This window comes from Streptomyces sp. NPDC052023 (assembly GCF_044548465.1).
In the GTDB taxonomy this organism is placed as follows: domain Bacteria; phylum Actinomycetota; class Actinomycetes; order Streptomycetales; family Streptomycetaceae; genus Streptomyces.
Map to the genome: position 1 here is coordinate 198239 of NZ_JBIUBW010000007.1, position 55008 is coordinate 253246.

The window sequence follows — 55008 nt, forward strand, 5'->3', positions numbered from 1 at the left end:
ACCGTAGAGCGCCCACCCCCACAACCGTCCGGGACACGTGCGGACATCGGGGAGCCGGCCCAAGCCCACCCGGACACCGCCCAGCCCCCGCCCGGGCAGCCAGCCGAGAAGCACCCATCACAAGCGGACGAAACGCGGCCGGCCTCCTCCCGGCCGAGACCCGCCCGTGCGCAGTCGCCGGTCCCGTCGGGCGAGAGCCGGCCCTCGCCCGCGTGGCCGGACACGGAGCGACCGGCGTCCTCCCAGCCTCAGGAGTCGCCGTCAGCGGCCCCTCAGCCCGACCGTACGCCGCTGCCGGCGATGGTCGACCTCGACGTATGGCTGCGCAGCCTCGCCGCTCAGCTCAGCCGGATCGAGGCCGCTCTGCCCGAGACGTTCCGCCGGGCGGGGCGCGGTACGGCGCAAGCTGACGTGGCCGGACCGGCGTCCCGCCCCGGCGGGCAAGGGAGTTAGGGCGCGCACGGTGACCAGCCGGAACCTCGCCGCCGCGCTGCGGCCTCCGTCCCCCCGCCGGGGTTGGGTGTGGTGGCTGCCGCTCATCGCGGTGGCCGTCGACGTACTCGCCGAGTTCGCCGTTCACGGACGGGAGCCGGTGAGTTTCATGCTCATCGCTGTCCCCCCACTGGCCGCGGCGACGCGCGGGCCTTGGGGCACCGCGCTGTCGGCCGTGGTGTGCCTGGGCCTGGAGATGTGGATGGCCGCCCGCCGTGTGGGCCACTTCGGCGAGCAGCACCACATCGCCATGTATGTCGCCACGCTCCTCATCGGGGTCGCCAGCGTCGCCCTGTCCTGGCAGCGGGAGCGGACGCGCCGGCATCTGATCCGGGCGAACTCCGTCGCCGAGGCCATGCAGCGAACTCTGCTGCGCCCCGTACCACGCCGGTTGGGCCCAGTACGCGCCTCCGCCTTCTACGAGGCCGGAGAGGGCGGCACACTGGTCGGCGGTGATCTGTACGACGTGTGCGAAACGCCTTTCGGCGTGCGGGCCATCATCGGTGACGTCCGCGGCAAGGGGCTGAACGCCGTCCAGACCGTGGCGGCGGTGCTGGGCAGCTTCCGGGTGTCCGCCCACGAGTGGCAGAGTCTGAGCAGCCTGGCGGAGCGGCTGGAGCTCAGCATCGCGCGCAACAGCCCGGCCGGCGACGACGGCGACCCCGAACTGTTCGTGACCGCCCTGGTGATGGAGTTCCCGGCGGACGGCGGCGAGGTCCGCGTCGTCGACCGGGGCCACCCCGCTCCGCTGGTGATCGGCCCCGAGGGCGTCCGGCGACTGGCCACGGCGCCCGGGCTGCCGCTGGGGCTGGGCGGGCTGGCGGGGCGGGAGGACGACACGACGGTGCACGCGCTGGGCGCCGGCGAGGTGCTCGTCGTCTACACCGACGGGATCAGCGAGGCGCGCGACGCGGACGGCGTCTTCTACCCGGTGCTGGAACGTCTCACGGCACGCTTCCGCGGCGAACGCGCCCCCGCGCCCGAGACGGTCGTGTCCTTCCTTCGCACCGACTCCCAGCAGTGGTCGGCCCGGTCCGACGACGACGACCGCGCCGCCCTCGCCCTCTCCCTGGCCGCTCCGGCCGTCCCCATCTCGGCCCGCGCCGACCGCTCACCCCCTTGACCATCTAAGTCTCATTACGCAACTCTACTGCCATCGAGCCTTGCCGACGAGGAGGCGAACACGATGGAGTGGACGGGTGCGCGGTATGCGGACACCCCGACGGTCGAGGTCACCACATGGGTCGATGCCCCACCGGAGCGCGTCTGGGAGCTGGTCTCCGACGTGACCCGCATGCCGGGCACCAGCGTGGAGCTGCGATCGGTGGACTGGGTCGGCGGCGCCGTCGGGCCCGGCGTGGGGGCGCGGTTCCTCGGACGCAGCGCCCATCCGGATCTCGGGGAGTGGGAGACCGTGTCGACCGTCGTCGAATGCGAACGCCCGAGGGTCTTCGCGTGGGCGGTCGTCGACCCGGAGAACCCCACGGCCGTGTGGCGGTTCCGGCTGACGCCGAAGGATGGCGGGACCGAGCTGTCGCAGTGGGTGCAGATGGGCCCTGCCCCCTCCGGGCTGTCCTTGGCGATCGAGGCCATGCCGGACAAGGAACAGAAGATCGTGTTCGTGCGCATGCGGGAGTTCGAGCGGAACATGACGGCCACGCTGGAGCACATCAAGCAGTGGGCGGAGGCGTGATGCGAACGGCGACGACGGTCGAGGCGGCGAGCTTCGGCACCTGGTCCCGGCAGGCCGACTTCGTCGTCGAGGCGGAGAAACTGGGGCTCGACATCTGCTGGGTGGCCGAGGCCTGGGGCTCGGACGCCCCGTCCGCGCTGGGCTTCTACGCTGCCCGCACGGAACGGATGCTGCTCGGCTCGGGGATCATGCAGGTCGGCACCCGCACTCCGGTCGCCCTCGCCCAGACGGCCATCACCCTGTCCAACCTCTCCGGCGGACGCTTCCTGCTGGGCCTCGGCCCCTCCGGCCCCCAGGTGATGGAGGGCCTGCACGGCGTGCCGTTCGCCCGCCCCCTGGCCCGCGTCCGCGAGACCGTCGACATCGTGCGGCAGGCGATCGCGGGCGGCAAAATCGCCCACGCGGGCTCGGAGTTCCGCATTCCGCTGCCCGGTGGGGAGGCCGTCCCCATGCGGCTGTCCATGCGGGCCGAGCACCCCGTCCCGCTCTATCTGGCCGCACTGTCACCGGCCATGCTCAAGCTCACCGGGCAGGTGGCGGACGGCTGGCTCGGCACCAGCTTCGTCCCCGAGGGTGCGGCCGAGGCCTACTTCGCTCCGCTGCAGGAGGGTCTGGCCGCCGCCGGGCGCAGCCGCGCCGACTTCGACGTCTGCCAGGGCGCGGAAGTCTCCTTCGCGCCGGACGAGGAGGCGCTCGGCGCCATGGTCGCCGGCCGCAAGAAGGAACTCGCCTTCAGCCTGGGCGGCATGGGTTCGGCGTCGACCAATTTCTACAACCGTGCCTACAGCCGTCAGGGCTGGGCCGAGGTGGCGGCGGAGGTACGGGAGCGCTGGCAGACGGGTGACCGGGACGGTGCCACCTCCCTGGTGACCGACGAGATGGTGCTCGCCACCACGCTCATCGGCACCGAGGAGATGGTGCGCCAACGGCTGCGGGTCTGGCGGGATGCCGGTGTGGACACGGTCCGTCTCTACCCGGCGGGCGAGACCCTCCAGGCCCGGCTCGACACGCTGGGCCGGGCGATCGAGCTGGTCCGCGAGGTCGACGGCGGGGCATGAGGCGCGACCGCGGGACGGCTCGCACAGCGCTCCGGCAGCGACGTCGGCGTCAGCGGTTCGGGGCGACGCCGAATCGCGCCTGCACGTCGGGGCGCTCCAGCAGGCGCGCGGGGTAACCGGGTCCGGTGCGCACGGCCACGTCCGCGTGCCGCAGCGGTTCGCCGCAGGAGGAACACACCACCTGGGGCTGCGTGTCGTGGTCGCAGGCGGTGTGGCGCATGGTCACGGGGACGCCCTCCTCGCCGGCCAGCCAGCGGTCGCCCCAGGCGTTGATCGCGGCCAGGACGCCGAAGAAGTCACGGCCCTTCTCCGTCGGCAGGTACTCGTGGCGGACCGGCTCGGTCCGGTAGACGCGGCGCTCCAGGAGCCCCGCGTCCTCCAGACGCCGCAACCGGTCGGCGAGGGTGTTGCGGGCGATGCCGAGCGAGCCGATGAAGCCGTCGAAGCGCGACTCGCCGTAGAAGACCTCACGCAGCACGAGCAAGGTCCAGCCGTCGCCGAGGATGTCCACCGTGCGAGCGATCGAGCAGGGCCAGCCATCGAAAGACGTCCGTCTCATGCGTTCGACCATAACAGTCTCATGATGAGATGCGGTGGTCGCGGGCGGACCGCACGAGACCCACGGGGCACTGTCCGGCATGGTCAGCGGGCCTTTTTCAGGGTGACCTTTCCGGCCTTCTTGGTGAACAGGGCGCCACCGACGCTCATCGACACCAGCAGGTTGTACTTTCCGGGCGGGACACTCGACACGTCGACTCCTTCGGCCCCGGTGGTGAAGAAGCCGAAGTCGTAGTTGCCGAGGTCTCCTGGCAGCTTGTGCGGCCGTACGGCGTCGGGGTTCTTCTTCGCGGCCAGCGGGAACGCATGGCATCCCTGCCTTCCCTCGAGCACCAGGTAGTAGAAGGCGTGCGTGTCACGGTCGGCATTCCTTCCGGGCAGGAAGCAAACACCCTCGGCATGGATGTTCCCGCCTCGCTCCTCCGCCTTCCCCGCGGAGAAGCACACCCCGGCGAAATCCGTTCCGACGATGCTCCGCTTGACCAGCTTGAGGCCGCCCTTGCCACCGCGGAAGAGAAGTTCGCAGTCACCGAGGGCCTGCCGCCGGTCCGTCGCGTTCTGCGAGATCAGCCGGGTACGCCGTTCGATCCCCTCGTCCTCGCTCGCGATGCAGACGGAGACGTCGTAGGTGCCCGGCGGGAGTTCACCGAAGGTCAGCTCGCCCTGCGTGGTGAATCCGCCCATGGCGTACTCACAGAAGTACTCGTCGAAGTAGTCCCGGTAGAGCCTGATCTCCTGGGTGGCTTCCAGCGGGTACGTCCAGGTCTCGCCGTCCTTCTCCAGGACGAGCCGCTTGGTCTCGGCGGTCGGGCCGTCGGGCGACACACCGGGCAGGAAGGCGTGTCCCTTCAGCCGCAGCTGCCCGTCCGCGAACTCGGCGCGCTGGAGCAGGGCCAGGGCCGTGTCGCGCTGCCGAAGCTCGGCGAGGTACTCGGCGGCCGCCTCCGGGTCCTCGGAGCCGGCGCCTGTCGTGACCTCGCCCCAGCGGGGTGCGGCACCCTCCGTCAGGGAGTACACGATGCTCAGGATCGACGGCAGGGCCTGCCGGACCACCTCGTCGTGTCGTCGCACGGTGGGAGATTCGACGAAGAGGAAATTGAAGTTCTCGTATTCCCGCAGGGCGGGAAGGTAGTGCTGGACTTCCTGCTCGTACTGGTAGTCGCCGGGCGAGGAGATCACATATATGTTCCGCTTGAGATCCGTCTTCTCCGCGAGGAGGTCCTTCATGACGGCGTCCATGACCGCGACGTTCTCGTCCGGCTGTCCCTCGCCCAGGACGGCGTCTCCGAGCTGTCCGTGACCCTTCGAATAGCTTCCCAGGAAGTACTGGGGCGTTGAGGCCACGATGTTCTTGTAGTCGTACTTCAGGCCGTAGTAGAGCGCGGCGCTGCCACCTTTGGAAGCACCGAGGAGGGTCACCTCGTCCCGGGTCACCCGCAGCCGCCTCATGTGGTCCTCGATGAGGGCCTGTATGGATTCCGTGACGGAGAAGTCCATGTTCCTGGCCACGTAGTAGGAAGCCCCGCCGTCGAAACGGTCACGGATCCTGAGGACGTTGCATTTGACGCTGTCCAGCGCGTTCCCGAAACCGTACGGGCTGCCCACGGAGGAGAAGACGACGAGCAGGTGCCGGTGGTCACCCTGGGCCGGACGGAACTGGAACTCGACCGGCCATTTACCGTGCACCTCCACGCTCTCCTTGTAGGCGCGGTTCCGGTGCGTCGCGTAGTTGGGCGACAGCGGAGGCAGGGCGTTCTTCATGACGGTATGCGGACTCTCTGGCCAGGTGCTCGGACGGGCGACGCTCCGGCGGAGTATACGGAGTGTCCACCTGATGGCCAGCCAGAAGCCGCCGGACGGTCACCACCGAGGGGCCGGACGGGAAGCTGCGGCGGCCACAGCGGCTCGGTGTATGCGCGCCGGCGAGATCGCCGACCGGGTCCCGCCGGCGCCCCGCCGCGATGTCGGTCATGCCCAGGGTGGCGCCGGCGCTGCTCCCCTCGGGCGGTGCCCGTGATTCGTGAGACGCGCCGCTCCGGTTCTCACATATAAGCGCACAAAACAGGTCTTATACATTCATGCAGAAATTTACGCGGCGCACCTTGCTCGGTGCCTCGATCGTGGCCGCCGGATCGGGAACCCTGACCGCCTGTTCCGGGTCCGGGTCCGGCGCACAGCCCGAGGGCGGGGCCACCGGCCGGCGGGGCGCCAGGCACAGCAGCGGCAACTTCATCCCCAAGGGACCCAAGGGATACGTCAACCCGTCCGATCCCGAGGTTCTCGCAGCCGAGAAGAAGCGCGGGGCGGGTCCCGTCCGCAAGTTCAAGCTCACCGCCACCGAGACGACCGTCGACCTGGGCGGGCGGTCCGTGAGGACCTGGACGTACGGCGATGCGCTGCCCGGGAAGGAGATCCGGATCGCGGCCGGCGACGTCCTCGAGATGACGCTCGCCAACCACCTGCGCGAGGCGACGACGCTGCACTCGCACGGTATTCGGATGCGCTGCGACATGGACGGCGTGCCGGGCCTGACCCAGCGCTCCATCGGGGCCGGTGAGGACTTCACCTACCGGTTCGCCGTGGAGCATCCGGGCACCTACTGGCTGCACTCGCACTCGGGCATGCAGCTCGACCGTGGCCTGTACGCCCCGCTGATCGTCGAGGACCCCAAGGAGCCCTTGTCCTACGACAAGGAGTGGGTCCTCGTCCTGGACGACTGGGTGGACGGCGTGTCCGGGTCCACTCCGGACCGCGTACTCGCCCAGTTGCACGGCGGCGAGCACGCGCCGATGGACATGGGTGAGGGCGCCCACGGGCCGGAGCGCGGCAAGTCCGCCGGGCCGCAGGAGTCGCCGTCCGCCAGGTCCGCCGGTCCGGACCGCGTCCTGCGGGATTCGTACAGCCGCGTGCTGCAGAGCATGGGCGGCAACGTCGACTATCCGCACTACCTGATCAACGGCCGCCTCCCGGAGGCTCCCTCGGTCTACCGGGCCCGCCCCGGGGACCGTATCCGGCTGCGGATCATCAACGCCGGGGGCGACACGGCCTTCCGGGTGGCACTGGGCGGCCACGAGATGACGGTGACCCACACGGACGGCTACCCGGTCGAGCACACGAGGACGGACGCGCTGCTGCTCGGCATGGCCGAACGCTACGACGTGATGGTCACGGCAGGGGACGGGGTGTTCCCGCTGGTGGCGATCGCCGAGGGCAAGGGCGCGAGGACGATGGCGGTGCTGCGCACGAGCAGCGGGTCGATCCCCCCGCCCGACGCGCACCCGGACGAACTCGACGGCATGCTCGTGCCGGCCCGGCGACTGCGCCCGCACGAGTCGGTCGCCTTCAGCGACGACGAGCCGGACCGTGAGATGCGCATCAAGCTGACCGGTGGCATGGAGAACTTCGACTGGGGCTTCGACCACGAGCCCTACTCCATCGAGAAGCGCATCCCGGTCCAGGAGGGTGAGCGTGTCCGCATCAGTCTCATCAACGCCACGGACATGTGGCACCCCGTGCACCTGCACGGCCACACGTTCGCCCTCACCGGCATCGACGCGGTCGGAGCCCGCAAGGACACCGCCCACGTGCTGCCGCACCGCAAGCTCGTCATCGACTTCTACGCCGACAACCCGGGCCTGTGGATGCTGCACTGCCACAACCAGTACCACTCCGAGTCCGGCATGATGACCATCCTCGGCTACCGCAAGTGACCTTGCCCGCGCGCGTTCGCGGGACATGAGTACCCGGTGGCTCCCGCTCCGGGGTCCCGGCCGCGTGCCGGGACCCGGCCGGGCCGGTCCCCCTCAGGACATCCGCTCGACGCCCCGCCCTCCAGCAGGGCACGCAGATCCGTAGCCCACCCGGGTCCTCCTGAGCCACCCGGGTGCCGTGGCGGCGGTGCGGCACGTGGCCGCCGCCCCCCTCGTGGGCCATGTTGCTGACCGTCGAACAGAGAGCGGCAGCGGCCGGATGCGAAGGAGGCCCCGCGGTGGGTGAGCTGTACATCGACGGCGAGTGGACACAGGCGGCGGCCGGCGGGCGGCGGGACGTGGTCAACCCCTACGACGCCTCCGTGGTCACGACCGTCGACGAGGCCGACGCCACCGACGTGGACCGTGCGGTGCGGGCCGCGCGGCGTGCCTTCCGCGAGGAGGACTGGGCCGGCGCTCCCTCCCGCCGCCGGGCCGACCTCCTGCTGCGCGTGCACGGCCTGCTGCTGCGCGACAAGGAGGAGATCGCCCACACCGAGACCCTCGACACCGGCAAGACGCTGACCGAGGCACGCATCGACGTGGAGGACGTGGCGAACGCCTTCCGCTACTTCGCCGAGCTCGCGGGCAAGGACGCCGGCCGGGTCGTGGACGTCGGCCCGGACGTCCTCAGCCGCGTCGTCTACGAGCCGATCGGCGTGTGCGCGCTCATCGCGCCCTGGAACTACCCGCTGCTGCAGGCCTCCTGGAAGGTGGCCCCGGCGCTGGCCGCCGGAAACACCTTCGTCCTCAAACCCAGCGAGACCACACCGCTCACCACCGTCGCGATGATCCGGCTGATCGAGGAGGCCGGCGCACCGCCCGGCGTCGCCAACCTGGTGCTGGGCTCCGGAGCGACCGTGGGAGCGGCCCTGACCCGCCATCCCGAGGTGGACCTGGTGTCCTTCACCGGCGGTCTGTCCACCGGACGGGCCATCATGGCGAGCGCCGCCGAGGGGCCGAGGAACATCGCCCTGGAACTGGGCGGCAAGAACCCCAACATCGTCTTCGCGGACGCCGACTTCGAGGCCGCGGTGGACCACGCGCTGGACGCCGCCTTCCTGCACTCCGGGCAGGTCTGCTCGGCCGGGTCACGTCTGCTGGTCCAGGACTCGCTGCACGACCGGTTCGTCGACGCCCTCGCCCGGCGGGCGCGGGCGATCCGGCTCGGCAGCGGCCTGGAGGAGGGTACCGAGAGCGGCCCGCTGAGCTCCGCCGAGCACCGCGAGAAGGTCGAGGGCTACATCGCCATCGGCAAGGAGGAGGGCGCCCGGCTCGTCACCGGCGGCACCCGCCCCGACGACCCCGCCCTGAGCCGGGGCTTCTTCCTGCTGCCGGCCGTCTTCGCCGACTGCGACCGGTCGATGCGCATCGTGCAGGAGGAGGTCTTCGGCCCGGTGGTGACCGTCGAGCGCTTCCGCACCGAGGAGGAGGCGCTGGAACTGGCCAACGACACCCGTTACGGCCTGGCCGGCGGTGTGTGGACGTCGGACGCGAGCCGCGCCCAGCGCGTCGCCCAGCGGCTGCGGCACGGCACCGTGTGGATCAACGACTTCCACCCCTATGTGCCGCAGGCCGAGTGGGGCGGCTTCGGCCGCTCCGGCGTGGGGCGGGAGCTGGGCCCCACCGGGCTGCGCGAGTACCAGGAGGCCAAGCACATCTACCAGAACCTCTCCCCCGCCCCCTCCGGCTGGTTCAAGGGCTGACAGGCAGTACCCACGTCGTCGGCCCCCTGTCATGACGGCCACCGAAGAAAGGCACCGCATGGCCTCCACCACCGCGCACGGCGCCGAGTCCGCCTACGACTACGTCATCGTCGGCGGCGGCACCGCGGGCTGCGTGCTCGCCGCCCGTCTGAGCGAGGACCCCGACTGCCGGGTCTGTGTCGTCGAGGGCGGCCCCAGCGATGCCGGCGACGAGCGCATCCTGCGCCTGCGCAACTGGATCAACCTGCTCGGCTCGGAGTTCGACTACGGCTACACCACCGTCGAGCAGCCGCGCGGCAACTCCCACATCCTGCACTCACGCGCCCGTGTGCTCGGCGGCTGTTCCTCCCACAACACCCTGATCAGCTTTCTGCCGTTGCCCGAAGACCTCGACGACTGGGTCGTCAGGGGCTGCTCGGGCTGGGACCCCGCGACGATCCTCCCGTACCGCGACCGGCTGCTCACCGAGATCGTCCCGGTGGCCGAGGCCGACCGCAATCCCATCGCAAGGGACTTCGTGACCGCGGCCGCCCGCGCCCTCGGTGTCCCCGTCGTCGAAGACTTCAACGCCGAGCCCTTCGCCGACGGCACCGGCTTCTTCTCGCTGGCCTACCGGCCGGAGGGCAACCTGCGCTCCTCCGCGTCCGTCGCGTACCTCCACCCCGTCATGGACCGGCCGAACCTCACCGTGCTCCTGGAGACCTGGGCACATCAGCTGCTCCCCGACGAGTCGGGACGGCTGACCCGCGTCGCGGTCCGCGGGGCCGACGGCCGGCCCGCCACCGTGCGCGCCGGGCGTGAACTCCTGCTGTGCGCCGGTGCCATCGACACGCCTCGCCTGCTGATGCTCTCGGGCGTCGGGCCCGCGGACGCCCTGCGGGAGCTGGGCATCGACGTGAGGGCGGACCTGCCGGGCGTGGGGGAGAACCTGCTGGACCATCCCGAGTCCGTGATCGTCTGGGAGACGGCCGGCCCGCTGCCGCCCAACTCCGCGACGGACTCGGACGCCGGTCTGTTCCTGCGCCGCGACAAGAGCCGGCCGCGCCCGGACCTGATGTTCCACTTCTACCAGGTGCCGTTCACCGTCAACACCGAACGCCTGGGCTACCCCGTGCCGCGGCACGGAGTGTGCATGACGCCGAACGTGCCGCGCGCCCGCTCCACCGGCCGCATGTGGCTGCGCAGCGCCGACCCCGCCGAGCATCCCGCCCTGGACTTCCGGTACTTCACCGACCCGGACGGCCACGACGAGCGCACGATCGTGGACGGTCTGAAGGTCGCCCGCGAGGTGGCTGCCACCGATCCGCTGCGCGACTGGCTCGTCCGCGAGGTCGCGCCCGGTCCGGACGTGGTGTCCGACTCCGCCCTGTCGGAGTACGGGCGCCGTGCGGCGCACACCGTCTACCACCCGGCCGGCACCTGCCGGATGGGCGCCCCGGACGACGCGATGGCCGTCTGCGACCCCGAGCTGAGGCTGCGCGGGGTCGAGGGCGTGCGGATCGTCGACGCGTCGGTGTTCCCGGCAATGCCCACGATCAACCCCATGGTGACCGTCCTGCTGGCCGCCGAACGCGCCGCCGATCTGCTCACCGGCCGCCCCGGTCCGGCGGGCGGGGAGGCGGGGCGGTGACCCATCCACAGTCCCCCGCGCCCGCGCCCGGCGCGTCCGGCGGGGAGCCCGGCTCGGAGTTCCGCAAGGACATGGGCCCCTGGGCCAACTTCGCCCTCGGCTTCACCTACCTCTCCCCCGTGGTGAGCACGTACACCCTCTTCGGCACCGCGCTCGCCACGGGCGGGCCACCGATGATCTGGGCGTTTCTGCTCGCCGGGTGCGGGCAGTTCCTGGTGGCGCTGGTCTTCGGCGAGATCGTCGCCCAGTACCCCATCGCCGGCGGTGTCTACCCCTGGGCCCGGCGGCTGTGGGGCAAACGCTGGGCGTGGATGACCGGCTGGGTGTACATGTGGGCGCTGCTGGTGACCATCACCTCGGTCGCCTACGGCGCCGGCCCCTACATCGCCATCCTCTTCGGCTTCGCCCCGACCGTGCACACCACCGTGCTGTGCACCGCCGTACTCATCGTCGTCGCCGTCGTCATCAACTACGCGGGCACCAAGGCACTGTCGGCGGCGGCCCTGATCGGTTTCGTCGGTGAGCTCGTCGGCGCCCTAGTCGTCGGCGTGTACCTGCTGGTCACCCATCGCGCCCACGGTCTCGGCGTCATCTTCGACACCTACGGCACCCAGGGGGACGGCTCCTATCTGCCGGTGTTCCTGGCGGCGGCCATCATCGGCTTCTACCAGTACTACGGCTTCGAGGCGTGCGGCGACACCGCCGAGGAGGTCGCCCGTCCCGGCAACGTCATCCCTCGTGCGATGCGCCGCACCATCTACATCGGCGGCGCCGCGGCGACGTTCACCTGCCTGTCGCTGCTGCTGTCGGTCGCCGACTACCGCGCGGTCATCTCGGGCGAGGACCCCGACCCGGTGGTGCGCGTACTGTTCGACGCCATGGGTGAGTTCGGGGCCCGGGCGGTGATGGCCGTGGTGCTGATCTCCTTCCTCTCCTGCACCATCAGCCTCCAGGCCGCGGCCGGACGGCTCATCTACTCCTACGCCCGCGACGAGATGATCGTCGGGCACCGGCTGCTGCGGCAGTTCTCCCATGCCCGCGCGGTACCGGGATACGCGCTGCTCGTGTCGGCCGCGGTGCCGCTGCTCATCGCCTTCGGTTCGCTGGTCTCCGAGGACGCCCTCACCAACATCGTCTCGTTCGCGATCCTCGGTATCTACGGCTCGTTCCAGATGGTGGTCCTGGCCGCGCTGCGCGCGCGGCTCAAGGGGTGGCGTCCGCTCGGTGAGTTCACCCTGGGCCGCTGGGGCCTCGCGGTGAACGCCGCCGCTCTGGCGTACGGCATCTTCGCCATCGTCAACATCGCCTGGCCCCGCAACCCGCAGGATCCGTGGTTCGAGAACTGGATCGTGCTGCTGTGCGGCGCGGTCGTGGTGGTCACCGGCCTGCTGTACATGTTCACCACCCACCACTACGGCCGCGGCGGCGCACCGGCCGGCGACGCCGTCCCCTCCGACGAGAGCATGGCTGCGAACGGCCCCCGCCGGCCCCGGACATGACGCGGCCCGGTCCGGCAGATCCGCGACCGACCGGGGCCGTAGTGGTGGGCGACAGGCGTCAGACGGACGACAGGTCGATCGCGCGGTCGATCTCCTGGGGGCGCAGTACGCGCAGGATGCCCTCCAGGAGGTAGTAGTCGGCGTAGGGCAGGGAGATCTCGATGCCGTCCTCGGCCGGGCGGTTGCGGGTGCAGCGGGCCACCACCGCCTCGGCGCGGGGCGACTTCCTGGTCAGGCAGGTTCGTGACAGGGCGGTGAGCAGGCGCAGCGCCACGTCCCGGTAGTGGGCGCGGCCGGTGACGGCGGCCAGGTCGAGCAGTCCGCACGCCGTGATCGCGCCGGCCGAGGCGTCCTTGATGTCGTGGGGCTGCTGGGGCGCGCGGTAGTCCCAGACGGGCACGTCGTCCGGGCTCAGCGCCCCGATCGCGAAGTCGGCGAGCCGGCGCGCGGTGGTCAGGAACTGCGCGTTGCCCGTGCGCCGGTACATGGTGGTGAAGCCGTAGAGGCCCCATGCCTGCCCCCGCGCCCAGCACGAGGTGGCGCTGTAGCCCTGAACGGTGTTCGGGCCGATCGGCGCACCGGTCGCGGGGTCGAAGTCGAAGACGTGCGGGGTCGAGCCGTCCGGGCGCAGGAAGACCCGCTGAGCCGTGGTGGCGTGCTGCACGGCGATGTCGAGGTACTTGGCGTCGCCCGTCTGCTTGCCGGCGAAGGCGAGGAGATCGAGGTTCATCATCGTGTCGATGATGACGCGGCCCGCGTTGCTGGGATCGTCCAGCGCTCCCCACGCGCGCAGGAAGCGTCCCCGGGGGTTGTACCGCTGGATCAGCGAGTCGGCGGCCCTGATCGCACCGGCCCGCCAGCTGTCGTCACCTGTCAGGCGCCATGCGGTGACCCAGGAGGGACAGAACAGGAAGCCGAGGTCGTGGGTGGTGGTGTCGTACTGGCGGGGCGCGAGCCGACGCGCCGAGTCCAGCGCCAGGGTGCGCAGCGCGTCGTCTCCGGTGTGCAGGTGCGCCATCCACAGCGTTCCCGGCCAGAATCCGCCCACCCAGTCGCCGTTCTGGGAGTACACCCACTTCTCGAATCTGGTCCCGACCGGGAACGCGCGCACGCCTGGTGCGACCGAGGCGATCTTCTCCACCGCGTAGTCGGCCGCCGCGCGCAACTCGCGCAGGGACGAGGCCTGCGAAGTCCTCTCTGCTGCGCCTGCGGCCGGGGCCGGGACACCGGCCCCGGCCGCGGTGGCGACCGCCGTGGCAAGGACCGTACGCCGGGAAGGGCTCATGTTGCCTACTCCATCAACTGGGGGAAAGGGGAGCGGGGTCGAGCGGGGCAGTTCGTGAAGCGCGACGGGGAGCGCTCGGGCGTCAGTCGTCGCGCAGTGCCCGTTGCGCGCTGTACAGGTTGCGGGGGCGCACCACGTCCGTGGTGCCGTACAGCTCCAGGCGGGAGTTCAGTTCGCCCGTGAAGTCGGGCACGTCGATCTGGCCGGACTCCGTGACCTCGTTGATGCCGACCGTGGCGGATCGGGGTGCCAGGCCGTCGATCCTCATCAGTCCCGCGCGGCCGTTGGTGACGCGGATGTTCCAGTGCGCGAAGCGTGCGCCGAACAGCGGGCCGGCGCTCGCGTCGCCGCCGTGACGGCCGTTGTTGTTGACGGTGATGTCGGTGCGCACATTGGCGAAGGGCATGCCCCGGTGGCTGTCGAAGGTGCCCATCTCCATCACGCCGCGCGACCAGACGTTGTACGAGGACAGGCCCTCGACGTTGATGCCGTGCAGTTGCGTGCCGGAGGGAGCGGGAGTGGTGCGCTGCTCGATGGTGAAGTCCTCGACGAGGTTGTCGTGCGAGCCCTCCCGGCAGAAGTACGGGTGATGGGTGCCGCGTCCCGCCACCCGGGTGCGGCGCAGCGTGCACGCGGAGGCGGCGACCAGGCCGAACCCGTTGTCGACGTGCCGCACCGTCACGTCGTCGGCCCAGCAGTCGTAGGCGCACTGGAGGACGACGCCGTTGTGCCCCTTGTCGAGCAGGTGCGGGGCCTGCGGGGTCTGAACGGCCTCCAGCGTGAGGCCCTCGACGCCCGCCCCCGTGAGCGGGGTCACGAGGGTGGTCAGCCGGGGCTGCCACTCGGGGCGCACATCGAGCGGAAGGGGCCTTTCGAGAGTGATGTCACGGCCGCGGACGCGCGTGACGCGGACGGGCCACTCGTAGGGCACGTACGAGGTCAGTTTCGTCTTGTCGTCCCAGACGTACGCCTCCGGGCCCGGTCCGCCGCCCGCCATGTGTTCCAGCAGGGTGTGGCCGGCGTCGTCGCAGAGGCGGAGCAGGACCAGGGTGCCGGGACGAAGCTGTGCGGCGTCGGCGACCCGCACGGTCCAGGAGCCCTGCCGCGCGGGCTCGACCGCGGTGAGGGTGCGGAATTCGTCCCGCCGGTTTCCGGTCCAGCCCTCGAAGGGCCACTGCTTCGCCTGTATCGCCGCCACCAGCGATGTCCAACGTGCCTGCGGGGCGAGCCAGATGAGGCCGCCCGCCCAGGACCAGGAGGACTTGTCGCCGCCGTACCGTGACCCGTAGACACCGATCAGTTCGGTGAGATTCCGTGTCGCGTACAGGGTGGTACGGCCGCTGCCCGCGCCCCGGAGCACGACGCCGGAATGGCCGATGCGGATCAGATCGTCGATGCGGAACGTGCCCGGCGGGAGGGTGACCGTGCCACCACCGGCCCGTCCGGCGGCGGCGATGGCACGGTTGATGGCGGGAGCGGAGTCGGCCGTACCGTCCGCGACGGCTCCGTACTCCCGTACGTCGGCCACGACCGGGCGGCGGGGCAGGCGCGCGGCTCCCCCGCGGCACCCCGCGCGGCCCACGTAGGGGATCTGCGGGTGGGCGTAGGGGTTCTGGGCGAACTCCCGCCAGAGGGTGGGCACTTGCGCATTCGCTCTGGCGGGGGTGGCCGCGGCCGTGCCGGCGCCCGCCGTCACGAGCGCGGCACCGGCGAGCAGCCCTCGTCTGGTGATCCCTCCGGCGGGGTGCGCGTCGCCGCTCCCCGGGCGCTGGTCTGCCGTCACGGGCCGGCTCCCTTCGCGTCCTTGGCTCCTGTGTGTTCCGTCGTGAACTTCGCACCACAAGGCGGTAATTCATATACATGAACAACGAGCGCACCGAGCCGGCGCTGCGCGAAAGCTCCCCACGGGCGAGCTATAACGTGGCCCCTCCCCTGGACCACGTCAACCCCGCAGACGAGAACGTGTCTCAGAAACGACTCTTCCGCGCGACCCGTTGCCCCGCGGGTCGTGCCCGCATACGCTCACACGACCTTGAAAGTGAATCACATTCATGGATATGAATCAGGACGGCATTCCGCAGTACCCGCCCCAACGAAACGGGGCTGCCCGGTGTCCCCCCGTGAGGTGGACACCGGGCAGCCCCGTGTGCCTGTGGTGATCACCAGGCGCAGTCGGGCACCCCGGCGATCTTCTCGCCGCCCTGGATGTAGATGTTGCTGACCCAGCCGATCTTCCCGTCCGCCAGCTCGACCAGCGTCCACCAGCGGTTGCTGTATCCACTGTCGTGGATGGTCTCGCCCACCCGCTGACAGTGCCCCTTGGCCGTCGTGCGGGAGACGGTCGCGACGACGGTGGGACACGAGGCGCGCGAGGGGTGGAAGACGCAGTCCGCGTCCGCGCCGTCGTGACGGACGTTCACGTTCGTCGCCCAGATGTAGACGGATGTGCGGGCCGCCGACGCGTCTGCCCGCGACGCGTCTGCCGCAGCGGCCGTGACGGAGGGCCGCTCGGGTGCCGCCGAAGCGGCCGGGGCCAGGGTCAGGAGCCCGGCAGCCAGCGCGGTGGCGGTCATCGCCCTGACCAGACGTCCTGTGCTCATGCTGCCTCCGGATTCCGGGCGGTTCAGATGTACTCGCAGTCGATGGTGGGGTCCGAGGGGCTGTCGACCGGCGCACCAGGCACCGGACGGTTGTTGGAGCCGCCGCCGGCGTACACCGCCGAGATCCAGCCAAGGGTCCTGCCCGGCGTGATGATCTGGACCCAGTAGGTGTTGGTGTAGGGGCCGTCGGTCACGCGGCCGGCCTCGCCCGCGTCCACCTGGCAGTAGGCCTTGACCCGGACCCGCGTGAGCCGCTCGGTGGTGGCGAGGTCGCAGGACGTGCTCTGGCACGAACGCACCCGTACGTCGCTGGCCCACACGTACACGGATCCGCTCGGCGGGTGTGCGGCCGCCGGCTGGGCGAGCGTCAGCAGAATCGAGGCGGCGACCACGACGAGCCCGGCCAGGGAGCGCAGCGCCCTGAAGGCGGAGCGGCGTCCCTGTCCGTCCCGGTGCCTGCGTACGTCCGTCCGTCGTGCCGTCTTCAGCATGGTGGTCCTTTCCCGGCGGTGGTCGCGGAGCGGCGGGGCTGCCGCGCCGTCCACCCTGCCGACGGGAGGTGATCACCTGCCGTATGACTGCCTCGCCGGGTCGTTCCTCTCGCGCAGGGCCTCAGCGTTCTGGCCAGGCGTGCGGCTCCAGGGGTTCCAGGGCCTCGCGGCTGCCCAGGTCGCGGAAGATGTGGTGCGCCTCCTCCTCCAGTTCGCGCCCCGCCCGGTCCGCCCCCTTGCCCAGTTCCGCGCGGGCCAGGTCACGCAGGGTGCGGGCACGCCACAGGGGCAGCGCGAGTTTCTCCCACAGGCCGAGCGCCTGCCGCAGCGTCTCGGTCGCGGTCTCCCAGTCGGACGCGGCCAGGTGCCACTCGCCGATCGTGCGCAGGACGAGAGCCTCCCCGAACATGTCCTGGCGCTCACGTGTGATCTCCAGGCACCGGTCGAGACGTTCCCGGGCCTCGGTCAACCGGCCCTGCCGGAACTCGACCTTGGCCAGGGACTGACTGGCGTACATCACGCCGAAGGCGTCGTCCGTCTCCTCGAAGATGCCGAGGGACCGGCGCAGCAGGGACTCGGCGCCGGGCAGGTCTCCCCGCGCCCGGTGACACAAACCCAGTGAGCGCAGCGCGAGCGCTTCGCCGTGCCGGTCCCGGGCGGTCACGTACAGCCGGTGCGCCTGGGAGAGGGCCTCCCATGCGTCGTCGTGGCGGCCCTGGTCCCGGTGCACGCATCCGATGCCGTACAGCACATGGGCCTTCGCCGCGTTGTCCTCCGGCTCCCGGTACTGTTCGAGCGCCGAGGTCAGCAGGGTCAGGGCTTCGGCGAAGCGGGCCTGTTCGCGGCGGGCCGCGCCCATGCCGGCCAGCGCCTGCGCGCGACCACAGCGGACGGCCCGCTCCTCGAACAGGCGCAGTGCCGCGGCGAAGAACGCGTGAGCCTCGTCGAAGCGGTCCTGCTCCAGCCGGAGTTGGCCGAGTCCGGTGAGCAGCCAGGCCTCGCCCTCGACGTCACCGCCGCGGCGTACCGCCTCCAGGGCCACGTCGTGGGAGCGGGACCAGGCGTCGAACTGGTTGTAGAGCGCCGCGGAGGCGGCCATGAGGGCGGCGGCGAGTTCGCGGGCCGCGTCGGACATGCCGTGCTCGGCGCAGTGCGTCACCGCGGCCAGCAGGCAGCGCTGCTCGGCGGCGAACCACGCGGTCGGCTCGCCCCCCAGGTCCTCCGGTGCGTCGGCCGTGGCGCCCGGGAGGAGACGTGAGGCGCCGCCCGGGCCGCGCGCTGCCGCGGCGCGTGCCATGCCCAGCCAGCGTGCGACGAGCCTGCGTACCGCCGTCTCGCGCTGGTGCGGGTCCTCGTCGGCCAGACAACGCTCCCGGGCGTGCTCGCGCGCGAGATCGTGGATGCGGTAGCGGGTCCGCCCCGTCTCGTCGGTGCGGACGACCTCCACGAAATGGCAGTCGACGAGTCGTTCCACGGCGTCCTCCGCCTCGTGTGCGGGCACGTCGAGGAGCGGCCCGGCGACCCAGGAGGCGAAGTCGGGCAGGTCCATCAGGGCAAGGCGGCGCAGGGCGCGCTGCTCCGGTGCGTCGAGGTCGGCGTAGCCGAGCCCGAGGCTCGCGCGCACCTCGAGGTCGCCCGCCTGCAGTTCGTCGAGGCGGCGGCGCTCGTCCTGGAGGCGGGCGGCGAGCCGGGCCGGCGTCCAGTGCGGGCGGGCGGCGAGACGGGCGCCCGCGATGCGCACGGCGAGCGGGAGCCGCCCGCACAGGGCGACGATCTCGGCGGCCTGGCTCGTCTCCAGGGTGGGACGGGTCGGGCCCGCCACACGGGCCAGCAGGTCCAGTGCCTCCGACTGCGAGGGCACCCCGAGATCGAGGTGGGTGGCGCCTTCCAGGGCGATCAGCCGGCGGCGTGCGGTGATCAGCACGGCCGAGCCGCCGCCCGGTGGCAGCAGGGGGCGCAGCAGCGCTTCACCGACGGCGTTGTCGAGGATGAGCAGGACCCGGCGGCGCGCGATGTGCGTACGGTACAGGCCGAGGAGGTCCTCCTCGTCGCGGGCCTCGGTGTCGGGGTCCATCCCGAGGGCGCGCAGCAGCCGGGCCAGGGCGTCCACGGTCCGCACGGGCTCGAAGTCCGAGGCGCGCAGGTCGACGAAGAGCTGCCCGTCGGGGAAGAGTGCGGCGGTGCGGTGGCCCACGTGGACGGCCAGGGCCGTCTTGCCTGTGCCCGGCCTGCCGGAGATCACGCCGATGGGCGGCGCGGTGCGCCGCGGGTCGCGCACCTGTTCCAGGAGGGCGGTCGCCCAGGCGATCTGCTCGGTTCGTCCTATGAAATCGGCGACGTCGGGAGGTAGTTGGGACGGAACGAGCCGGTGTGTGTCGTCGTGGGGCTGCTGAGGGGCGTGGGGTGACGGTGTGTCCGGGCCGGTAACCGGGCCGGCCGCCGCCCCGGTGGGTACGTGCCCCTGCCCGGGGGGCGGGGCCGCGTGGCGGGCCGGGGTCCCCAGCACCGCCGTGTCCGCCTGGAGCAGGGCCCGGTGCAGTGCCCGCAGTTCCGGGCCGGGGTCGAGACCCAGCTCGGTGCGGAGCAGGCGACGGCCCTCGTCGTAGCAGCGCAGTGCGTCGGCGACGCGTCCGGTGCGGAACAGCGCGGTCATCAGCTGGCCGCGCGGGCGCTCCCGCAGGGGGTTGGCGGCGACGTGCGCGACCAGTTCGGCGACGAGATCCGTGCGCCGGTCCAGGGCCAGTTCGGCGGCGAAGCGGAACTCCTGGGCCTCCAGCCGGAGTTCCGTCAGGCGCATCGCCTCGACGCGCGCGAAGCTCTGGCCGAGCCCTTCCAGGGCGTCCTGGCCGCGCCAGAGACGCAGGGCCGCCTGGAGGGTCTCGACGGCCTCCTCGGCCCGCCCGTCACGGGCCGCGTTCCGGCCGGCCGTGCACGCCTCCTCGAAGCGCCGGGCGTCGACTGCGGAGGGCGGGAACTCGGCGACGTAGCCCGGGGACCGGGTGCGGATCGCGTCGCCGCCCTCCCTGCCGGTCAGGGCGCGGCGCAGTCCCGAGACGTGCGTGGCGACGAGCGCCCGCGCGGTGGCGGGCGGCTCCTCCTCCCAGACCAGGTCGACCAGCCGCTCGGCGGACAGCACCTCACCGAGATGCACGACGAGAGCGGCGAGTATCGCCGTCGGTTTCGCACCGTTCAGCGAAATCCGCTGCCCTCCGCTCGACACCTCGACCGGACCCAGAAGGCGAACGTCCAACGTGTCCCCCGAATTCACGTTCCCGCGAGTCAGGGACAACATACCGGCACCCACGGACAGGCATGCCTGATACCGCACTGCCTTCTTCTCCGGCAGAGCGGTACGGCGGCCGGATGGCCGGAAATCGCTGGGTGTCCGGTGAGAATTCCTCCCAATTCACGGATGAGGCTGTCCGGCTTTCAACCTGGGGACGGAGGTGGGGACATCTCCGTATGAGCGCGTGCCGGAGCGAACGCATACGGCCGGCTTCCCCGGGCTGTCCCTGATCGCGGCCGCCCCGGCCCGGCAGGCGGCGGGCACGATCCGGGTATACGTCTGGGCGAACGACGTGAACATGCGCGGGTGCGCCGCGTACTCCTGCCCGCCGTACAGCGGAATCAAGGTCAGCCGGATGTACGTCACGGCGTACTGCCAGAACACGGGTGACACCGCCAAGGACGGCCCCTAGGAGAACAATTACCGGGTTCAGGTGGACGCAGGCGGACCCCGCGGCTGGATCAGCGCGGTGTACGTGCGCGGGGGCGGGAATTACGACCCCATTCCCACAGTTTCCGAGAACTTCGAAGACTGCTTCTGACGAGCGCCACCGGGCGGCGCCCTGCAGAGGGTTCTGCAGCGGATCTGCATCGAACTTGCAGGGCCCACCGCCACGCTGTGAGCGTGACGGACATCATCCTGCTTTCGGACCACCGGGTGGCCGGGACCCAAGTCGCCGACAACGGCGAGCCCTTGGTCGACACCCGCGAGGTCTCCACGCTGCGTGTCGACGCGCGGAAGGCCGACGACGACGGCTCGTACGCGCATGTCAGGGCCGGCGTCCTGCGCCGGCTGCTGCTCGCCCAGGACGCCCTGCCCTCCGGCGTCCGGCTGCTGCTGGTGGAGGGCTTCCGGCCGCCCGCGCTGCAGCGCCGCTACTTCGACGAGTACGCGGCCGCACTGCGCACCGCCCACCCGGACGCCCGGCCCGACCGGATACGGGAGCTGGCCAGCGCGTACATCTCGCCTCCGGAGGTCGCCCCGCACGTCAGCGGCGGCGCGGTGGACCTGACGCTCTGCACCGCCGACGGCGCGGAACTCCCCCTCGGTACCGAGGTCAACGCCACTCCCGAGGAGAGCGAGGGCCGCTGCCGCACCGGCGCGCCCGGCATCGGCGCCGAGGCCCGTGCCCACCGGACGGTGCTGAGCCGGGCGATGACGGCCGCGGGCTTCGTCAACTACCCGACCGAGTGGTGGCACTGGTCGTACGGAGACCGGTACTGGGCGCTGATGACCGCGGCGCCGGCGGCCGAGTACGGGCCCGCCACCCTGACCCGCCCGTAGAGCCGCTGGCCCGGAGGCGCGGGCCCCACCGCAGTACGAGACAGACGGATCACCCCGGGGGAACACCGTGGAAAACACCTGCATGGCGCCGACGATGACGGCCAAGTCGGCCCTCGCCACCGAGACCGCGAGCCGGAGCACCGGCCCGGGCGCGCGCACGACGTCCGTGACCGAGCACATGACGGCGGCCGAGTTCGACGAGGCCTTCACCGCCGTGATGCCGAGACTGCGGCGGCGGCTGCTGGCCCTGACCGGCAATCCGCACGATGCCGACGACCTGCTGCAGGAGACGTATCTGCGGCTCTCCCGGCGGGCGCACGCCCGCACCCTGGCGCGGCAGCAACAGCCGTACGCCTACACCTGCGCGGCGGCGCTGAACCTGCAGCGCGACCTGTGGCGGCACCCCTCGCGGCAGGAGCGCTGCACGGACCGGCTGCCGGAGCAGAGCTGGGACGGCGGCTTCGCCGGCAGCGAGGCCGAGGCAGTGGCGACGGCGTTGCTGCGCGGGCTGTCCCCGAAGGAGGCGGCCGCCGTGATCCTCGTCGACATCGAGGGACTGACCCACGACATGGCGGGGGAACGGCTCGGCGCCCACCGCGGCACGGTGCAGCGCAACCGGATGCGCGGACTCGCCAAGATCCGTGCCGCGCTCGACGCATACGAACCGGCCTCCGCTCCCGTCCCCTCCACGACGGCCGACGGGCCCGCGGGGCCCACCCCCACGGCGTGACCGGCGTAAGGCCCGAGGCAGACCGACCGACTGCCGGACCCGCCCCTCGCCGTACACCCCGCTCGTCCAGGGCTCATCCGTACACCACCCACCCGCACATCACCCATCCGCACAGCGCTCGAACCACAGCAGGGGGAATCGCATGCGCCGCACCAACCGCACGCCGGCGATGGCAGGAGGACTGCTCCTCGCCACCACGTTGAGCTGTACCGGGACCGCGCTGGCCGCCACGTCGGCGGCTCCGCCGAAGGCCGTGGCCGCCGCCGGCTGCCGTGCCCTGGCGGACGCGTCCGCACAGGCGCAGGCGATCGTCGACGCCGCGTGCTCGCAGATCGGGGTGCCCTACTCGTGGGGCGGCGGCTCCCTCCACGGGCCGACGTACGGCCAGGACTACCCCGGGGGCGGCCCCGGCGCCCATGACAGCCAGGTGAAGGGCTTCGACTGCTCGCACCTGGTGCAGTACGCGGCCTGGCAGGGAGCCGGGATCGCCCTGCCCGAGGGGTCCTGGAACCAGGCCCGGTGGAGCGGCGCCACGGCGCGGTTCGGCCGCGACCAGGGCCTCGCCCCCTTGCAGCCGGGCGACCTGCTGCTGTGGGCGTCGAATCCGGGCAACCTGGGCAGCGTTCACCACATCGCCATCTACCTCGGCGGCGGCAAGATGGTCGAGGCCCGCGAGTCGGGAACGCTGGTGATGGTCAGTGACGTACGGCTGAACGCCCAGTACGCCGGTGCCCTGCGCATCACGGGCGGCGAGCAGCCGCCGGCCGGCACGAAGCGGTTCATGACCTGGGGAACCAACGTGAGCCTGCGCCCGGAGCCCGGCACCGGAAAGCCTCCCGTCACGCGTCTGCCCGGCCCGACGGCTGTCGACGTGCAGTGCCAGACGCGCGGCGAGATGGTCCACGCCGAGGGCTACAGCAACGACGCCTGGTCGTACCTGCCGAAGTACCGGGCCTGGATCTCGAACATCTTCGTCGACGACCCGGCGGCCTGGCTGCCCGGCGTCCCCGCCTGCTGATCCACGGGCACCGCCCGTACCGCCGAACCCGCCCAGCACCCTTTCCGCACGGAGGAGATCTCGCCATGCGCGCACTCAAGCGCCCCAAGCCCCTCGGCATGCTCGTCGCCACGGTCGCCGCGGCCGGGCTGGTCCCGCTCACGGCGGGCGCGGCCGACGCCGCCCCGCCCGCCAAGCCCGCCGACTACGCCGGGTCCTGCCCGACCGCCGGCACCATCACCCAGAGGTGGCATTCCGGTCACGACGGCGTCGACATCGCCAACAACCGTGGTACGCCGATCTACTCCGCCGGCCCCGGTACCGTCATCGCCTCCGGCCCCGCCGGCGGCTACGGCCAGTGGATCCGCATCCGGCACGACGACGGCACGGTCACCGAGTACGGCCACATGTACGAGCGGCTGGTGTCCGTGAACCAGCGGGTGAGCAGTGGCCAGCTGATCGCCCGCATGGGCTCCGAGGGTCAGTCGACCGGCCCCCACCTGCACTTCGAGGCGCACAGCTCCACCTCCAGCACCCGCGGCATGGATCCTGTGCCGTATCTGGCGGCGCGTGGGGTGAGCCTGCCGTGCACGCCGGGCAGCGGCACGCCCGGCACCAACTTCACCACCTGGGGCACCAGCGTCCGGGTACGGGCCGACGCCCGGCTGAACGCGGCGGTGGTGCGCACGCTGAGCGGGCCCACGCCGGTCTTCGTCGAGTGCCAGAAGCGCGGCGACATGGTCAACGCCGAGGGCTACAGCAACGACGCCTGGGCCTACATCCCGGCGCTCGGCGGATACATCAGCAACATCTACATCGACCACCCCGCCTCCTGGCTGCCGGGGGTGCGTACGTGCTGACCGGCCTTCGTGCCGGTGCGAAGGGTGCCGCGGCGGCCGTCCTGGCCGCCGCGGCGCTCCTCGCCCCCCCGCCTCACCCCGTCCGCGCGGGCCGCCGGCTCGGCGCACTGCAGTAGCCGCCGCGGTCCGCGCGACCACCCTTGACCCGGCGGCACACCTGGTGGGTCAAGACGCCCGCCGTGGGCATGGCGCCGTCGGCCTGCCTGAGCGAGATCTTCCTGGCCGGAGGCCGCGACGACGAGCGGGACCCGGGTCTGCCGGCCTGCTGAGAGCGCCGTACCGCCACCGGAACGCCGATGCCCCTGGGACCACGGCGGCGGTCCCAGGGGCATCGGCGTGCGGTACAGCACTCGTTCACGAGGAGGGACGGGTCCTTGCCGGCCTCGACGCAGAGGGCGTCCTGGGAGAAACGGCCGGGCGGGGAACGCGTGACGACGAGCAGGGAGATGTCGTCCTCTCCGGGGGTCAGTTCGCGCAGACACCGACGGAGTCGGCGGGGTCCTTGCCGACGTCGACGTTGCCGCCCCAGGCCCAGACGTTCCGGTAGGGGCCCTTGGCCAGGTCGACGGTGTCGTGGACGGTGCCGCGGTACCAGACGTCCGTGTGGTAGCCGCCCGCGGTGACGGGCTGGCCGTGCACGTAACAGACCCCGTCCATGTAGTAACGGTCCCTGGTGGAGCCGGTGTTGAGCAACGGCACGTTCTGCGTACCGGGCGCAGTGCGGACGTTGCTGTGCGTCTGCAGCGACACGTAGAAACCGGCGGCGCCGGCGTGGGCGCTGCCGGCCGAGGCGGACAGGACGAGCGCTGCGCCGGCGGCCAGGCCCGCGACGGCGAGGCGGGTACCGCGCTGAGGCATGGGTTCTCCCGGAAGGGTCGGGCCCGAGAAGGGCCGGGTGGGTGCGTGCGGGGGCAGCCGCGCCGTCGCTACCGGCGGCGGCATGCAGCCCGTGCCCAGGGGACGGGCGGGGACGGCTCCTCGTATGAGAGGCGCGGGCACGGCAGGCTCCTCGGCCGGTTCCTCATACGGCGCGGTACCTGGCGCCGTCCTGCCGATGGTGCGAGCGACGCACCGCCACCCGACCCGAGGATGACCATGAAGACTGTGAACAGCGCACCTGGCGGCCGCATCACCCGGGCCGCCCGCCGGCGCGTGGTGCGTGCCGGGGTGTGTGCCGCCGCCCTCGCGGCGCTCGTGGGCACGACCGCGACCGCCGCCTCCGCCGAGGCCCCCTCGCCGCCCCCGGCGGTCCAGGCCGACGTACCGGCCGGGGTGACGGCGGGCGTCGCCGTGTTCGACCGCCGGACCGGGACGTTCACCGAGCAGCTGAACACCGCGGGGCAGTTCCGGTCGGCGTCGGTGGTGAAGCTGCTGATAGCTCTGGACGTGCTCTGGAACCGCGCCCCCGACTCCTTGCCGGCCGCCGACCGGTCGCGGATCGACAGCATACTGCGCGGCAGCGACGACACGGCGGCGAGCACCTTCTGGGCGAACAACGGCGGGGGCGCGATCATCGACCGGATGGTGCCGCGGCTCGGTCTGACGGACACCGCCCGGCCGCCGTCGACCCACCCCGGCTTCTGGGGCTACACCGCCCTCTCGGCCCGCGACACCGTGAAGATCTACCGCTACCTGCTGGACTCCGCTCCGGCAGCGGTACGCGACTACGTCCTCGGCAACCTGCGGCAGTCCACGCGTTGCGCCACCGACGGCTACAACCAGCACTTCGGCATCGCCGGCTCCTTCAACCGGCCCTGGGCCGTCAAGCAGGGCTGGTCGGGCTTCAGTTCCGGCGGGTGCACCTCGCCGGCCGCGACGGCCGCCAAGGAGCCCCGCGTGGACGCCGGGACCCCGGCCGGTGCGCACGCACGGACGCCGGCGAGTGCCGACGCCGTCGACCTCACACGTCCGGCGCTGCACACGACGGGTGTGGTCGGTGCGGGCGACCGTTCCATCGTGGTCGTCTACACCCTGCACCCGACCGGGACGTCCTACGGCAAGGCCTACACGGACATCGGGCGCCTGACGCGCTCGCTGAACGTTCCCGGCGCCTCCCGCCCGGCCGGTACCTGGATCGGCACCTGGGGTTCGGGAGTCCGTGTGCGCACCCAGACGACGACCACGTCCGGCGCGGTCACGACGCTGCCCGCCGGGGCCGAGGTCCTGGTCGGCTGCCAGAAGCGCGGCCAGCAGGTCAGCGCGCCGCCCTACGTCAACGACTGGTGGGCCCATCTGCCGCAGTACGGCGGCTACATGACCAGCATCTACCTCAGCGTGCCGGAGAACCAGGTCCCCGGGGTTCCGGTCTGCTGACCCGTCAGGTGAGGGAGAAGCTCCCCGGGCCGGCACCGTCACCGAGCGGGCCGGCCCTCATGAGGACACCGGCGTCCGACGCCGCCAGGGTCCGCCGATCCCGCCCGGCCGGGCGTAGAGCCGGGCGATCGGCTCGGAGCTCAGACCGTGGAGCACGATGCTGACCAGGACCGTCATCACCATCACTTTGGCGATGACGTCGTCGTACCGCTCCGGGACGTCGATGATCGCCAGCGATCCGAACACGATCGACGTCACGCCCCTCGGGCCCATCCAGCCGAGGAACAGCTTGTCCGCGGGTCTCATGCCCGTCCCCGCCAGGGCGAGCAGCACGGGGACCATGCGCACCAACGTCACGGCGAGCAGGGCGTAGAGGAACACGGCCACCTGAAGGTCGTGCGCGAACACGCTGTTGACGATCTGCCCGAACAGGAACCACAGCGCGAGGGTCATGAGGGTCACCAGGTCCTCGGTCATCTCCACCGCGGTCTCGGGAAGATGCCGCATCGCCGGGGCGAAGCAGATGCCGGCCACGAACGAGGCGACGAAGCCGTTGCCGCCCGCGGCCACGGAGAAGGCGTACGCGACGACGGGAACGGCGAGGACGCCCAGCCGGACCGCGGTCGGCGAGGTCCATCCGTGTGCCCAGGACGTGCGCAGCAGCCACCCGCTCGTCCAGCCGACCGCGACGCCGGTGGCGAGGGCCCACGCGGACGCCACGACCGCGGTCAGGAGCGCGTCGAGGTAGTCGGCGTGCGCGCCACGTGATTCGACGCCGATGGCGATGCACAGGAGGAAGACCGGGGAGACGATCCCGTCGTTGAGCCCGCCCTCGACGTTCAGGACGTCCCGGAGCCGGGACGGGATCCTGCGGTCCCTGACGACTGCCGCGGTGGGCGCGAGGTCCAGCGGGACGACGACGGCCGCGAGGACGGCGAGCAGCCACTCCGGCTGGTCGGGAAAGAGGAGGTAACCGGTCAGGAAGGCGGCGAACAGCGTGAGGGGCAGGGCCGCGGCGAGCAGCCGCACGAACAGCCGCCTCTCCCGCCTGATCACCGAGCCGGGGACCTCGACGGCGTCCACGAAGAGCAGCAGCGCCAGGATGACCTCGACCGCGTGCTCGAACACCTCCGTGTCGAGGTCGAAACGGAGCGGCGGATCCGACCCCGCGGTCATCGCGACGCCCGCCCCGATCATGGCGATGGGGGCGGTGATGCTCCATCGGGAGAGCCGGTGCGCGAGCAGCGACCAGACGAACAGAATCCCCGCGATGACCGCTGCGGCGAGCACGGCGCCCCGCCTTCCCACGCTGCGTGTTCCGGTTCCGCGGAGAGCCTAGGCCATGTGATCCACACCACAGCGCCGCCACTTCCGAGGGCCCGGCGCATTCGCCAGGTCGCCTCAGGGCTGCCGGCGGGGGTGACGCCGGCTGACCGGTCACCCGCCCGGCGGGAGACCGGCCGTGGCTCACGCCTGCCCGAGCGCCGTCCGCAAGGCGAGCGGTAGCGACCGGTCACCCGCCCGGCAGGAGACCGGCCGTGGCTCACGCCTGCCCGAGCGCCGTCCGCAAGGCGAGCGGTAGCGACCGGTCACCCGCCCGGCAGGAGACCGGCCGTGGCTCACGCCTGCCCGAGCGCCGTCCGCAAGGCGAGCGGTGTGGCGGCCGCCCAAGCCTGCGGGGAGCAGGCGTGCGGGTAGGGGACGGGGCCCCCGGTGGCGGTGCGGGCGTAGCCGGCGATGACCTCGGGCAGGCGGTAGCCGTGCCGGGCCGCCGCCGTGATGAGGCCCTCGGCGACCATGGCGAGTTCGTCGGCGAGCCCGTAGCGGGCCAGGCCCAGGGCGATGACCGCGTTGTCGTGCGGCCAGGCGCTGCCGCGGTGGTAGGAGAGCGGATGGTACGGCTTCTGGCCGGCGGCCAGGGTGCGGATGGCCCAGCCCGAGAAGAAGTCCGGCTCCAGCAGGCGCCTGCCCACCCGGTGGGCGTGGTCCGTGTCGAGGATGCCCGACCACAAAAGATGCCCCGCGTCCGACGCGAGGGCGTCGACCTGGCGGCCTTCGCCGTCCAGGGCGAGGGCCGGGAAGTCGGCCCCCGGCATCCAGAAGTCCGTCAGGAAGCGGCCGCGCAGCCGTGCCGCGGCCTCCCGCAGGCGGTCCGCGAACGCCTCGTCCCGCCACACGTCCTGGGCGAGTTCCGCGGTGCGTACGAGCGCGTCGTAGGCGTAGCCCTGGGCCTCCGACACCGCGATGGGCCCCTCGGCCTGGGCCCCGTCGGTGAAGCAGATCGCGCCCGCGGAGTCCTTCCAGTTCTGGTTGACCAGCCCGCCCGGGTCGGGGGTGTAGACGAGGTAGCCGTGCTTGACCAGGCCGCCGTCGGTGAGCATCCAGTCCACGGCGCGCCGGGCGTGCTGCTCCAGGCGGACGGCCAGGGAACGCTCGCCGGTCGTCTCGTAGTGGGCGTGGAGCAGGACCAGGAACAGCGGGGTGGCGTCGACGGCGCCGTAGTAACGGCCGTACGGCACCTGGCGGAAGTGGGCGAGTTCGCCGTGACGGGTCTCGTGGACGATCCGTCCGGGCTGCTCGCCGCTGAAGGTGTCGTAGTCCTGTCCCTGGGTCGCGGCCAGCGCGCTCAGCGTGGCGGCGGCCGTCTCCGGCCGGTAGGGCAGCAGGAAGTACGACGTCAGCAGCGAGTCCCGGCCGAAGAGGGTGAGGAACCACGGGATGCCGGCGGCCGGAGCGTACACCTCCTCGCCGTCGACGCCGGTGACGGGGATGGTCAGCAGGTCCACGTCGGCGAGGCCCCGCTCGCAGGTACGGCTGAAGTCGTCCGCCGGCTTCGGGGCCTGCCGGTCCGGGTGCGGTACGCCCGGGACGTGTACCGCGGGGCCGTGCGGCTGGGCGCGGACGGTCAGGTGGAGCTCGGCCCGACCGTGGCCGTCCAGCTCCAGGTGCCAGGTCAGGGTGTGCGCGGTGGAGTCCGGGGCCGTCGGAGCGGGCTCGGTGGCGTCAGGGGCCGGGTCGCTCGTGACGGTGGTCCGGGCGTGCCAGTCGCCTCGCCGGTAGTCGAAGCGCAGGCCGTCATCGGTGCGCCGGGTCTCGTACCGGGCGCCGGGCTTCGGGTAGTGCCGGTCGTCGGCGCGCAGTTCGAACAGGTCGGCGAAGTCCGCGTCGACGGTGAGCTCGACACGCGCGGTCACCGGGTCGGGCCGGTTGCTCACCAGCCGCAGGTGCTCGGTCAGCGTGCCGGCGGTGACCGCCTGGCGGCGGAACACGGTGTAGGCGGGCGGGTTGTCGCGCGTGCCCCGGGGGGTGAGGACGCTGGTGGCGGTGTCGTCCGTCTCCGCCGTCGCGGGCACCAGGGCCGCGGGTCCGGTGCCGTCGACGGTGAGCTGCCAGCGGCTGAGGTGACGCGCGTCGCGCAGGAACACTCCGTCGGGCGCGCTGCCCCGGGTGCCGGTGATGCCACCGTCGCCGTCGATGCGGGCGAAGGTGGCGTCGCGGACCAGCTGGACGCGGGTGTCGGCCGCGGTCATGGTGTGGTCTCCTCGGGGTCGGCGCTCAGCAGGTCGAGGGTGAGGGCGGCGGTCCAGGAGAAGTGACGCGCGCCGCGGGCGGCGCCCGTGGTGGGGTCGACGTACTCGGCGAACTCCGACTCCCCCGCCTCGGCGAGGAAGCCCTGCCGCAGGCGTGCGGCCTCCTGATGGTGACCGTGGGTGCGCAGCCCCCGGTGGATCAGCCAGGCCGTGTTGAACCAGGCGGGGCCGCGCCAGTAGCGCGTGCCGGCGAAGGCGTGGCCGGTCAGGTCGTAGCTGGGGACCAGCCGGGTGGCCGGCGCCGAGAAGTGCGGGCCGTCGAGCGTCTCGCGCAGGCGGTCGACGACATCGGCCGGGAGGTGCGGGACGACGAGCGGGATCAGACCGCTGACGCTGCGCTCGTCGATCAGTGTGTCGCTGCCCAGGTCCCGTACGCGGAACAGGCCGGCCTCGGCGTCCCAGAGCCGGCCCACCAGCCGGCGGGTCAGCTCCGCGGCGCGCGCGGTGTGGGGTTCGCCGGCCGTGCCCAGGTCCTCGGCCATGGCGGCCAGCGCCAGCTCGCTGACGATCAGCAGGGCGTTGAAGCCGGGGTCCTCGACGGCGAAGCCGTGCCGGGCCTCGCGGTCGTCGTAGCCCGCCTCGCGGTAGTCGGCCGCCAGCCGGACGTAGCGGCCGTAGTCGAGGTCGGTGGGACGGTCGGCGGGGTGGCCGTGGTCCAGGTCGGCGCGCCGGAAGGCGTCCGCCGGGGCGGGCGTGACGCGTTGCAGGGGCACGTCCCAGCACGGGCTGTTGTCCATGCCCGGTTCCCACGGGTGGACGACGGCGGCCAGTCCCCCGCCGCCGAGGTCGCGCCGGGTGAGCAGGTAGTCGTGCCAGGCGGCGAGCCGGGGGTAGACGCGGGCCAGGAAACCCCGGCGCCGCGACTCGCCGGCGTCGGCCCGGTGCACGAGCAGCGCCGCGAGGGCGTGCACGGGCGGCTGGACGATGCCGGAGGTCTCCGGGGCCGCCGGGGCGCCGGACGCCCGGCCCGCCTGGGAGGAGCGCCAGAAGTCGGGGCTCGGGAAGTAGGCGCCGTGCGGCAGGGCGGGGTTGAAGAGGATGTGGGGGATGCGCCCGTCGGCCCACTGCCCGGCCAGCAGGGACTCCAGTTCCTGCTGTGCGCGTCGCACCGACAGGTGACGCAGGCCGATGGCGATGAAGGCGGAGTCCCAGCTCCACTGGTGGGGGTAGAGGGTGCGGGAGGGAACGGTGGAGGCACCGGTCCAGTTGTCGATGAGGACCCGCGCCGCACCGCGCCGCAATGTCAGGGATGCGGCGGCGGTGGGCACGGGCCGGTCCAGGAGGGACTTCACGCGCCGGACCTCTTGAGGAAAGCGGGGACGGAGCGGACGGCGTCGACGGGGTCGCCGGTCAGGCGGCACTCCAGGGCCAGGTAGCCGTCGTAGCCGATGGTGTGCAGGGCGCCGAGCCAGGCGGGCCAGTCGAGGTGTCCGGCGCCCGGCTGGAAGCGGTTGGAGTCGGAGACCTGGGCGTGGCCGATGACGTCGGCGTGGGCGAGGATCGCGGCGGCGGGGTCGCTCTCCTCGATGTTCATGTGGTAGCTGTCGATGCCGATCCTCACGGAGTCCAGGCCGGTCTCCCGGATCAGGCCGGCGGCCTGTTCGAGGCGGTTGACCATGTGGTCCTCGTACCGGTTGAGGGGCTCGAGGAAGAGGGTGACGCCCTCCTTGCGGGCGTGCTCGCCGAGCTCCGTCAGCCCGGACAGCAGGACCTCGCGGTCCTCGTCCTCGGTGCGCGGGGGCTCGAAGGGCGGCAGACGGCGCGAGAACATCCCGTAGGAGGCCGGGGTCTGCGCACCCAGGCCGCCGATCTCGGCGATCACGGTGAGCTGGGACTTCATCTGGGCGATCGCGTCGCGGCGCTGCCCGTCGTCGAAGGCGCCGAGGAAGTGCAGCATGTCGACGCACACCGTCGGCATGACCACGCCGTCCTTGCGGGCCTGGCGTAGTTCGTCGAGGCGGGAGGCGAAGTGGAGGTCGCCCTTGCCGCGCAGTTCGATGGCGTCGTAGCCGGCCTGCTGGGCGAAGTCCCACTTGGCCTGCAGGGTGTCTCCGGGCAGGAGTTGCTCCTGAACGGCGGTCTTGAGCATGAGGGGGCCTTTCAGAGCTTTCAGAATTCCAGCACGACCTGCAGCGCCTCTGCGGGGCGCTCGTCCAGCAGCACGTACGCGTCGGCGGCGTCGGCGGCCGGGATGACATGGCTCACCAGGGAGGCGACGTCCACCTGTCCCTCGGCGACCAGCCGCAGGAAGGTCTGCTGCAGGCGCTCGACCGTCCAGCGGCCCGACAGCTGCGGGGGCACGCCGCCGATCTGGGAGCAGATGAGCTGTACGCGGTTGTGGTGGAACTCGTCGCCCAGGCGCAGGCCGATGCCGTCGCCCTGGTAGAAGCCGGACGCCACCACGCGGCCGCCGACGGCGACGGAACGCAGGGCATCGTGCAGGGCCGGGTAGGCGCCGCTGATCTCGATGGCGAGGTCGGCGCCGATTCCGGCGGTGGCCTCGCGGACGGCTTCGGCGACGTTGTCGTTGCGGGCGTTGAGGGTCTGGTGGGCGCCGTAGCGCTTGGCGGTCTCCAGACGGCCGTCGAGGGCGTCGACCGCGGTGACGCGGGCGCCGTTGAGCTGGGCGAGGCGGGTGGTGAGCAGGCCGATGACGCCCTGCCCGAACACCGCGACGTCCTCACCGAGGTGGATGTCTCCGGCCAGTACGGCGTTGTAGGCGATGGCGCCGACCCGGGCGAAGGCGCCCGCCAGCGGCTCCAGCCCCGCGGGCAGGGTGTGCCCGATCATGCGCTCGGCCGGGACGATGCCCTCGCTGCGGTGGCCCCAGATGCCCCAGACCAGGTCGCCCGGGCCGGGCATGCCGGGGGTGCCGGCCAGTTCGGGGGAGACCTCGACGACCTCGCCCACTTCCGAGTAGCCCCAGCCGGCCACCGGGTACTCGATGCCGGCCGCCCCGTCGCGGAAGAGCCGCGCCTCGGGGTCCCAGGTACGCGTCAGGTACGGGTTGGTGCCGCGGTAGGCCGTGAGCTCGGTGCCGGCCGAGATGCCCGAGTAGCGGGTGCGCACGCGAAGGTGTCCGGGCGGCAGATCGGCTCTGACGTGCTCGGCTACCTCCACCTGGCGGGGGCCGGTGAATTGGACGACGCGTTCCACGGAGGGCTCCGGAAGGTTGCAGTTTTTCGGTTGCGTCGACAATAACCCCAACTTATGTCTTGTCAACAAGCAAAACTGATGCTGTGATGCGTGTTCAGTAGACGTAAGTCGGAACGAGGACATGCAATGCGCACCAAGAGCCGGCGATCGATGACGATCGCGGTGGGCATCACGGCAGCCCTGGGGATCGGGCTGCTGTCGGGCTGCTCCAGTGGCAGCACCGGGCCCGGAAAGCCGGACCGCGAGATCACGGTCTGGTCCCAGGAGAACCTGCCGGACCGCATCGCGGCCCAGCAGAAGATCATCGACGGGTTCGAGAAGGAGACCGGGGTCAAGGTCCGTCTCGTCGGGGTCGACGAAGGGCAGATGCCTCAGCTGATCATGTCGGCGGCGGCCTCCGGCACGCTGCCGGACGTCATCGGCGCGGCCCCGATGGGCCAGGTCTGGCAGATGTACACCAACGGCCTGCTCAACACGAGCATCCCGAAGGAGATCATCGGCGAGCTGGGGCGCGGCACCTTCAACGCCAACGCCCTGGACCTGACCTCCGACGGGAAGACCAGCCTCGGTGTGCCCTCCGACGCCTGGCTCCAGCTGCTGGTCTACCGCAAGGACCAGTTCGACCAGAAGCAGCTGGCGGCCCCCGACACCTACACCCGCGCCCTGAGCGCCGCGAAGGCACTCGACAGCAAGGGGCACGACGGCATATCGGCGGCCACGGACCCCGGCGACGTCTTCACCTCACAGAGCTTCGAGAGCGTGGCCCTGGCGAACGACTGCCAGCTGGTCGACGACAGCCACGAGGTCGCCCTCGAGTCCCCGCAGTGCCAGACCGCCTTCAAGACCTACGACGAGCTCGCCCGCGCCTACGGCGCCCCCGGCACCCAGACCGTGGACTCCACCCGCGCCACCTACTTCGCGGGTCAGTCCTCGATGATCATCTGGTCGTCGTTCCTGCTCGACGAACTCGCCGGACTGCGCAAGGACGCCCTGCCCAGCTGCCCCGAGTGCCGTCAGGATTCCGAGTACCTCGCGTCCAACAGCGGCATCGTCACCGCGATGACGGGTCCGGACGCGAGCGAGGCGGCGCAGTTCGGCGAGATCACCTCCTGGGTGACCACCAAGACCGCCGAGACCGCCGCGTCCCGCGAGTTCATCGAGTACATGATGGGCACCGGCTACGAGTCCTGGTTCGGCATGGCGCCCGAGGGCAAGATCCCCGTCCGCCAGGGCACCGCCGCACAGCCCGACCGCTACATCGACGCGTGGCGGCACAGCGAGATCGGCGTCGACACCAAGAAGCCGTTCGACCAGGTGTTTCCGGCGAGCCTGCTCAACCAGCTCGCCGACGGCGTCAGCAACATGCGGCGCTGGGGCATCACCCAGGGCGAAGGCGCCCTCGTCGGCGCCACCAACGGTGAGCTGCCCGTGCCGAAGGCCATCGGCGCCATGACCAGCGGTCAGTCCTCCCCCTCGGAGGCGGCACGCGAAGCCGGCGACGAGGTCGCCGCACTGAAGAAGTCCCTGCAGTAGCCGCCCGTCTGCACGTCACGAAGGTCCCCTCATGACTACAGCTCCAGCCGGCGCGCCGCAGCGCCGGGACACCAGCCCCGGTCCGGCCGACCGGCCCGAACCCCCGGGCCGCCGCCCGATGACCGCCAGCCGCCGCGAGAACCGCGCGGGCCTCGCGTTCGTCTCACCCACCTTCCTCGTGGTCCTCGTGGTGGTCATCCTGCCCATCCTGTGGACCGTGCTGCTGGCGTTCCAGGACGCCAAGCTCGTCGACATCCAGGGCATGGGCCTCGCCGGGGACTGGTCCCTGGACAACTTCGCCGCGGTCTTCGACTCCTCCGGCTTCTGGTCCAGCCTGAGCACCACCCTCATCTACACCGCCGGCGCCACGCTCGGCTCCGTCACCCTGGGACTCGTCGCCGCGCTCGCGCTGCGCAAGCCCTTCCGTGGCCGGGGTCTGCTGCGCGCCGCGATGCTGCTGCCCTACGTCGCACCCGTCGTGGCCGTGGCCTTCGTCTGGGAGGTCGCGCTCAGCCCGCAGTACGGCGTGGTCAACGACTGGGGCCGGCGCTTCTTCGGCTGGGACGACCCCATCGCCTTCCTCTCCACCCGTGAGTACGAAGTCCAGCTTCTCGGCCTGCACTTCGACATCCCTCTGGCGTTGCTGACCGTCATCGCCTTCGAGTGCTGGCGCTACTTCCCCTTCGCCTTCCTGTTCATCCTCGCCCGGCTCCAGGCGGTCCCGGACGGCCTGGAGGAGGCCGCCCTGGTGGACGGCGCCACTCCCACCCAGCGCTTCCGCCACATCCTGCTGCCCCAGCTGATGCCCGTCATCGCCCTGTTGTGCGTGCTGCGGTTCATCCTGACCTTCAACAAGTTCGACGACGTCTACCTGCTGACCGGCGGTGGCGCGGGCACCGACGTGGCCGCCGTCCGGGTCTACGACTTCCTCACCGCCCGCTACGACGTGGGGGCCGCGGCCGCCCAGGCACTCGTCCTGGCCGTCGCGCTCATGATCCTGCTGGGCCTCTACTTCAAGTTCTTCGGCAACAAGGTGCAGGAGGAATCGTGACCCGCAAGGCCGCCCTGACCCGGGCCCGATTCGAGGACGGACTCTTCGGAGTCCTGCGCTGGATCGTCATCGCGTTCTTCGCGGTGATCACCGTGGTGCCCTTCTACTACATGCTGTTGCTGTCCCTGAAGCCGATCGACGCCCTGCTGCTCGACCCCGGATCCCTGTGGATCTCGGCCAAGGACTTCACCCTGTCCACCTACCGGGACGTGCTGCGCTCCACCGACGCCGGCGGCCAGGGCTTCCTGAAGTTCCTGCTCAACTCCGCGCTCGTCTCGCTCGGTACGGTCGCGCTGACCATGCTGGCCGCCGTGCCCGGCGCCTACGCCGTGAGCCGGCTGAAGTTCTTCGGCCACCGCCAGGTCAGCGCGCTCTTCCTGGCCGTCTACATGTTCCCGGCGACCCTGCTGGCCGTCCCGCTGTTCGTCGTCTTCGCCAAACTGGGGCTCTCCTCCAGCCTGGTCGGACTCGCGATCGTCTACGTCGCCCAGACCGTGCCGGTGTCGATCTACATGCTCCGCAACTACCTGGTCACCATTCCCTACTCCATCGAGGAGGCCGCCGCACTCGACGGCGCCAGCCGGCTCCAGACCGTCCGGAAGGTGATCCTGCCGCTCGCCCTGCCCTCCCTCATGGCGACCGGACTGTACGTCTTCATGATCGCCTGGAACGAGTTCCTGTTCGCCCTGCTCTTCCTGGCCGCCGAACCCGGCCAGTGGACCGTGCCCCTCGGGCTGGCCCAGCTCTCCAACGGCATCGAGGTCTCCAAGACCGTCCTCATGGCCGGCTCCGTGGTGCTGACGATCCCCGTGGTACTTCTGTTCTTCGCCGCCGAGCGCCTGCTCACCGAGGGTCTGACCAGCGGCGCCGACAAGAGCTGACACCGTGAGGGAACCTTCGATGACGCCGAACCAGGTCAGCGCGGGAGAACTGCTGCAACTGATCCGCAGCGGCCGTGCCAGCACCCGCGCCGACCTGCAACGCGCCACCGGCCTCTCGCGCTCCACCGTGGGCCACCGTCTGGACGTCCTCAACCGCGCCGGATGGCTGCGGCACACGACCGGGACGTCCACCGGTGGCCGGCCCTCGGCCTGCATCGTCTTCGACCCGTCCCACGCGTCGGTCATCGCCGTCGACCTGGAGACCAGGCACGCCCGGATCGCCGTGCTGGACCTGGCCGGGACGATCCTCGCCGAGCGCGTCCGGCCCCTGGACATCACCGAGGGGCCGGACGAGGTGCTGGAGCGACTCGCCGCGTGGTTCCCGGAGCTGATCACCGCCGCGGGCGTCGCAGCCACCCATGTCTGTGGCATCGGGCTGTCCGTGCCCGGCCCGGTGGACTGGGAGACGGGCCGGGTGGTCGAACCCCCGATCATGCCGGGCTGGGACCGCTACCCCGTCCGCGAACGCCTGCAGAAGGCGTACGCCGACCATGTGGGCCCCAGCATGGAGGACGGTCCCGTCCCGGTCTTCCTCGACAACGACGCCAACCTCATGGCGCTGGCCGAACACCAGGCCGGCCACGCGGACTGCTCCGCCTTCGTGCTGGTGAAGGTGTCCACCGGCATCGGCGCGGGCGTCGTCGTCGGCAACGACGTCTACCGGGGCATCGACGGAGGAGCCGGCGACATCGGCCACATCCGTCTCCACGACCGGTCCGACGCCCTGTGCATGTGCGGCTCCTACGGCTGCCTGGCCGCCGTCGCCAGCGGGCGGGCACTGGCCAAGGAACTGTCCGCCCTCGGCATGGACACCAGCTCCGGTCACGACGTCAAACGCCTCCTCGACGAGGGGCAACCCGACGCCGTCCGCCTCGCCCGGGAGGCCGGCCGGCGTGCCGGCGAGGTTCTCGTCACCGTCGTCACCCTGCTCAACCCCGGGGTGCTGATGCTGGCCGGGGACCTCGCGGGCGTGCCCTTCATGACCGGCGTCCGGGAACTGCTGTACCAGCGTGCGATGCCCCGTACCACCGCCAACCTGCAGATCGTCACCTCTCGCCTCGGCGAGCACGCCGGTCTGATCGGGGCCGCGGCCATGGTCGTCGAGCTGCTCTACGCCCCGGCGCGGGCCGACGCCCGCCTCAACCGCCTCGTACTCGCCGACCAGGCGAGCTCTCCCCCGCAGACAGGAACGTCGTGACCACCACCCCCGCTCCCTGGACCCACCGGCCCGTCGAGGTCGGCCTCGTGGGCGCCGGCCCCTGGGCCCGCGCCATGCACGCCCGGATGCTCGCCGCGGGACCCGAGACCCGGCTGGCCGCCGTGTGGGCCCGTCGTCCCGAAGCCGCCCAGCAGACGGCGGCCCCCTACGGGGCGCACGTGGCGGTCGACTTCGAGGACCTGCTCGACCGCTGCGAGGCGGTCGCCTTCGCGGTACCGCCCGCCGTCCAGGCCGAACTCGCGCCGCTCGCCGCCAAGCAGGGCAAGGCCGTCCTGCTGGAGAAGCCTCTCGGCCCCGACCTGGCGTCGGCACGACGGGTCGCGGACGCGGTGGCCGAAGCCGGCGTCGTCTCCCAGCTCGTCCTCACCAAGCGCTATCACCCCACCACCCGTGCCTTCCTGGAGACCGCCCGTGCGCTCGACGTGACCGGCGCCCGTTCCTGCTACCTGCACGGCGCGTTCCTGGGCGGCGACTTCGCCACCGGCTGGCGACTGGAGCACGGCGCCCTGCTCGATCTGGGCCCGCACCTCCTCGACCTCCTCGACGCCTCGATCGGCCCGATCACGCACATCCGCGGCACCGGCGACCCGCGCCGCTGGATCGAGCTCACCATGGAGCACGCCAACGGCGCCGTCAGCCAGGCGTCCCTGTCCGGCGCGGTCGAGGTACCGCGGGCCCTGACCCGCATCGAGCTCTTCGGCTCCGGGCAGCAGGCGGTCTACGACACGGCGGGCATCGACCACGAGGAGTGCTGGCCCATCCTCCGCCGCGATTTCGCCACGGCCGTGCGCACCGGCACCCCGCCCGAACTCGACGCGGCCCGCGGCCTGTACGTGCAGACGCTGATCGAGCAGGTCACATCGTCGTGAGCGCGCGCTGGCGCTGAGGTCGGCTCCCGGCCCATGATTCCCCCATGCCGACGTGCACGCTGGTAGTCACGTGCACCTATGGGGGGACAGGCTCATGGCCGTGTGGGTGATCACCGTGGACACTCTCGACACCGAGTTCGAGACGAGGACGGTCGGCAGATTCGACGGTACGCGGGAGGAGGCGGAGGCCGCTCTGTACCGGGCGGCGTGCACCGAGGAGCCGGAGTTCGCCCTGCGGAGGATTCGGCGGCGTGAGATCTTCCGGTACCCCGACGGCGGCTACTACGTGTGTCTGTACGGCCGTTCGGACCAGCCACGGCACAAGCTGGTGTTCCGGATGGCGGAGCTGGTCCTTGACACCGCGTGGGCGGAGAAGGGCCGGCCCGGCACACGGGAACCCGAGGACGAGGTCCCTGATCCCTGGCGTCCGTGAGCGGCCTTGCGCGCGGGGAGTGGAGGCACCCTCCCCGCGCTGCGGATGCTCCGCCGGGCCGGCTCCTGGGCCGGTCCCCGCCCCTTGGCTCCTACCAGGTGACGGGCAACTCGATCGGGAAGCGCCGGATGGTTCCCTTGTCCCAGCGCACCTCCTCCGCAGAGACCGCGAGGCGCAGTTCCGGGAACCGTTCCAGCAGCCGTCCGACGGCCACTTCCAGTTCCGCCATGGCCAGCGGCACCCCGATGCACCGGTGTCCGCCCCAGCCGAAGGTCATGTGCGGAAGGGCAGGCCGGTCCGGGTCGATGAGATCAGGGTTCGGGTAGCGCTCCGGGTCGCGGTTCGCCGTCAGGTAGGACACGTGCACGAAGTCACCCTTGCGGATCTGCACCCCGTCCAGCTCCACGTCCTCCAGCGCCAGGCGGGGAATGCCGACGCCCTTGCGGAAGGGGATGACACGCAGCATCTCGTTCAGAACGGCCGGCAGGTCCTCCGGCCGGCTGGTGAGGCGCTTCATCAGCTCGGGCCGGGTCAGCAGCAGATAGGCGATGTTGCTGATCTGACAGGTGGCCGTGTCCTGCCCGCTGAGCGTCAGCGTCAGGGCCATGACCGCGATCTCCTGGTCGTCGAGCGTGTCCTCGCCGACCTTGGCGGCGACCAGCGCGCCGATCAGGTCGTTCCTGGGTGTCCTGCGCCGCTGTTCGACCATGTCGACGAAGTACGCCCGCAGTTCGGCCTTGGCGGCCGAGGCGGTCTCACGGCTGTCCGGGCCGGTGGCGAGGAGGTGCTGGAGGTTCTGCCGCATGCGGGCCCAGTCGTCCCGGGGGATCCCGAAGAAGTCGAAGATGGTGTGCTGCGGGAGCGGGTCCGACAGATGACGCACCAGATCGGCGCCGGGTCCCTGCGCGGCCATCTCGTCGAGCAGGGTGTCCGCGAGGCGGGTGATCCTCCCCCGCATCCCGTCCACCTGCCGCTGGGTGAACGCCTGCGACGCAAGGCGCCGCAGACGGCTGCTGTACGGCGGGTCCATCACATTGATCGACTCGGTGGAGACGATGGGTTCCGGCGTCAGCCGCGGGTAGTCGTGGTCCACGATGGCCGCCCGGCTGAAGCGGTGATCGGTGGTGACCTTCTGCACCCCGTCGAACCCGGTGACCAGCCAGGCGTCGCCGTCACCGTAGGGCAGCCGGATCCGGGCGATGGCATCGCGGTCCATCAGCGCGGCCAGTGAGGGGTCGAAGTCCAAGCCCTCGCTGAAGTCGAAAGGACACGTGATCGCTTCGTCGCCTGGGGTCATGACGCCGTACTCCCTCGATGCCTCGGGTGCTTCCGTCATCCATGCATAAGCCACTCCGCGGGGCGCAGCCACCGGGAGTCACCCGATGCGCGGGTCGTCGCGAGGACCGGAACCCGCCTGGAGCTACGGGGTCACCCGTGGCTGCGGAAGGAGCAGCAGCTTGCCGCTGGTCGCGCGGGACACGATGTCGCGGTGGGCCCGGGCGGCGTCCGCCAGGGGGTAGCGCCCGCCGATGCCGGGATTCAGGACGTTACGCCGAACGAGGTCGAAGAGGGTGTCGCTGTGGCGCAGCAGCGCCTCGCGGGTGGGGATGTGATCGCGGAAGACCGGATAGGAGACTTTGACGCTGTTCGGAAGCTCCCGCATGTTGATCACGGGGACCGCACCGATGACCGCGCCGTAGCAGAGCAGGAGCCCGTGCCGGCGCAGGACGTTCAGGGAGGCACGGAAGGTGGTCTCGCCTCCGCCGTCGAAGACGACGTCCGCGCCCTCACCGCCGGTGAGTGCCCGCACCGGTTCCACGAAGGCGCCGCCGATGGACACGACCGTGTGGTCGGCCCCCTGTCCTGGGCCGTGCGGGCCTTCTGTTCGCTGGACACGAGGGCGATGACCGTGCCGCCGCGCGCCGTGAAGGTCTGCGGCAACGCCGCCAATCTGCGTGCGTACCGGGCACGTCGGCGAGCGACCCACACCCCCGCCTGAGGCGTATGTCCGCGCCGGACCGTCACCTCCGGCCGGCTTTCCCACGCTCAGAACGTTCACAGGCAAGTACGCCCATCGCACGCTGAAGGGCATCGGCCACAACGTCCCACAGGAAGCACCCGAGGCCTTCACCCCTCTGCGTCACCTGTCACACAGGTGACACAGAGGGGCCGGATGCCACGCATCAGTTCAAGAGAGCGACATGGGCTAGCCCTAATCACCTATGTCGCGCAGGAGCTCAGATGGGGGGCCGGCAGGGGTGGGGCCCCCATGGCCACCGCCCCCGCCGCAAGGGAAGCGCCGCCCGGCAGCCCGGCCCCCGGCCACCGCCGGACGGCATCCGAGCAGCGGCCGTCCGTTCGAGCCTGGTTGCAGCCGACCGTGATCGCGCTCATCGTCGTCGACGGCGCCCACATGTTCGCGCCGCTGCTCTGCCTCGCGACCTGGGCCGCGCTCTCGGCACTACTGGTGTGGGGGCGCTTCACCTGCCGAGCCGCCAGGACCCGGCAGCCGTAGCCGACGGGAGCTTCCGGACGACCTCCACCTCGTCACCGGCTTGACTGGTGACGAGATGGAGGTCATCCTTACGTCACCACCTGAAGTGGTGACGTTCCGAAGCGTCCCCGCCGGGCGCCCCCGTACGCGAGATAGGGATCAGCCATGTCTGTCAGTTACACCGGCACCGTCGACGTCATCGGTGAGGGCCGCAACGGCGGCACCGTCCGCTCCACCGACGGCCTGCTGCAGCACAGCCTGTCCATCCCCAAGGAACTCGGCGGAGCCGGGGACGCCACCAACCCCGAGCAGCTCTTCGCCGCCGCCTGGGCCGCCTGCTTCCTCGGTGCGCTGCGGCGGGCGGCCGGACTCCGCAAGGTCAAGCTGACCAGCACCGCCATCACCGCCGAGGTGACCCTCACCCACGACGACGACGGCGAATTCCACCTCTCCGCCATCCTGAACCCCCGCCTCGGGGGCGTCGACCAGCACACCGCCCAGGAACTCGCCGACGCCGCCCATCAGATCTGCCCCTACTCCAAGGCGACCCGCGACAACATCACGGTCAGCATCAACGCCACCGCCGCATAGCCTGCCCCCCCGTCGCCCCGGGCGGAGCGCCACCCCGCGCCCGCCCGGGGCGCCTTGACGCCCTCACGCCACGGCAGGACCGGGTTCACCCACAGCAGTCCCGGACAACGAAGAAGCCGACGAGCGGGTTCATCCCGCATCGTCGGCCAGGTGGTGGCGGCGAGTCCTTGGCTCGCCGCCCGCGACGAGCGACGTGTCAGAAGACCTGCACGAAGCATCCGAAGGCGATCGCGACCGAGGCCACGATCACCGCCGGGACGGCGAAAATCCTGGGCAGCTTCACGACTTTCCTCCGTGGGTCACAGGCAGTATCGGACGAGCCACTCGTCGGCGTTGTAGGTGTCCTTCGCCGGATCCGGCACCGCGGCCGGCCTCTCCTCGACGGTGTCCTCCAGCCGGATGCGCTCCGGCAGCTTGCCGAACCGCTCACGGCGACCGGCCTCGGCGGCATTCGGGTTTTCCGGCCCTTCGAGACTCATGTCGCCTCACTCACGCATTGGATCGAATGTTCACGTCACCAGCTCAAGTGGTGACGATACTGCCACTCCCTACCGTCACCCGTCAAGAGGGTGACGCACGCCACGAGGGGGCCGAGGGAGACAGTGCCCACCGGGGCGGGGTGCCTGTTCCCGCCGCCGGCCGGTGGGCGCCGGCCGTCAGTGGGCGCCGACCGTCCGGGCCTGCTTCTTGCGCGCCCGGTAGGCGGCCGCCTTGACCTTGTTCCCGCAGGAATCCATGCCGCACCACTGCCGGCGCATACCGCGCGACCGGTCGATGTAGACGCGGGTGCATTCCGGATTTCCGCACTCCTTCATCAGCGGCACATCCGCGCCGCTCAAGAGCTCCACCGCGCTACGCGCCACAAGGGACAGGGCCTCCTCCTGCGTCGCGTCGGTCCACCGCCCCATCGCGGTGAGTTGCGGCGCCGCGGGAGGCTTGCGAGCCGCGTTGTTCACCACCGCGAGCGCCCCCCTGTCGTAGGGTTCTCCGGCGATGCGGGCCGTGGCCAGCTGGTAAATCGCTTCGCGAACGGTCACCGCGCGCTCGAGATCGGCTTCCCTGGCAGGGGTGACCGCGTCGACGATCCCGGATTCGAGGTACCAGGCGTCCAGCCGGTCCCCGGACACGAACATCTCGAACCGGACCGACCTGCGGGCGCGAAGCGTCGCGGCGAAGTCGAGGGCGGGATTTCCGCACGGAAAGACATGTTCCAGATTCACGTCACCATGTTGACAGGTGACATTTCTCGCTGCAAGGTCGCCGTCCGGGACCGGGCGGGGTCGCCCGTGACCTCCGGGGGCACCGGTTGCCCGGCGGTCGGGGCAGTGGTTGGGTGGAAGGGCTCTCGCTCGCCCGCGAGAACAGGTGACCGCCAGGCGGTGCGCGCCGGTCTCGCACCACCGGCCGGTTCGACGGCCGGAGTCGTCGCTCGGCGCGAAGGCACACCCACTCGATCCCCCCCGTTTCCGGCGTGTGGGTCACCAAGCTGTCTGCCGGCTCAGGTCCGCCGATCCTGATCCAGGAGGCACACATGACCACCTACCGAGTCGCGCAGGTCGCCACCCGGAACGGGCCCTTCGAGGTCGTCGAGCGTGAAGTGCCGCACCCGGGTCCCCGCCATGTGCGGATCGCCGTCGAAGCCTGCGGAATCTGTCACAGCGACGACTTGTTCGTCGGCGGCGGAGTGCCCGGCGTGCAGTTCCCGGTGGTTCCGGGGCATGAGGTCGGCGGCCGCATCGAGGAGCTCGGCGAAGGAGCCCAGGCCGGCAACTGGAACGTGGCGGACCGGGTGACCGTGGGCTGGTTCGGGGGCAGCTGCGGTCACTGCACACCGTGCCGGCAGGGCGACTTCATCGTGTGCCAGAACCTGAAGGTTCCCGGCTGGGCCTACGACGGAGGCTTCGGCGAATACATGATCGCGCCCGTCGACGCCCTGGCGCGGATCCCCGACTCGCTGACGGCGGCCGATGCGGGACCCATGGCCTGCGCGGGTGTGACCACCTACAACGGACTGCGGCGCAGCCCCGCCGAGCCGGGCGACCTGGTGGCCGTGCAGGGCATCGGCGGTCTGGGACATCTTGCCGTCCAGTACGCCGTGGCCATGGGGTTCGAGACGGTGGCCATCGCGCGGGGCGCCGGCAAGGCCGAGTTCGCCAAGCAACTCGGGGCGCACCACTACATCGACAGCACGGGCGCGACCCCGGTCGCCGAGGCCCTTCAGTCGCTGGGCGGCGCGAAGGTCGTCCTGGCCACCGCCGGCGCCTCCGACGCCATCGCGGCGACCGTCGACGGACTGGCACACCGAGGTGAGCTCGCCGTCGTCGGGGTGGATCCCGATCCCATGCGAATCAGCCCGGTTCAACTGATCATGGGGAGCAGGACCGTGCGCGGTCACGCGTCCGGTACGGCGCAGGACGTACAGGACACCATGGCGTTCAGCGCGCTGCACGGCATACGCCCCATGGTGGAGATCATGCCCCTGAGCCAGGCCGGCGAGGCGTATCAGAAGATGCTCGCCGGTACCGCTCGCTTCCGCATGGTGCTCACTCCGGACCGCTGACGCGGCGGCCTCCTGCATCGAAGGACTCGCTGGACTCCCGACCCATGACGTACTTCTTCCACCTCCGCCAGGCACCGCCGGCGTAGCGAGGGTCCCCCGCCGCCGGCGAGGCGGGGCAGCGGAGCGCTGCCCCGAGCGCTGACGTGGCTCTCACTCCCTGGGCTTTTAGGTCAGGATCTGTCCTATACGGCTCCTAGGGTGGGACTCGTCCACGGAACACGGAACACCGCTGACGGAAGCCGGAGACGATGACCGCGACGCATCACGCCACCACCCCGACCAAGCCCTCGCCCGGGGCCACCGGCGAGCGAGCCGACCTGCTTCAGGCCCTGGCCCACCATCGCCGGTTCCTGCGCCTGACCACCCGTGACCTGACGGACGAACAGGCCGGGCGGCGCACCACCAGCAGCGAACTGTGCCTGGGCGGCCTCATCAAGCACGTCACCTCGGTCGAACGGTCCTGGGTCGACTTCATCCAGCACGGGCCGGAGGTCCTGGGCGACTGGAACAACATGACCGAGGCCGACTGGGCCGAGCGGGCCGACGAGTTCCGCATGCTGCCCGGCGAGACGCTGGCGGGCGTGCTTCAGGGGTATGCGGAGGTGGCCCGCCGAACGGACGAACTGGTCGGCACGCTGCCCGACCTCGACCTGTCCCAGCCGCTGCCGCCGGCCCCCTGGCACGAGCCGGGCACCCGCTGGTCCGTCCGCCGGGTCCTGCTGCACCTCATCGGCGAGACGGCTCAGCACGCCGGTCACGCCGACATCATCCGGGAGTCCCTGGACGGCGCCAAGAGCATGGGCTGACCGGTCGGCAGCCGCTCCGCTCCGGCAGGCGGGCGGCACCGAGGCGTGGCGCTCCCCCATGCGGCGTTTCGGTGAATGGCGCGTCTGCCACGGCGGTGCTCGTTCCCTCGCTCGGCCGTGCCCGGCACGGTGAAGACAGCTGTGCCCTGCCGGGTGTCTGGCCCAGGTGCTTCGGTATCCGCCTCGGCTGAGGGCCGTACGAGCCGCCGAACCGAGCTGGGAGTGTGCAGGGTGCGAAGCCGGGAACTGGTCGGACCTGAACGGATTGTCCTGGGTGAGCGCCCCGAGGCTGCGGTGCGGCTGCACTGTCTGCCGCCGGCCGGCGCGGGCGCCGACTTCTTCCACCCGTGGCTGGAGCACCTGCCGCAGTGGGTGGAGTTGTGCACGGTGAGACTGCCCGGCCGCGGCCCCCGGGCGGACGAGCCGTCACTGACGGACCCCGTGGATCTCGCCGCGCGCCTGGCGGAGATCCTCGACGACCCGGCGGATGCGCGGCCGTTCGCGGTGTTCGGTCACAGCGTGGGGGCGCTGATGGCGTTCGAGACGACGCGCCGGCTCCGGCGGGACGGCGGACGCATGCCGATCTGGGCGGGACTGTCCGCGTTGAGCGGGCCCCAGGACGGTGCCTACGCCAAGGGCCTCGTGCCCCTGCTGACCGCGGGCACGGATGGTCTGGCCATGCTCATCGGTGGCCCCGTGCCCCAGTGGTTGCTCGACGACGCGCAATTGCTCGCCGGCGTGGGCACGCCGTTGCTGGCCGACTGTCTGCTGCTGTTGCACCACCGCCATCGGCCCGAGCCGCCCCTCGAGGTGCCCCTGGCCCTGTACGGCGGCGCGCAGGATCCGACCACGAGCGCGGAGCAGCTCGCCACCTGGAACAGCCTGTTCGCCGCACCGGCTGAGCCCCGGCTCTTCCGTGGTGCGCACATGTACCCGAACGTGCGGACCGCGGCCCTGGTGAAACAGGTGGTCGCCGACCTCGCGCGGGCCGCGGAGCACGCGGTGGCCGCCGAGGACGTGAGGGACCGCAGGAGCGCGGTGGTCTGCGACCGGGCGTCGGTCTGCCGTAGCACGGCGGTCGGGGAGAACACGGTGCCGGCCGTATGAGCGCTGCGGACGCGGCGCGGACGCCGGCCGCGCGTGCGGGGCGCGGCTGGGCGGCAGGGGTGATGTGCCTGGGCATCTTCCTGCTGGAGCTGGACCTGACCCGTTCTCAACGTCGCCGTGCCACAGTTGCGCGACGCCCTCGGCGCCACGACCGCGCAGGTGCAGTGGATCGTGGACGGCTACGCCCTGGTGCTGGGCGGCACCGTACTGGCCGTGGGGACGCTCACCGACCGGTGGGGCCACCGGCGCTGCTTCGTCCTGGGCGTCACCCTGTGTGCGGCGGCCTCGGCCGGCGGAGCGATGGCCGGTCAGCCGTGGCAGGTGGTGACGGCGCGATGCGGCATGGGAGCGGGGGCGTCCCTGCTGATGCCCGCCACGCTCGGCGTGCTGCATCGCCTGTTCCCGGAGGCGGACCTGCGTGCCAGGGCGATCGCGGTCTGGGCCGCGGTGGGCGGGCTGGGCGGGCTGAGCGGACCGGTCGTCGGCGGCTGGCTCGTCGAACACGCGTCGTGGCGTGCCGCGTTCTGGATCAATCTGCCGCTGGGTGCGCTGATCGTGGGCGCGACGCTGCTGGTGGTGCCACGATCGCGCGATCGCCGCGACGCGGCCTTCGACCTGGCCGGCGCCACGCTGTCGACGGGCGGACTGCTGGCGCTGGTGTGGGCCGTCATCCAGGGCCCGCACGACGGCTGGACGAGCCCGCCGGTCGTCGCCGGTTTCGGTGGCGGTTTCGTGCTCGCCGAAGGCGCGGCCGTCCTCGTCCTGGAGCGCCCCGACCACGCCCTGGCACGCGGGGCGCGGCCACGCGCCCTTCTGACGGGTTACGCCGCCGGGTGCGACGCCTGTCAGTACGCCGCGCCCGAGCCGCACGGCCGGGGCGCCGCGGGCCGCTCTGCGCTCCGCGCTTGCCGACGCGGACCTGGCCCCGCGGGACGTCGGCCACGTCAACGCGCACGGAACGGGTACGCGCCTGAACGATCTCGCCGAGGCCAGGGCCCTGCGCTCGGTGTTCCGCGCGCCCCCGCCCGTCACGTCGCTGAAGGGTGCCATCGGGCATGCCGTCGGGGCCGCCGGGGCGATCGAGGCGGCCGCCACCGTGCTGACGCTTCAGCACCAGGTCATCCCGCCCACGGTCAATCACGAGGACACCGACCTCGACATCGACCTCGACGTCGTGGCCAAGGCGGCGCGGCCCACCCGGGTGGAGGCCGCGGTCAGTGCCTCCTACGGCTTCGGCGGGCAGAACGCGGCCCTGGTCTTCGTCCGCTGCTGACGGGCGTGGGCGGCGGGGCCGCGCGGTACGCCCGGGCGGCTGCCCGGTCACGCCAGCGGGTCGTGGCCCCAGTTCATGAGGGAGTGGCGCCAGCGGGAGTCGCGCACGTGAGGAGGGGGGAGACGGCGAGGAGGACGGAGGTCGCGGCGCCCTGTTCGACGGTCTTGATCAGCGGGGCGGGGACCCGGCCGCTGCCCCGGTCGCCGGTGTGGCGTTGCAGGTTCGTGTAGATGGCGCCGGGGGGAGGCACTGCTGGCCGAGCTCGCCACGACCGGCTACCGCCGGCAGCGGGACCGGTTCGCCGCGGCCATGAGCCGTAGCGAGCAACCCGTGGAGCAGCTCGCGTCGTTCGCGTCCGCCTATGTGCGCTTCGCCGCCGAGGAACCGGCCCTCTTCGACATCACCTTCCACGCGGGCCTCGACAAGTCCAGGTACACCGAGCTGGCGTCCGCCGGCGACGAGCTGGCCGGCCTGCTGCTGCCGGCGGCCCGCCGGTCGACCCCGGACCCGGACGACGCGTTCGACCTGCTGCTCCGTGTCGCCGTCACCGCGCACGGCCTCGCCGTCTTCCTTCGCCAGGGGTTGTTCGGAGTGGGGAGCGGAGCGCTCACCGAAACGGAGGAGAGGGCCGCCCGCACGGCCCGGGACATCGCGCGCCGGCAGGCCACCCTCACGAGCTGACACCGCCCCGGCGGCACAGGGTGAGGCCGGGGCGGGAGCGCGCGCGACTTGATAGGCAAGTGAGCATTTGCCTATCATCGGGCCGTGGCCGACGAACTTTTCAAAGCCTTGGCCGACCCCACCCGCCGCACCATCCTCGACGAGCTCACGGAGAAGTCCGGACAGACCCTGTTCGAGATCTGCTCGCGCCTGAGCATGAAGCATCATCTCGCCCTCTCCCGCCAGGGGGTCTCCCAGCACCTCGCCGTGCTGGAGGCCGCCGGGCTCGTCGAGACCAGGCGGGAGGGCCGCTACAAGTTCCACGACCTGAACACGGCCCCGCTGCGCCAGATCGCCGAGCGATGGCTCGCGCCGGACCCGTCCGAACCGCAGGAGAACACCCCATGAGGATCCATCTGACCAGCGTCTTCGTCGACGACCAGGCCAAGGCCCTGCACTTCTACACCGAGATCCTCGGCTTCGTGAAGAAGCACGACGTCCCGGTGGGCGAGTCGGACCGGTGGCTGACGGTCGTCTCACCCGAGGAGCCCGGCGGTACGGAGCTCCTCCTGGAGCCGGCTGGTCACCCCGCCGCCAGGACCTACCGCGACGCACTCGTCCAGGACGGTATCCCGCTCGCCCAGTTCGCCGTCGAGGACGTGAAGGCGGAGTACGAGCGGCTGCGCCGCCTCGGCGTCCACTTCCTCCAGGAGCCCCTGGAGATGGGTCCCGTCACCACCGCCGTCTTCGACGACACCTGCGGGAATCTGATCCAGATCGCCACGAAGCCGCAGTAGCCCTGATACCCGGCCCGGTCGTGCCGATCATGGCACAACTCCCCAGGTGTCGGTTCCCCCGGACCACGGCGGTGCACGCGCCGGTACAAGCGGTGTCGAACCGTGCAGGGCGGGTACCCAGGGCTAGCGCGGAGGGAGTGATCGGGATGGTGCACAACGGCGACGACGCGACACTCGCCGCACGTGCCGAGGGCCCCGGTCTCCGGGTGGCGGCACAGCCGCCCGCGGAGCGGCCGGGGCCGGAGGCGGCGAGCGACCTGCCCCGGGATCGCAACCAGGCGATCCTCGAAGCGGCCAAGCAGGTCGGCACGCTGCTCAAGCGGGGTGGGCACGACTTCGCGCTGGCGGGCAGTGTGGCCGCGTACGCCCACGGCGCCAGCGAGAACCTTCAGCACGACGCCGACTTCTGCATCCGGCCCGAGGACGCCGAGGCCGTCGCGGCCACCCTGCGCCGCGCCGGGCTGCCGGTCCACACCCCGCCGGAGGACTGGCTGCTGAAGTCGACGTGCTTCGGGCAGGACATCGACATCATCTTCGAGCTGGCGCACCGCCCCGTCTCGACGGGCATGCTGGGGCGGGCGCAGGAGATCCCCGTGGACTCGGTGCGCATGCCGGTGCTGGCACCGACCGACCTGCTGTCGAGCCTGCTCGCCGCCTTCTCCGAGCACCACTGCGACTTCGGCGCGGTCCTGCCGATCGCCCGTGCGCTGCGCGAGAAGGTCGAGTGGGAGCGGATCCGTCAGGACATCGGGGACCAGCCGATGGCCGCCGCCTTCCTGTTCCTGCTCGAACGTCTGAACGTGATCACTGCACGGGAGGAGCAGCCATGACCGGCCCCGACGCCCAGGGGGTCTCCGGCACTGCGTCCACCGAGCACCTGGAGTACCGGGTCGCGCACCTCCGTGACCGCCTCGCCGCCGGGGACCTCGGTGAACTGGGGGTGCGCATCGAGGTGCGCGGTGAGGCGGTGCTGCTCACCGGCGCCGTGCCCTCCGCCCGCTGCCGTGACGAAGTACGCCGTCTCGCCCAGGAGGAGCTGGCCGAGCTGCCGGTGCACTACGACCTCGTGGTCACCGACTCGTCCTCGCCCGATCACGCGGAGGACCTCACATGATCCGGATCGCCGCCGTCGGGGACATCCACATGGGTCCCGACAGCCAGGGCGTGCTGCGCACGGCGTTCGAGACGCTGCCCGACTGTGCCGACGTCCTGCTGCTGGCCGGCGACCTCACCCGGCACGGCACCACGGACGAGGCCCGGGTGGTGGCACGCGAGATCGCGGATCTCGGGGTGCCCGTCGTCGCCGTGCTCGGCAACCACGACCACCACGACGACCGTCCGCGGGAGGTCACGGCCATCCTGGAGGACGCCGGTGCCCGGGTGCTGGAGGGACAGGCGACGGTCGTGACCGCGGGCGGAAGCCGCATCGGGGTGGCGGGCACCAAGGGGTTCGGCGGGGGCTTCGTCGGGCGCAGCGCCGGTGAGTTCGGTGAGCCCCTGATGAAGGAGTTCGTGCGGTACTCCCGCCGTTGCGCCGACGGGCTGCGCACGGCGCTCGAACAGCTGGCCGGCGAGGACTGCGACGTGCGGGTCGCCCTGACGCACTTCTCCCCCGTGCCGGAGACGCTGGCCGGTGAGCCGCTGGAGATCTATCCGTTCCTCGGCAGCTATCTGCTGGCCGAGGCGATCGACACCGCGGGCGCCGACCTCGCGGTGCACGGGCACGCGCACGCCGGCACCGAGCACGGCATGACGAGCGGCGGCGTCCGGGTACGCAACGTGGCGCAGCCGGTGATCGGCCGGGCGTTCCACGTCTACCACGTGCCCGTGGGTGCGCGGCTGCCGTAATCGCGGGGCGCCGTACCGGGGCGAGCCCGGCGACAGCGCGCGGCGTACTGCACTTGGCGCCCCTTCACCTCACCAAAGCGCGAAACACCTGCGGGATTGACATTCCGCGCTCCCTTCCAGGCAAGCCCTAGGGCTTCGGGACGGTTTCTCCCCGTACCTGACTGGAAGGAGACCTTTCGCATGGTGCACAGACATGCCGTGGCCGGGCACCGCACGGCCCTGGTCGCGGTCGGCACGTTGCTGCTGAGCGGGATCTGTTCGACCGCGGCGGCCGAGGCCGAGCCGCCGCCGCTGGCGGGGCCGTTGCCCTCGGCGACCCAGACGCTCGGGGCCGACCGGCCGTCGGCCCAGGTGCTGCGCGCGCTGGAGCGCGACCTCGGTCTGACCGGGCAGCAGGCGGCGGCCCGGCTGGTGAACGAGGCGGAGGCGGGCACCCGCGCGGGTCGCCTCCGTCTGGCGCTGGGCGAGCGGTTCGCCGGCGCCTGGCTCAGCGGCGCCACCTCGGGCACGCTCACCGTCGCGACCACCAGCAAGGCCGACGTGACCACCATCCAGGGGCAGGGCGCGAAGGCCGCGGTCGTCAAGGCGACCCTGGCCGACCTCACGGCCGTCAAGGGCAAGCTGGACAAGGCCGCCTCGCGGTTCAGCACGCGCAACGCCCCGCAGTGGTTCGTCGACGTGCCGAGGAACAAGGTCGTGGTCGAGGCGACGAGCAGGTCGGCCGCGAACGCCTTCCTGCGGGCCGCCGGCCTCGACACCAAGCAGGTCGACGTGAAGGTGTCGTCGAACCGGCCGCACCTGATGGCGGACATCACCGGGGGCGACGCGTACTACATCAACGGCGCGGCCCGCTGCTCGGTCGGTTTCCCGGTCACCAAGGGCACGCAGCAGGGCTTCGCCACCGCCGGCCACTGCGGCGACCCGGGCGACCGGACCACCGGCTACGACCAGGCCGAACAGGGCTCCTTCCAGGCCTCCGTGTTCCCGGGCAAGGACATGGCGTGGGTCGCGGCGGGCGGGGGCTGGACGGCGACCGCGAACGTCAGGGGCGAGGAGGGCGCGACCGTGCAGATCGGCGGCTCGGTCGAGGCGCTGGTCGGGGCGTCGGTGTGCCGGTCCGGCTCCACCACGGGCTGGCACTGCGGCACGATCCAGCACCACGGCACGAGTGTCAGCTACGCCGAGGGCGTCGTCGACGGGCTGACCCGCACGACGGTGTGTGCCGAGCCGGGCGACTCCGGTGGCCCGTTCGTCTCGGGCGCCCAGGCGCAGGGCGTGACGTCGGGCGGCACGGGTGACTGCACGAGGGGTGGCACGACGTTCTACCAGCCGGTCAACCCGATCCTCAGCGACTACGGGCTGACGCTGAAGACGGCCTCGACCGGTGCCGCGGCGCCGGGTCAGCAGGACGGCGGGCAGGCCGACGGATGGGCCGCCGGCCGGGTCTACCACACGGGGGCCACGGTGGTCCACGACGGCGTCCGCTACCAGTGTCTGCAGTCCCACCAGGCGCAGGGCGCCTGGGCGCCGGCCGCCACGCCGGCGCTGTGGCAGCGCGTGTGACGGTCCCTCGGGTCCCGGCGGCATCGGACGCGGCGCACCGCCTCGTCCGATGCCGCCCCCGCGTCGCGGGACGCCGTCATTCCTCCGCGAGCAGCGCGTATGCCGCGGCCACGAACGGGTCCCCGGCCCGGAAGCGACGGGTGCACAGCGCCGCCACTGCTGTGCCGGTGTCCGGCCGGAAACCCAGGAAGGCCTGCTGGCCGAGGGTCGCACCGCTGTGGAAGTACAGCGGGCCGCCCGCGGTGGGGTGGCGGAACCACGCGACGGTGTGGACGTGCCGGTGGTCCAGCCCGCGCCGCAGCACCGGCGTGCGGACCGCGTGGAGCGCGCCCGCCAGCGGGGAGTCGCCGGGGTCGAGATGGGCTTCGAGGAACGTCAGCAGGTCGTGCGGGGTGGCGCGCACCGCGCCCGCCGCGGCGAAGCCTCCGGCGTCGAAGGCGGGGAGGGTGCCCGTGCCGTCCTTGGTGTGTCCCACGGCGTCCCCTTGCGGGCCGTTCGGCCGCAGCGCGATGCCGTGCAGGCGCAGGGGGCGCAGTACGTGCTCGGTGAGCAGGTCCTCCCACGGGGCGCCCACGGCCGGGGCCAGGGCATGGCCGAGGACGGCGACGCCGAAGTTGGAGTAGTGCCAGCGGCTGCCGGGCCGGTGCCTGGGGTGGTGGCGCAGGAAGGCGCCGACGACCCGCGCGGCGGGGTAGCGGGCATAGGGGTTGGTGTGCCAGGCGGACATGGCGCGCAGGTAGAAGTCCCGTGGCAGGGCGGGGAGACCGGACGTATGGGTCATCAGGTGGGCGAGTGTCACGGGGGCGGCACCGGTCTCCCGGCCCGGGGCGAGAAGGGTGAGTGCGGGCTCGCCGCCGGTCAGCCGGCCGCTGTGCACCAGGTGGGTCAGCAGCAGGCCGGTGAAGGTCTTGGTGGCGGAGCCGATCTCGTAGCGCAGGTCCTCGCGGAGCCGGGGCGGCGGCGGTGCGGTGCCGCCGGAGCGGAGGGTGCGGCGGCCGTGGCGGGTGGCGGCGAAGACCACGTCGGGCGCGTCGGACAGGGCGACGGCGTCCTCCAGCAGCCGTGCCAGCCGGCCGTCCTCCTCCCAGGTGACAGCCTGCGCGGGCGGCGGCTGCACGGTGGCGGCGGTCGCGGCAGCACGCGGTGCCTCCGTGTCGGACGGTGCTCCCGGCCACGGTGCGCGGGGCCCGGTCATGACGCGTGCGCCAGTTCGCTCAAGGCCCGGGAGGTGGCCAGCACGGAGGCGAACGCGGCGACCAGCGTGGGGTGGTAGACGAGGTCGAACACTTCGTCGGGGCTGCCGTCGGGCATCGTGCGCACCGCCGGCATCGCGCCGTCCGGCTGCTGGGCGGCGGCGAACCCCTCCCACGCCCGCGGGTCCAGGGTGGGGCGGGGCCGGCAGGCGTCGACGACGAGCAACTCGCCGAGCAGGTCCCAGCGTTGCAGGTCCAGCCAGTCGTCGAGCCACACCGGCAGCCAGGTGGCGAGGTAGTCGGCGATGGCGGGCGGCAGCCGGTCCGGGTGCTCTCCCCAGTCGGTGAGGTGGAACACGGTGTGTGTGACGGTGTAGGCGATGTGGCCCTCGACCGTCCACGGTTCGGGTGTGCGGGCCAGCCAGGTACGGGCGAAAGCCTCGGCCTCGGGCGGGCGCGGCGGCAGACCGAAGCGGCGCTGGAAGGCGGACAGGCCGAGCCGGCGGGTCGGGTTGGCCTCGAACGCGGACCAGCTGTCCAGACGGTGGTTCAGTACGGTGGCCCGCTCCACCTCGGGCTGGCTGTAGCCGAGTTCCCTGAACGGCAGGTACACCTCGAACGGGATGGGTGAGATCGGCTCGATCCGCTGGCCCCGCACCAGCATGCGGCCGCCGTCCAGAGTGGTGCGCCATGTGTGGTCGAGCAAGTCACGTGCCATGCGCGCCTGCTGGGAGCCGGCCACCCCCTCACGGAACAGCACCTTGCAGATCAGGGCGAGTTCGCCGATCGGCTTGAAGCGGTCCAGGAAGCCCACCTCGGGGTCGACGCCGGGCTCCAGCCGGAAGCCGTCGCGATGGGTCCACAGCCATTCGACGGCGGCGACTCCTACGTGGTGCATCAGGCGGGTCTCGGTCATCGGAGCACCTCCTGCTGTGCGCGGCCGGAGTGCCGGAGCGTCAGGGCGGCGGCGAAGACGGCCATGAGGGTGGAGTGGTAGCAGTGGGCGAAGTCGTCGCTGTCGTGGCCGCCCTCCTCCGGGACGGCCCCGCCGGGCAGCTGTGCCGCCGCGACAGGGGGCCAGGTCTGCGCCGCG

General features: G+C 71.8%; 54 protein-coding genes and 2 pseudogenes (1 of these 56 running past the window's edge). 35 read left to right on the forward strand and 21 right to left on the reverse strand.

Annotation, left to right across the window (positions count from 1 at the left end; genetic code table 11):
• Positions 1-300: 300 nt before the first annotated feature.
• The 4 genes from ACIHCM_RS17530 to ACIHCM_RS17545 all read left to right on the forward strand — a co-directional run bounded on the left by ACIHCM_RS17530 (position 301) and on the right by ACIHCM_RS17545 (position 3243).
• A complete protein-coding gene (locus ACIHCM_RS17530) occupies positions 301-453 on the forward strand; it encodes a hypothetical protein (protein WP_399896098.1) in 153 nt (50 codons plus the stop codon).
• Between the two features lie 10 nt (positions 454-463).
• On the forward strand, positions 464-1615 hold the full coding sequence (locus ACIHCM_RS17535) for a PP2C family protein-serine/threonine phosphatase (protein ID WP_399896101.1): 1152 nt from the start codon (positions 464-466) through the stop codon (positions 1613-1615).
• A 63-nt stretch (positions 1616-1678) separates the two neighbouring features.
• Positions 1679-2185, forward strand: coding sequence for an SRPBCC family protein (locus ACIHCM_RS17540; protein ID WP_399896104.1), 507 nt, complete (start codon positions 1679-1681; stop codon positions 2183-2185).
• Positions 2185-3243 (forward strand): LLM class flavin-dependent oxidoreductase, encoded by a 1059-nt coding sequence (locus ACIHCM_RS17545; RefSeq protein ID WP_399896107.1) that lies wholly within the window; start codon positions 2185-2187, stop codon positions 3241-3243. The genes ACIHCM_RS17540 and ACIHCM_RS17545 overlap by 1 nt, the downstream gene beginning before the upstream one ends.
• A gap of 49 nt (positions 3244-3292) precedes the next feature.
• Here ACIHCM_RS17545 and ACIHCM_RS17550 read toward each other — a convergent pair whose 3' ends face one another.
• Together ACIHCM_RS17550 and ACIHCM_RS17555 are read right to left on the reverse strand one after the other, a co-directional pair.
• Positions 3293-3802 (reverse strand): winged helix-turn-helix transcriptional regulator, encoded by a 510-nt coding sequence (locus ACIHCM_RS17550; RefSeq protein ID WP_399896110.1) that lies wholly within the window; start codon positions 3800-3802, stop codon positions 3293-3295.
• A gap of 83 nt (positions 3803-3885) precedes the next feature.
• Positions 3886-5562 (reverse strand): hypothetical protein, encoded by a 1677-nt coding sequence (locus ACIHCM_RS17555; protein ID WP_399896113.1) that lies wholly within the window; start codon positions 5560-5562, stop codon positions 3886-3888.
• Between the two features lie 317 nt (positions 5563-5879).
• Here ACIHCM_RS17555 and ACIHCM_RS17560 point away from each other — a divergent pair, with 317 nt between their 5' ends.
• The 4 genes from ACIHCM_RS17560 to ACIHCM_RS17575 all read left to right on the forward strand — a co-directional run bounded on the left by ACIHCM_RS17560 (position 5880) and on the right by ACIHCM_RS17575 (position 12385).
• Positions 5880-7511: a multicopper oxidase family protein gene (locus tag ACIHCM_RS17560; RefSeq protein WP_399896116.1), complete on the forward strand. Its 1632-nt coding sequence runs from the start codon at positions 5880-5882 to the stop codon at positions 7509-7511.
• Between the two features lie 278 nt (positions 7512-7789).
• A complete protein-coding gene (locus ACIHCM_RS17565; protein ID WP_399896119.1) occupies positions 7790-9256 on the forward strand; it encodes an aldehyde dehydrogenase family protein in 1467 nt (488 codons plus the stop codon).
• 58 nt (positions 9257-9314) lie between these two features.
• On the forward strand, positions 9315-10886 hold the full coding sequence (locus ACIHCM_RS17570; protein ID WP_399896121.1) for a GMC family oxidoreductase: 1572 nt from the start codon (positions 9315-9317) through the stop codon (positions 10884-10886).
• The gene (locus ACIHCM_RS17575; protein ID WP_399896124.1) at positions 10883-12385 is read left to right on the forward strand and encodes an APC family permease; all 1503 of its coding nucleotides are present in this window, start codon (positions 10883-10885) and stop codon (positions 12383-12385) included. The genes ACIHCM_RS17570 and ACIHCM_RS17575 overlap by 4 nt, the downstream gene beginning before the upstream one ends.
• A 58-nt stretch (positions 12386-12443) precedes the next feature.
• Here the strand turns inward: ACIHCM_RS17575 and ACIHCM_RS17580 are convergent, their stop codons facing one another.
• The 5 genes from ACIHCM_RS17580 to ACIHCM_RS17600 form a co-directional block, all read right to left on the reverse strand.
• Positions 12444-13670, reverse strand: coding sequence for a glycoside hydrolase family 88 protein (locus ACIHCM_RS17580; RefSeq protein ID WP_399896128.1), 1227 nt, complete (start codon positions 13668-13670; stop codon positions 12444-12446).
• A gap of 82 nt (positions 13671-13752) precedes the next feature.
• Positions 13753-15453 carry a glycosyl hydrolase family 28-related protein gene (locus tag ACIHCM_RS17585; protein ID WP_399896131.1) on the reverse strand — a complete coding sequence of 567 codons (1701 nt, stop codon included), beginning with the start codon at positions 15451-15453 and terminating at the stop codon, positions 13753-13755.
• A gap of 376 nt (positions 15454-15829) precedes the next feature.
• Positions 15830-16270: a peptidase M23 gene (locus ACIHCM_RS17590; RefSeq protein WP_399896135.1), complete on the reverse strand. Its 441-nt coding sequence runs from the start codon at positions 16268-16270 to the stop codon at positions 15830-15832.
• A gap of 23 nt (positions 16271-16293) precedes the next feature.
• Entirely contained in the window at positions 16294-16761 is a 468-nt protein-coding gene (locus ACIHCM_RS17595; RefSeq protein ID WP_399896138.1) for a hypothetical protein, read from the reverse strand.
• Between the two features lie 121 nt (positions 16762-16882).
• Positions 16883-20053, reverse strand: a complete 3171-nt coding sequence (locus ACIHCM_RS17600) for an AfsR/SARP family transcriptional regulator (protein ID WP_399896141.1) — start codon at positions 20051-20053, stop codon at positions 16883-16885.
• A gap of 178 nt (positions 20054-20231) precedes the next feature.
• Here ACIHCM_RS17600 and ACIHCM_RS17605 point away from each other — a divergent pair, with 178 nt between their 5' ends.
• From ACIHCM_RS17605 to ACIHCM_RS17630, 6 genes are all read left to right on the forward strand, one after another.
• The gene (locus ACIHCM_RS17605; RefSeq protein WP_399896144.1) at positions 20232-20459 is read left to right on the forward strand and encodes a hypothetical protein; all 228 of its coding nucleotides are present in this window, start codon (positions 20232-20234) and stop codon (positions 20457-20459) included.
• A gap of 212 nt (positions 20460-20671) precedes the next feature.
• The gene (locus ACIHCM_RS17610) at positions 20672-21331 is read left to right on the forward strand and encodes a M15 family metallopeptidase (protein ID WP_399896148.1); all 660 of its coding nucleotides are present in this window, start codon (positions 20672-20674) and stop codon (positions 21329-21331) included.
• Between the two features lie 178 nt (positions 21332-21509).
• Complete coding sequence (locus tag ACIHCM_RS17615) at positions 21510-22061, forward strand: RNA polymerase sigma factor (protein ID WP_399896427.1); 552 nt, start codon at positions 21510-21512, stop codon at positions 22059-22061.
• 142 nt (positions 22062-22203) lie between these two features.
• On the forward strand, positions 22204-23079 hold the full coding sequence (locus ACIHCM_RS17620; RefSeq protein WP_399896151.1) for a C40 family peptidase: 876 nt from the start codon (positions 22204-22206) through the stop codon (positions 23077-23079).
• A gap of 65 nt (positions 23080-23144) precedes the next feature.
• Positions 23145-23918: a M23 family metallopeptidase gene (locus tag ACIHCM_RS17625; RefSeq protein WP_399896154.1), complete on the forward strand. Its 774-nt coding sequence runs from the start codon at positions 23145-23147 to the stop codon at positions 23916-23918.
• A 140-nt stretch (positions 23919-24058) separates the two neighbouring features.
• The gene (locus ACIHCM_RS17630) at positions 24059-24187 is read left to right on the forward strand and encodes a hypothetical protein (protein ID WP_399896157.1); all 129 of its coding nucleotides are present in this window, start codon (positions 24059-24061) and stop codon (positions 24185-24187) included.
• Positions 24188-24383: 196 nt separating this feature from the next.
• Here ACIHCM_RS17630 and ACIHCM_RS17635 read toward each other — a convergent pair whose 3' ends face one another.
• Positions 24384-24776, reverse strand: coding sequence for a hypothetical protein (locus ACIHCM_RS17635; protein WP_399896160.1), 393 nt, complete (start codon positions 24774-24776; stop codon positions 24384-24386).
• Between the two features lie 237 nt (positions 24777-25013).
• On the opposite strand from ACIHCM_RS17635, the gene ACIHCM_RS17640 reads away from it, so the two are divergent.
• Complete coding sequence (locus tag ACIHCM_RS17640; RefSeq protein WP_399896163.1) at positions 25014-26231, forward strand: hypothetical protein; 1218 nt, start codon at positions 25014-25016, stop codon at positions 26229-26231.
• A gap of 57 nt (positions 26232-26288) precedes the next feature.
• Here ACIHCM_RS17640 and ACIHCM_RS17645 read toward each other — a convergent pair whose 3' ends face one another.
• The 5 genes from ACIHCM_RS17645 to ACIHCM_RS17665 form a co-directional block, all read right to left on the reverse strand.
• Positions 26289-27521 (reverse strand): cation:proton antiporter, encoded by a 1233-nt coding sequence (locus tag ACIHCM_RS17645; RefSeq protein WP_399896166.1) that lies wholly within the window; start codon positions 27519-27521, stop codon positions 26289-26291.
• 329 nt (positions 27522-27850) lie between these two features.
• Entirely contained in the window at positions 27851-29761 is a 1911-nt protein-coding gene (locus ACIHCM_RS17650; protein WP_399896169.1) for a glycogen debranching N-terminal domain-containing protein, read from the reverse strand.
• On the reverse strand, positions 29758-31113 hold the full coding sequence (locus ACIHCM_RS17655) for an MGH1-like glycoside hydrolase domain-containing protein (RefSeq protein ID WP_399896173.1): 1356 nt from the start codon (positions 31111-31113) through the stop codon (positions 29758-29760). The genes ACIHCM_RS17650 and ACIHCM_RS17655 overlap by 4 nt, the downstream gene beginning before the upstream one ends.
• Positions 31110-31910, reverse strand: a complete 801-nt coding sequence (locus tag ACIHCM_RS17660; RefSeq protein WP_399896176.1) for a sugar phosphate isomerase/epimerase family protein — start codon at positions 31908-31910, stop codon at positions 31110-31112. The genes ACIHCM_RS17655 and ACIHCM_RS17660 overlap by 4 nt, the downstream gene beginning before the upstream one ends.
• Before the next feature lie 20 nt (positions 31911-31930).
• Positions 31931-32977 carry a zinc-binding alcohol dehydrogenase gene (locus ACIHCM_RS17665; protein WP_399896179.1) on the reverse strand — a complete coding sequence of 349 codons (1047 nt, stop codon included), beginning with the start codon at positions 32975-32977 and terminating at the stop codon, positions 31931-31933.
• A gap of 126 nt (positions 32978-33103) precedes the next feature.
• On the opposite strand from ACIHCM_RS17665, the gene ACIHCM_RS17670 reads away from it, so the two are divergent.
• The 6 genes from ACIHCM_RS17670 (at position 33104) to ACIHCM_RS17695 (ending at position 39023) form a co-directional block, all read left to right on the forward strand.
• Entirely contained in the window at positions 33104-34510 is a 1407-nt protein-coding gene (locus ACIHCM_RS17670) for an ABC transporter substrate-binding protein (protein WP_399896183.1), read from the forward strand.
• Between the two features lie 31 nt (positions 34511-34541).
• Positions 34542-35561 carry a carbohydrate ABC transporter permease gene (locus tag ACIHCM_RS17675; RefSeq protein WP_399896186.1) on the forward strand — a complete coding sequence of 340 codons (1020 nt, stop codon included), beginning with the start codon at positions 34542-34544 and terminating at the stop codon, positions 35559-35561.
• Complete coding sequence (locus tag ACIHCM_RS17680; RefSeq protein ID WP_399896190.1) at positions 35558-36442, forward strand: carbohydrate ABC transporter permease; 885 nt, start codon at positions 35558-35560, stop codon at positions 36440-36442. The genes ACIHCM_RS17675 and ACIHCM_RS17680 overlap by 4 nt, the downstream gene beginning before the upstream one ends.
• A 19-nt stretch (positions 36443-36461) precedes the next feature.
• Complete coding sequence (locus tag ACIHCM_RS17685; protein WP_399896193.1) at positions 36462-37700, forward strand: ROK family protein; 1239 nt, start codon at positions 36462-36464, stop codon at positions 37698-37700.
• Positions 37697-38590, forward strand: a complete 894-nt coding sequence (locus tag ACIHCM_RS17690; RefSeq protein WP_399896196.1) for a Gfo/Idh/MocA family protein — start codon at positions 37697-37699, stop codon at positions 38588-38590. Before ACIHCM_RS17685 ends, ACIHCM_RS17690 begins: the two co-directional genes overlap by 4 nt.
• A gap of 94 nt (positions 38591-38684) precedes the next feature.
• Positions 38685-39023, forward strand: a complete 339-nt coding sequence (locus ACIHCM_RS17695; RefSeq protein WP_399896199.1) for a hypothetical protein — start codon at positions 38685-38687, stop codon at positions 39021-39023.
• A gap of 91 nt (positions 39024-39114) precedes the next feature.
• Here ACIHCM_RS17695 and ACIHCM_RS17700 read toward each other — a convergent pair whose 3' ends face one another.
• A complete protein-coding gene (locus tag ACIHCM_RS17700; RefSeq protein ID WP_399896203.1) occupies positions 39115-40320 on the reverse strand; it encodes a cytochrome P450 in 1206 nt (401 codons plus the stop codon).
• 123 nt (positions 40321-40443) lie between these two features.
• A complete protein-coding gene (locus ACIHCM_RS17705; protein ID WP_399896206.1) occupies positions 40444-41115 on the reverse strand; it encodes a zinc-binding dehydrogenase in 672 nt (223 codons plus the stop codon).
• A gap of 177 nt (positions 41116-41292) precedes the next feature.
• On the opposite strand from ACIHCM_RS17705, the gene ACIHCM_RS17710 reads away from it, so the two are divergent.
• Positions 41293-41538 (forward strand): hypothetical protein, encoded by a 246-nt coding sequence (locus tag ACIHCM_RS17710; protein WP_399896209.1) that lies wholly within the window; start codon positions 41293-41295, stop codon positions 41536-41538.
• Positions 41539-41682: 144 nt separating this feature from the next.
• A complete protein-coding gene (locus tag ACIHCM_RS17715) occupies positions 41683-42108 on the forward strand; it encodes an organic hydroperoxide resistance protein (RefSeq protein ID WP_399896212.1) in 426 nt (141 codons plus the stop codon).
• Positions 42109-42407: 299 nt separating this feature from the next.
• Here ACIHCM_RS17715 and ACIHCM_RS17720 read toward each other — a convergent pair whose 3' ends face one another.
• Positions 42408-42587, reverse strand: a complete 180-nt coding sequence (locus ACIHCM_RS17720) for a hypothetical protein (protein ID WP_399896215.1) — start codon at positions 42585-42587, stop codon at positions 42408-42410.
• A gap of 177 nt (positions 42588-42764) precedes the next feature.
• Positions 42765-43328 carry a CGNR zinc finger domain-containing protein gene (locus ACIHCM_RS17725; protein ID WP_399896218.1) on the reverse strand — a complete coding sequence of 188 codons (564 nt, stop codon included), beginning with the start codon at positions 43326-43328 and terminating at the stop codon, positions 42765-42767.
• A gap of 311 nt (positions 43329-43639) precedes the next feature.
• On the opposite strand from ACIHCM_RS17725, the gene ACIHCM_RS17730 reads away from it, so the two are divergent.
• From ACIHCM_RS17730 to ACIHCM_RS17750, 5 genes and pseudogenes are all read left to right on the forward strand, one after another.
• Positions 43640-44668, forward strand: coding sequence for an alcohol dehydrogenase (locus ACIHCM_RS17730; protein ID WP_399896221.1), 1029 nt, complete (start codon positions 43640-43642; stop codon positions 44666-44668).
• Positions 44669-44916: 248 nt separating this feature from the next.
• Positions 44917-45474 (forward strand): DinB family protein, encoded by a 558-nt coding sequence (locus ACIHCM_RS17735; RefSeq protein ID WP_399896224.1) that lies wholly within the window; start codon positions 44917-44919, stop codon positions 45472-45474.
• A gap of 231 nt (positions 45475-45705) precedes the next feature.
• Positions 45706-46581, forward strand: a complete 876-nt coding sequence (locus ACIHCM_RS17740) for a thioesterase II family protein (protein ID WP_399896227.1) — start codon at positions 45706-45708, stop codon at positions 46579-46581.
• Positions 46582-46740: 159 nt separating this feature from the next.
• A pseudogene (locus tag ACIHCM_RS17745) lies at positions 46741-47256 on the forward strand (MFS transporter); the annotation flags it as partial.
• A 217-nt stretch (positions 47257-47473) separates the two neighbouring features.
• A complete protein-coding gene (locus ACIHCM_RS17750) occupies positions 47474-47854 on the forward strand; it encodes a hypothetical protein (RefSeq protein ID WP_399896430.1) in 381 nt (126 codons plus the stop codon).
• Between the two features lie 109 nt (positions 47855-47963).
• Here ACIHCM_RS17750 and ACIHCM_RS17755 read toward each other — a convergent pair.
• Positions 47964-48095, reverse strand: a pseudogene (locus tag ACIHCM_RS17755) (oxidoreductase); the annotation flags it as partial.
• Between the two features lie 68 nt (positions 48096-48163).
• On the opposite strand from ACIHCM_RS17755, the gene ACIHCM_RS17760 reads away from it, so the two are divergent.
• From ACIHCM_RS17760 to ACIHCM_RS17790, 7 genes are all read left to right on the forward strand, one after another.
• Positions 48164-48535: a TetR-like C-terminal domain-containing protein gene (locus ACIHCM_RS17760; RefSeq protein ID WP_399896230.1), complete on the forward strand. Its 372-nt coding sequence runs from the start codon at positions 48164-48166 to the stop codon at positions 48533-48535.
• Between the two features lie 84 nt (positions 48536-48619).
• Complete coding sequence (locus ACIHCM_RS17765; protein WP_399896234.1) at positions 48620-48922, forward strand: ArsR/SmtB family transcription factor; 303 nt, start codon at positions 48620-48622, stop codon at positions 48920-48922.
• Positions 48919-49311 carry a VOC family protein gene (locus ACIHCM_RS17770; protein WP_399896237.1) on the forward strand — a complete coding sequence of 131 codons (393 nt, stop codon included), beginning with the start codon at positions 48919-48921 and terminating at the stop codon, positions 49309-49311. The genes ACIHCM_RS17765 and ACIHCM_RS17770 overlap by 4 nt, the downstream gene beginning before the upstream one ends.
• Before the next feature lie 146 nt (positions 49312-49457).
• Positions 49458-50141: a hypothetical protein gene (locus ACIHCM_RS17775; protein WP_399896240.1), complete on the forward strand. Its 684-nt coding sequence runs from the start codon at positions 49458-49460 to the stop codon at positions 50139-50141.
• A complete protein-coding gene (locus tag ACIHCM_RS17780; RefSeq protein WP_399896243.1) occupies positions 50138-50425 on the forward strand; it encodes a BON domain-containing protein in 288 nt (95 codons plus the stop codon). Before ACIHCM_RS17775 ends, ACIHCM_RS17780 begins: the two co-directional genes overlap by 4 nt.
• Positions 50422-51159 (forward strand): metallophosphoesterase, encoded by a 738-nt coding sequence (locus tag ACIHCM_RS17785; protein WP_399896246.1) that lies wholly within the window; start codon positions 50422-50424, stop codon positions 51157-51159. The genes ACIHCM_RS17780 and ACIHCM_RS17785 overlap by 4 nt, the downstream gene beginning before the upstream one ends.
• A 180-nt stretch (positions 51160-51339) precedes the next feature.
• A complete protein-coding gene (locus ACIHCM_RS17790) occupies positions 51340-52722 on the forward strand; it encodes a carbohydrate-binding protein (protein ID WP_399896249.1) in 1383 nt (460 codons plus the stop codon).
• Between the two features lie 76 nt (positions 52723-52798).
• On the opposite strand, the gene ACIHCM_RS17795 is transcribed toward ACIHCM_RS17790, so the two are convergent.
• The 3 genes in view from ACIHCM_RS17795 to ACIHCM_RS17805 are tightly spaced (each overlapping or abutting the next) and all read right to left on the reverse strand, a layout consistent with a single transcriptional unit that may run on beyond the window.
• A complete protein-coding gene (locus ACIHCM_RS17795; RefSeq protein ID WP_399896252.1) occupies positions 52799-53917 on the reverse strand; it encodes a serine hydrolase domain-containing protein in 1119 nt (372 codons plus the stop codon).
• On the reverse strand, positions 53914-54831 hold the full coding sequence (locus tag ACIHCM_RS17800; RefSeq protein WP_399896255.1) for a DUF6895 family protein: 918 nt from the start codon (positions 54829-54831) through the stop codon (positions 53914-53916). The genes ACIHCM_RS17795 and ACIHCM_RS17800 overlap by 4 nt, the downstream gene beginning before the upstream one ends.
• A protein-coding gene (locus ACIHCM_RS17805; protein WP_399896258.1) for a DUF6895 family protein crosses the window boundary here: on the reverse strand, positions 54828-55008 show its 3' portion. It continues 746 nt past the right edge of the window; 181 of the gene's 927 nt are visible here — the last part of the coding sequence; its start codon lies beyond the right edge, outside the window; it ends in the stop codon at positions 54828-54830. The genes ACIHCM_RS17800 and ACIHCM_RS17805 overlap by 4 nt, the downstream gene beginning before the upstream one ends.

Bases quoted from the DNA above. Each gene is read 5' to 3' on its own strand.
- ACIHCM_RS17600 (WP_399896141.1), bottom strand. From the start codon at position 20,053: ATGTTGTCCCTGACTCGCGGGAACGTGAATTCGGGGGACACGTTGGAC.
- ACIHCM_RS17675 (WP_399896186.1), top strand. From the start codon at position 34,542: ATGACTACAGCTCCAGCCGGCGCGCCGCAGCGCCGGGACACCAGCCCC.
- ACIHCM_RS17590 (WP_399896135.1), bottom strand. From the start codon at position 16,270: ATGAGCACAGGACGTCTGGTCAGGGCGATGACCGCCACCGCGCTGGCT.
- ACIHCM_RS17615 (WP_399896427.1), top strand. From the start codon at position 21,510: ATGACGGCGGCCGAGTTCGACGAGGCCTTCACCGCCGTGATGCCGAGA.
- ACIHCM_RS17770 (WP_399896237.1), top strand. From the start codon at position 48,919: ATGAGGATCCATCTGACCAGCGTCTTCGTCGACGACCAGGCCAAGGCC.
- ACIHCM_RS17790 (WP_399896249.1), top strand. From the start codon at position 51,340: ATGGTGCACAGACATGCCGTGGCCGGGCACCGCACGGCCCTGGTCGCG.
- ACIHCM_RS17795 (WP_399896252.1), bottom strand. From the start codon at position 53,917: ATGACCGGGCCCCGCGCACCGTGGCCGGGAGCACCGTCCGACACGGAG.
- ACIHCM_RS17730 (WP_399896221.1), top strand. From the start codon at position 43,640: ATGACCACCTACCGAGTCGCGCAGGTCGCCACCCGGAACGGGCCCTTC.
- ACIHCM_RS17775 (WP_399896240.1), top strand. From the start codon at position 49,458: ATGGTGCACAACGGCGACGACGCGACACTCGCCGCACGTGCCGAGGGC.
- ACIHCM_RS17780 (WP_399896243.1), top strand. From the start codon at position 50,138: ATGACCGGCCCCGACGCCCAGGGGGTCTCCGGCACTGCGTCCACCGAG.
- ACIHCM_RS17650 (WP_399896169.1), bottom strand. From the start codon at position 29,761: ATGACCGCGGCCGACACCCGCGTCCAGCTGGTCCGCGACGCCACCTTC.
- ACIHCM_RS17555 (WP_399896113.1), bottom strand. From the start codon at position 5,562: ATGAAGAACGCCCTGCCTCCGCTGTCGCCCAACTACGCGACGCACCGG.
- ACIHCM_RS17685 (WP_399896193.1), top strand. From the start codon at position 36,462: ATGACGCCGAACCAGGTCAGCGCGGGAGAACTGCTGCAACTGATCCGC.
- ACIHCM_RS17570 (WP_399896121.1), top strand. From the start codon at position 9,315: ATGGCCTCCACCACCGCGCACGGCGCCGAGTCCGCCTACGACTACGTC.
- ACIHCM_RS17530 (WP_399896098.1), top strand. From the start codon at position 301: ATGGTCGACCTCGACGTATGGCTGCGCAGCCTCGCCGCTCAGCTCAGC.
- ACIHCM_RS17560 (WP_399896116.1), top strand. From the start codon at position 5,880: ATGCAGAAATTTACGCGGCGCACCTTGCTCGGTGCCTCGATCGTGGCC.
- ACIHCM_RS17720 (WP_399896215.1), bottom strand. From the start codon at position 42,587: ATGAGTCTCGAAGGGCCGGAAAACCCGAATGCCGCCGAGGCCGGTCGC.
- ACIHCM_RS17695 (WP_399896199.1), top strand. From the start codon at position 38,685: ATGGCCGTGTGGGTGATCACCGTGGACACTCTCGACACCGAGTTCGAG.
- ACIHCM_RS17700 (WP_399896203.1), bottom strand. From the start codon at position 40,320: ATGACCCCAGGCGACGAAGCGATCACGTGTCCTTTCGACTTCAGCGAG.
- ACIHCM_RS17710 (WP_399896209.1), top strand. From the start codon at position 41,293: ATGGCCACCGCCCCCGCCGCAAGGGAAGCGCCGCCCGGCAGCCCGGCC.
- ACIHCM_RS17785 (WP_399896246.1), top strand. From the start codon at position 50,422: ATGATCCGGATCGCCGCCGTCGGGGACATCCACATGGGTCCCGACAGC.
- ACIHCM_RS17800 (WP_399896255.1), bottom strand. From the start codon at position 54,831: ATGACCGAGACCCGCCTGATGCACCACGTAGGAGTCGCCGCCGTCGAA.
- ACIHCM_RS17635 (WP_399896160.1), bottom strand. From the start codon at position 24,776: ATGCCTCAGCGCGGTACCCGCCTCGCCGTCGCGGGCCTGGCCGCCGGC.
- ACIHCM_RS17670 (WP_399896183.1), top strand. From the start codon at position 33,104: ATGCGCACCAAGAGCCGGCGATCGATGACGATCGCGGTGGGCATCACG.
- ACIHCM_RS17625 (WP_399896154.1), top strand. From the start codon at position 23,145: ATGCGCGCACTCAAGCGCCCCAAGCCCCTCGGCATGCTCGTCGCCACG.
- ACIHCM_RS17550 (WP_399896110.1), bottom strand. From the start codon at position 3,802: ATGAGACGGACGTCTTTCGATGGCTGGCCCTGCTCGATCGCTCGCACG.
- ACIHCM_RS17705 (WP_399896206.1), bottom strand. From the start codon at position 41,115: ATGCCCTTCAGCGTGCGATGGGCGTACTTGCCTGTGAACGTTCTGAGC.
- ACIHCM_RS17640 (WP_399896163.1), top strand. From the start codon at position 25,014: ATGAAGACTGTGAACAGCGCACCTGGCGGCCGCATCACCCGGGCCGCC.
- ACIHCM_RS17545 (WP_399896107.1), top strand. From the start codon at position 2,185: ATGCGAACGGCGACGACGGTCGAGGCGGCGAGCTTCGGCACCTGGTCC.
- ACIHCM_RS17595 (WP_399896138.1), bottom strand. From the start codon at position 16,761: ATGCTGAAGACGGCACGACGGACGGACGTACGCAGGCACCGGGACGGA.
- ACIHCM_RS17760 (WP_399896230.1), top strand. From the start codon at position 48,164: ATGAGCCGTAGCGAGCAACCCGTGGAGCAGCTCGCGTCGTTCGCGTCC.
- ACIHCM_RS17715 (WP_399896212.1), top strand. From the start codon at position 41,683: ATGTCTGTCAGTTACACCGGCACCGTCGACGTCATCGGTGAGGGCCGC.
- ACIHCM_RS17620 (WP_399896151.1), top strand. From the start codon at position 22,204: ATGCGCCGCACCAACCGCACGCCGGCGATGGCAGGAGGACTGCTCCTC.
- ACIHCM_RS17660 (WP_399896176.1), bottom strand. From the start codon at position 31,910: ATGCTCAAGACCGCCGTTCAGGAGCAACTCCTGCCCGGAGACACCCTG.
- ACIHCM_RS17735 (WP_399896224.1), top strand. From the start codon at position 44,917: ATGACCGCGACGCATCACGCCACCACCCCGACCAAGCCCTCGCCCGGG.
- ACIHCM_RS17580 (WP_399896128.1), bottom strand. From the start codon at position 13,670: ATGAGCCCTTCCCGGCGTACGGTCCTTGCCACGGCGGTCGCCACCGCG.
- ACIHCM_RS17540 (WP_399896104.1), top strand. From the start codon at position 1,679: ATGGAGTGGACGGGTGCGCGGTATGCGGACACCCCGACGGTCGAGGTC.